At 69.1% G+C, this 55,850-nt stretch carries 54 protein-coding genes; 28 read left to right on the top strand and 26 right to left on the bottom strand.

From position 1 onward, the window contains the following. Positions 1–90 precede the first annotated feature (90 nt). From C5E06_RS00275 to C5E06_RS00265, 3 genes are all read left to right on the top strand, one after another. A complete protein-coding gene (locus C5E06_RS00275) occupies positions 91–549 on the top strand; it encodes an Lrp/AsnC family transcriptional regulator (RefSeq protein ID WP_104244735.1) in 459 nt (152 codons plus the stop codon). 28 nt (positions 550–577) lie between these two features. After that, positions 578–1,243 (top strand): VOC family protein, encoded by a 666-nt coding sequence (locus tag C5E06_RS00270; protein WP_104305612.1) that lies wholly within the window; start codon positions 578–580, stop codon positions 1,241–1,243. A gap of 137 nt (positions 1,244–1,380) precedes the next feature. Beyond that, positions 1,381–2,043 (top strand): hypothetical protein, encoded by a 663-nt coding sequence (locus C5E06_RS00265; RefSeq protein WP_146081261.1) that lies wholly within the window; start codon positions 1,381–1,383, stop codon positions 2,041–2,043. A 28-nt stretch (positions 2,044–2,071) separates the two neighbouring features. Here the strand turns inward: C5E06_RS00265 and C5E06_RS00260 are convergent, their stop codons facing one another. Next, positions 2,072–2,533: a VOC family protein gene (locus tag C5E06_RS00260; protein ID WP_104305610.1), complete on the bottom strand. Its 462-nt coding sequence runs from the start codon at positions 2,531–2,533 to the stop codon at positions 2,072–2,074. A gap of 110 nt (positions 2,534–2,643) precedes the next feature. Here C5E06_RS00260 and C5E06_RS00255 point away from each other — a divergent pair, with 110 nt between their 5' ends. From C5E06_RS00255 to C5E06_RS00225, 7 genes are all read left to right on the top strand, one after another. Beyond that, positions 2,644–3,633, top strand: coding sequence for a YafY family protein (locus C5E06_RS00255; RefSeq protein ID WP_104305609.1), 990 nt, complete (start codon positions 2,644–2,646; stop codon positions 3,631–3,633). Between the two features lie 34 nt (positions 3,634–3,667). After that, complete coding sequence (locus C5E06_RS00250; RefSeq protein ID WP_104305608.1) at positions 3,668–4,267, top strand: NAD(P)H-dependent oxidoreductase; 600 nt, start codon at positions 3,668–3,670, stop codon at positions 4,265–4,267. A gap of 23 nt (positions 4,268–4,290) precedes the next feature. Then, the gene (locus C5E06_RS00245; RefSeq protein WP_104244723.1) at positions 4,291–4,566 is read left to right on the top strand and encodes a DUF1905 domain-containing protein; all 276 of its coding nucleotides are present in this window, start codon (positions 4,291–4,293) and stop codon (positions 4,564–4,566) included. A 126-nt stretch (positions 4,567–4,692) separates the two neighbouring features. Beyond that, positions 4,693–6,129 (top strand): DUF2130 domain-containing protein, encoded by a 1,437-nt coding sequence (locus C5E06_RS00240; protein ID WP_104305607.1) that lies wholly within the window; start codon positions 4,693–4,695, stop codon positions 6,127–6,129. A gap of 70 nt (positions 6,130–6,199) precedes the next feature. Continuing rightward, entirely contained in the window at positions 6,200–7,387 is a 1,188-nt protein-coding gene (locus C5E06_RS00235; protein WP_104305606.1) for an ATP/GTP-binding protein, read from the top strand. Then, positions 7,384–7,728, top strand: coding sequence for a hypothetical protein (locus tag C5E06_RS00230; protein WP_104305605.1), 345 nt, complete (start codon positions 7,384–7,386; stop codon positions 7,726–7,728). Before C5E06_RS00235 ends, C5E06_RS00230 begins: the two co-directional genes overlap by 4 nt. A gap of 61 nt (positions 7,729–7,789) precedes the next feature. Next, complete coding sequence (locus C5E06_RS00225) at positions 7,790–8,854, top strand: hypothetical protein (RefSeq protein WP_104305604.1); 1,065 nt, start codon at positions 7,790–7,792, stop codon at positions 8,852–8,854. A 90-nt stretch (positions 8,855–8,944) separates the two neighbouring features. Here the strand turns inward: C5E06_RS00225 and C5E06_RS00220 are convergent, their stop codons facing one another. From C5E06_RS00220 to C5E06_RS00205, 4 genes are all read right to left on the bottom strand, one after another. Beyond that, entirely contained in the window at positions 8,945–9,640 is a 696-nt protein-coding gene (locus tag C5E06_RS00220; RefSeq protein ID WP_146081260.1) for a hypothetical protein, read from the bottom strand. Between the two features lie 879 nt (positions 9,641–10,519). Continuing rightward, positions 10,520–10,933: a cupin domain-containing protein gene (locus C5E06_RS00215; RefSeq protein WP_258067447.1), complete on the bottom strand. Its 414-nt coding sequence runs from the start codon at positions 10,931–10,933 to the stop codon at positions 10,520–10,522. After that, positions 10,930–12,363 carry an FAD-binding oxidoreductase gene (locus tag C5E06_RS00210; RefSeq protein WP_104305602.1) on the bottom strand — a complete coding sequence of 478 codons (1,434 nt, stop codon included), beginning with the start codon at positions 12,361–12,363 and terminating at the stop codon, positions 10,930–10,932. The genes C5E06_RS00215 and C5E06_RS00210 overlap by 4 nt, the downstream gene beginning before the upstream one ends. A 43-nt stretch (positions 12,364–12,406) precedes the next feature. After that, positions 12,407–13,867 carry an APC family permease gene (locus tag C5E06_RS00205; protein ID WP_258067446.1) on the bottom strand — a complete coding sequence of 487 codons (1,461 nt, stop codon included), beginning with the start codon at positions 13,865–13,867 and terminating at the stop codon, positions 12,407–12,409. Between the two features lie 197 nt (positions 13,868–14,064). On the opposite strand from C5E06_RS00205, the gene C5E06_RS00200 reads away from it, so the two are divergent. From C5E06_RS00200 to C5E06_RS00185, 4 genes are all read left to right on the top strand, one after another. Beyond that, positions 14,065–15,525, top strand: coding sequence for an aldehyde dehydrogenase (locus tag C5E06_RS00200; RefSeq protein ID WP_258067445.1), 1,461 nt, complete (start codon positions 14,065–14,067; stop codon positions 15,523–15,525). Positions 15,526–15,649: 124 nt separating this feature from the next. Further along, a complete protein-coding gene (locus tag C5E06_RS00195; RefSeq protein ID WP_258064046.1) occupies positions 15,650–16,102 on the top strand; it encodes an Lrp/AsnC family transcriptional regulator in 453 nt (150 codons plus the stop codon). A 129-nt stretch (positions 16,103–16,231) separates the two neighbouring features. After that, positions 16,232–16,873, top strand: coding sequence for a DUF937 domain-containing protein (locus tag C5E06_RS00190; protein WP_104305599.1), 642 nt, complete (start codon positions 16,232–16,234; stop codon positions 16,871–16,873). A 206-nt stretch (positions 16,874–17,079) separates the two neighbouring features. Further along, positions 17,080–18,006: a hypothetical protein gene (locus tag C5E06_RS00185; RefSeq protein WP_146081259.1), complete on the top strand. Its 927-nt coding sequence runs from the start codon at positions 17,080–17,082 to the stop codon at positions 18,004–18,006. A 47-nt stretch (positions 18,007–18,053) separates the two neighbouring features. On the opposite strand, the gene C5E06_RS00180 is transcribed toward C5E06_RS00185, so the two are convergent. Continuing rightward, a complete protein-coding gene (locus tag C5E06_RS00180) occupies positions 18,054–18,386 on the bottom strand; it encodes a nuclear transport factor 2 family protein (protein WP_104301405.1) in 333 nt (110 codons plus the stop codon). A 202-nt stretch (positions 18,387–18,588) separates the two neighbouring features. Here C5E06_RS00180 and ectB point away from each other — a divergent pair, with 202 nt between their 5' ends. Then, positions 18,589–19,914, top strand: coding sequence for a diaminobutyrate--2-oxoglutarate transaminase (gene ectB / locus C5E06_RS00175; RefSeq protein WP_104305597.1), 1,326 nt, complete (start codon positions 18,589–18,591; stop codon positions 19,912–19,914). A 183-nt stretch (positions 19,915–20,097) separates the two neighbouring features. Here the strand turns inward: ectB and C5E06_RS18880 are convergent, their stop codons facing one another. Then, positions 20,098–20,889 (bottom strand): hypothetical protein, encoded by a 792-nt coding sequence (locus C5E06_RS18880; RefSeq protein ID WP_146081258.1) that lies wholly within the window; start codon positions 20,887–20,889, stop codon positions 20,098–20,100. Between the two features lie 16 nt (positions 20,890–20,905). After that, positions 20,906–21,640, bottom strand: coding sequence for an SDR family oxidoreductase (locus tag C5E06_RS00165; RefSeq protein WP_104244697.1), 735 nt, complete (start codon positions 21,638–21,640; stop codon positions 20,906–20,908). Between the two features lie 178 nt (positions 21,641–21,818). Between C5E06_RS00165 and C5E06_RS00160 the strand changes: the two genes are divergently transcribed. Next, complete coding sequence (locus C5E06_RS00160; RefSeq protein ID WP_104305595.1) at positions 21,819–22,607, top strand: HNH endonuclease family protein; 789 nt, start codon at positions 21,819–21,821, stop codon at positions 22,605–22,607. Positions 22,608–22,669: 62 nt separating this feature from the next. Here the strand turns inward: C5E06_RS00160 and C5E06_RS00155 are convergent, their stop codons facing one another. Then, positions 22,670–24,211, bottom strand: a complete 1,542-nt coding sequence (locus tag C5E06_RS00155) for a serine hydrolase (RefSeq protein WP_104305594.1) — start codon at positions 24,209–24,211, stop codon at positions 22,670–22,672. A 184-nt stretch (positions 24,212–24,395) separates the two neighbouring features. Here C5E06_RS00155 and pdxY point away from each other — a divergent pair, with 184 nt between their 5' ends. Beyond that, positions 24,396–25,247, top strand: coding sequence for a pyridoxal kinase PdxY (gene pdxY / locus C5E06_RS00150; RefSeq protein ID WP_104244693.1), 852 nt, complete (start codon positions 24,396–24,398; stop codon positions 25,245–25,247). Positions 25,248–25,394: 147 nt separating this feature from the next. Here the strand turns inward: pdxY and C5E06_RS00145 are convergent, their stop codons facing one another. Genes C5E06_RS00145 through C5E06_RS00135 form a run of 3 tightly spaced genes read right to left on the bottom strand, consistent with a single transcriptional unit; the run spans position 25,395 to position 28,512 of the window. After that, positions 25,395–26,603: an amidohydrolase family protein gene (locus C5E06_RS00145; RefSeq protein ID WP_104305593.1), complete on the bottom strand. Its 1,209-nt coding sequence runs from the start codon at positions 26,601–26,603 to the stop codon at positions 25,395–25,397. Then, positions 26,600–27,115, bottom strand: a complete 516-nt coding sequence (locus C5E06_RS00140) for a hypothetical protein (protein WP_104305592.1) — start codon at positions 27,113–27,115, stop codon at positions 26,600–26,602. Before C5E06_RS00140 ends, C5E06_RS00145 begins: the two co-directional genes overlap by 4 nt. Then, positions 27,112–28,512: an MFS transporter gene (locus C5E06_RS00135; RefSeq protein ID WP_104244687.1), complete on the bottom strand. Its 1,401-nt coding sequence runs from the start codon at positions 28,510–28,512 to the stop codon at positions 27,112–27,114. Before C5E06_RS00135 ends, C5E06_RS00140 begins: the two co-directional genes overlap by 4 nt. A gap of 171 nt (positions 28,513–28,683) precedes the next feature. On the opposite strand from C5E06_RS00135, the gene C5E06_RS00130 reads away from it, so the two are divergent. Next, positions 28,684–29,580, top strand: a complete 897-nt coding sequence (locus C5E06_RS00130; RefSeq protein ID WP_104305591.1) for a MurR/RpiR family transcriptional regulator — start codon at positions 28,684–28,686, stop codon at positions 29,578–29,580. Between the two features lie 85 nt (positions 29,581–29,665). Then, positions 29,666–30,400: a VIT1/CCC1 transporter family protein gene (locus C5E06_RS00125; protein WP_104305590.1), complete on the top strand. Its 735-nt coding sequence runs from the start codon at positions 29,666–29,668 to the stop codon at positions 30,398–30,400. 3 nt (positions 30,401–30,403) lie between these two features. Here C5E06_RS00125 and C5E06_RS00120 read toward each other — a convergent pair whose 3' ends face one another. Further along, on the bottom strand, positions 30,404–30,775 hold the full coding sequence (locus tag C5E06_RS00120) for a nuclear transport factor 2 family protein (RefSeq protein WP_104305589.1): 372 nt from the start codon (positions 30,773–30,775) through the stop codon (positions 30,404–30,406). Positions 30,776–30,988: 213 nt separating this feature from the next. On the opposite strand from C5E06_RS00120, the gene C5E06_RS00115 reads away from it, so the two are divergent. Then, entirely contained in the window at positions 30,989–32,461 is a 1,473-nt protein-coding gene (locus C5E06_RS00115) for a sensor histidine kinase (protein ID WP_104305588.1), read from the top strand. Between the two features lie 107 nt (positions 32,462–32,568). After that, positions 32,569–33,195, top strand: a complete 627-nt coding sequence (locus tag C5E06_RS00110) for a response regulator transcription factor (protein WP_104244775.1) — start codon at positions 32,569–32,571, stop codon at positions 33,193–33,195. Positions 33,196–33,706: 511 nt separating this feature from the next. Here the strand turns inward: C5E06_RS00110 and C5E06_RS00105 are convergent. Continuing rightward, on the bottom strand, positions 33,707–36,055 hold the full coding sequence (locus tag C5E06_RS00105; RefSeq protein ID WP_181062838.1) for a S8 family serine peptidase: 2,349 nt from the start codon (positions 36,053–36,055) through the stop codon (positions 33,707–33,709). Between the two features lie 314 nt (positions 36,056–36,369). Here C5E06_RS00105 and nagA point away from each other — a divergent pair, with 314 nt between their 5' ends. After that, positions 36,370–37,515 carry an N-acetylglucosamine-6-phosphate deacetylase gene (nagA, locus tag C5E06_RS00095; protein WP_104305586.1) on the top strand — a complete coding sequence of 382 codons (1,146 nt, stop codon included), beginning with the start codon at positions 36,370–36,372 and terminating at the stop codon, positions 37,513–37,515. Between the two features lie 1,019 nt (positions 37,516–38,534). Here the strand turns inward: nagA and nagB are convergent. The 7 genes from nagB to C5E06_RS00055 form a co-directional block, all read right to left on the bottom strand. Continuing rightward, a complete protein-coding gene (gene nagB / locus C5E06_RS00085) occupies positions 38,535–39,317 on the bottom strand; it encodes a glucosamine-6-phosphate deaminase (protein ID WP_104305585.1) in 783 nt (260 codons plus the stop codon). Between the two features lie 179 nt (positions 39,318–39,496). Further along, on the bottom strand, positions 39,497–41,416 hold the full coding sequence (gene nagE, locus C5E06_RS00080) for an N-acetylglucosamine-specific PTS transporter subunit IIBC (protein WP_104305584.1): 1,920 nt from the start codon (positions 41,414–41,416) through the stop codon (positions 39,497–39,499). Positions 41,417–41,510: 94 nt separating this feature from the next. Then, positions 41,511–42,227 carry a GntR family transcriptional regulator gene (locus tag C5E06_RS00075; RefSeq protein ID WP_104299998.1) on the bottom strand — a complete coding sequence of 239 codons (717 nt, stop codon included), beginning with the start codon at positions 42,225–42,227 and terminating at the stop codon, positions 41,511–41,513. A gap of 226 nt (positions 42,228–42,453) precedes the next feature. Continuing rightward, positions 42,454–43,116: a response regulator transcription factor gene (locus C5E06_RS00070; protein WP_104305583.1), complete on the bottom strand. Its 663-nt coding sequence runs from the start codon at positions 43,114–43,116 to the stop codon at positions 42,454–42,456. Continuing rightward, complete coding sequence (locus tag C5E06_RS00065; protein ID WP_104305582.1) at positions 43,113–44,342, bottom strand: sensor histidine kinase; 1,230 nt, start codon at positions 44,340–44,342, stop codon at positions 43,113–43,115. The genes C5E06_RS00070 and C5E06_RS00065 overlap by 4 nt, the downstream gene beginning before the upstream one ends. Next, positions 44,339–45,028: a DUF998 domain-containing protein gene (locus C5E06_RS00060; protein WP_104305581.1), complete on the bottom strand. Its 690-nt coding sequence runs from the start codon at positions 45,026–45,028 to the stop codon at positions 44,339–44,341. Before C5E06_RS00060 ends, C5E06_RS00065 begins: the two co-directional genes overlap by 4 nt. A 669-nt stretch (positions 45,029–45,697) precedes the next feature. After that, on the bottom strand, positions 45,698–46,000 hold the full coding sequence (locus tag C5E06_RS00055) for a DUF427 domain-containing protein (protein WP_104305580.1): 303 nt from the start codon (positions 45,998–46,000) through the stop codon (positions 45,698–45,700). Between the two features lie 195 nt (positions 46,001–46,195). Here C5E06_RS00055 and glgX point away from each other — a divergent pair, with 195 nt between their 5' ends. After that, positions 46,196–48,241 carry a glycogen debranching protein GlgX gene (gene glgX / locus C5E06_RS00050; RefSeq protein WP_104305579.1) on the top strand — a complete coding sequence of 682 codons (2,046 nt, stop codon included), beginning with the start codon at positions 46,196–46,198 and terminating at the stop codon, positions 48,239–48,241. A 57-nt stretch (positions 48,242–48,298) separates the two neighbouring features. Here glgX and C5E06_RS00045 read toward each other — a convergent pair whose 3' ends face one another. The 3 genes from C5E06_RS00045 to C5E06_RS00040 are packed head-to-tail and all read right to left on the bottom strand — an operon-like array spanning position 48,299 to position 49,831. Then, positions 48,299–48,598, bottom strand: a complete 300-nt coding sequence (locus C5E06_RS00045; protein ID WP_146081256.1) for a hypothetical protein — start codon at positions 48,596–48,598, stop codon at positions 48,299–48,301. A gap of 10 nt (positions 48,599–48,608) precedes the next feature. Beyond that, positions 48,609–48,731 carry a hypothetical protein gene (locus C5E06_RS19530; protein WP_258067444.1) on the bottom strand — a complete coding sequence of 41 codons (123 nt, stop codon included), beginning with the start codon at positions 48,729–48,731 and terminating at the stop codon, positions 48,609–48,611. After that, positions 48,728–49,831 carry a DUF418 domain-containing protein gene (locus C5E06_RS00040; RefSeq protein ID WP_104305577.1) on the bottom strand — a complete coding sequence of 368 codons (1,104 nt, stop codon included), beginning with the start codon at positions 49,829–49,831 and terminating at the stop codon, positions 48,728–48,730. The genes C5E06_RS19530 and C5E06_RS00040 overlap by 4 nt, the downstream gene beginning before the upstream one ends. A gap of 180 nt (positions 49,832–50,011) precedes the next feature. Here C5E06_RS00040 and C5E06_RS00035 point away from each other — a divergent pair, with 180 nt between their 5' ends. After that, a complete protein-coding gene (locus tag C5E06_RS00035; protein ID WP_104243609.1) occupies positions 50,012–50,596 on the top strand; it encodes a hypothetical protein in 585 nt (194 codons plus the stop codon). Here the strand turns inward: C5E06_RS00035 and C5E06_RS00030 are convergent. Both C5E06_RS00030 and C5E06_RS00025 read right to left on the bottom strand, forming a co-directional pair. Beyond that, complete coding sequence (locus C5E06_RS00030; RefSeq protein ID WP_104305576.1) at positions 50,567–53,167, bottom strand: LuxR C-terminal-related transcriptional regulator; 2,601 nt, start codon at positions 53,165–53,167, stop codon at positions 50,567–50,569. The two genes, C5E06_RS00035 and C5E06_RS00030, sit on opposite strands and share 30 nt — an antisense overlap. 179 nt (positions 53,168–53,346) lie before the next feature. After that, positions 53,347–54,039: a hypothetical protein gene (locus C5E06_RS00025; RefSeq protein WP_104305575.1), complete on the bottom strand. Its 693-nt coding sequence runs from the start codon at positions 54,037–54,039 to the stop codon at positions 53,347–53,349. A gap of 350 nt (positions 54,040–54,389) precedes the next feature. On the opposite strand from C5E06_RS00025, the gene C5E06_RS00020 reads away from it, so the two are divergent. From C5E06_RS00020 to C5E06_RS00005, 4 genes are all read left to right on the top strand, one after another. After that, on the top strand, positions 54,390–54,854 hold the full coding sequence (locus C5E06_RS00020) for an Asp23/Gls24 family envelope stress response protein (protein ID WP_104305574.1): 465 nt from the start codon (positions 54,390–54,392) through the stop codon (positions 54,852–54,854). Continuing rightward, positions 54,851–55,051, top strand: coding sequence for a DUF2273 domain-containing protein (locus C5E06_RS00015; RefSeq protein WP_104243617.1), 201 nt, complete (start codon positions 54,851–54,853; stop codon positions 55,049–55,051). The genes C5E06_RS00020 and C5E06_RS00015 overlap by 4 nt, the downstream gene beginning before the upstream one ends. Further along, positions 55,048–55,428, top strand: a complete 381-nt coding sequence (locus C5E06_RS00010; protein ID WP_104305573.1) for a hypothetical protein — start codon at positions 55,048–55,050, stop codon at positions 55,426–55,428. Before C5E06_RS00015 ends, C5E06_RS00010 begins: the two co-directional genes overlap by 4 nt. Beyond that, a partial coding sequence (locus C5E06_RS00005) for a hypothetical protein (RefSeq protein WP_104305572.1) occupies positions 55,425–55,850 on the top strand: 426 nt, incomplete at its 3' end. The genes C5E06_RS00010 and C5E06_RS00005, both read left to right, overlap by 4 nt.

Here is a 55,850-nt window from a genome sequence, read left to right as displayed (position 1 = left end):
TCCATTCAATCCGGGGCTGCGCGGAGAGTGAAGGCTTGCTCAACGGCCCTCCGCTCTCGAGGGAACGGATTCCACGGTAGTTTCGGTCTCATGCCACCCGATCAACGGTCCAGCCTCGACGGCACCGATCATGCGATCCTCGCGCACCTGCAGTCCGACGGTCGCGCCAGCATCGCCGACGTCGCCAGGTCAGTCCTGTTGTCGCCCAGCGCGACGGCGGAGCGGGTACGCCGCCTCACGGACACCGGCGTGATCACCGGCTACGCGGTCACCGTCGACGCGGAGGCGCTCGGGTACACGGTCATGGCGTTCGTGCGACTCGCCTACCCCTCCGGCAACTACAAGCCGTTCCACGACCTCGTCGCGACGACGCCGGAGATCGTGGAAGCCCACCATGTGACCGGGGCGGACTGCTTCATCATCAAGGTGCTCGCCAGGTCGATGCGGGACCTCGAGCGGATCACGGGCCGCCTGGCGACGCTCGGGGGCATCACGACGAACGTCGTCTACTCCAGCCCGCTCCCCGCTCGCCACATCTCACCGGCATAACCCACCCGCTTCGGCGAGAATCGCCGTCATGAGCGATCGAGTCTCCCCCAGACAATTTCGGCAAGCGGACGGCACCGCCGACTGGCGGGTCGTGGGCGACGGTGCCCGCGCGAACTTCACGACCGGCGGCTTCGCGAAAGGTGCCGCGTTCGTTGCTGAGATCGCCCGCGCCGCCGACGAGGCCGACCATCACCCCGACGTGGACCTCCGCTACGGCTCGGTCATGGTGCGCCTCATCAGCCACGACGTGGGCGATATCAGCGAACGAGACACCGCCCTCGCCGCGCGCATCTCCGAGATCGCCCGCGGGCTGGGCATCGAGGCGAGCACGGGCGCCGTGCAGAGCATCCAGATCGCGATCGACGTCGTCGACGTCGATGCCGCGCTCCCCTTCTGGGAAGCAGTCCTCGCGTACGAGCGGCGCGGTGGCGAAGACCTCGCCGACCCGATCGCCGTCGGACCGAACGTCTGGCTGCAGCAGATCGACGCGCCCCGCGCCGAGCGGAACACGATGCACGTCGACGTGTACGTTCCACGCGACCAGGCTGACGCTCGCGTCGCAGCGGCGCTCGCCGCCGGCGGGCGCATCGTCGACGAAACCAACGCCCCGGAGCACTGGACGCTCGCCGACCCGGAGGGCAACGAAGTCGACGTCGCCCCGTGGCGCGACGACAGCCCATGGAAGCCCGAGTAGCGCGCATCCGCCACCGCAGCGCAGTGCGACGGAAAGTTCAGACCCGAGACGCCCCGAGTCAGCGACCGTTTCGCAGCTGACGACGCCCGCATAGCTTGGCCCGAATACGCCAGGTACCAGCGAGGTGAGGAGTCCCGATGTCCGCGCAACCCAAACCCTCAGCAGTGATGTCGATGGGCACGCTCCGGCTCGTGGAGGCGGGCGAGCAGGTCGAGCCACGAAGGCTCGCGCACGCCAGGACCGACGCGCAGCTCCTCCAAGAGCTGCGCGCACTCCGCCGGGAGAACAGCGACCTCGCCGAGAGACTCCACGAGAGTGAGGCGCGGCTCCGGGGCGTTCAGAAGCGACTCCGAGTCCTCCAGAAGGCCCGGGATGAGGGCGTGCCGAGCATCGACTTCGCCGACCAGGAGGAATGGGCTCGCCACCAGATCCACGTCAGCTGGCTGCAGAACTCCTCCGCGTTCGACCGGGCCGCGCATCCGCTCGGCGAGTACCTCGTAGGCCCCGCCTTCGCCGCCTCGGTCAGATCACTCGCGCCGCAGCTCCAGGCGAAAGTGTGGCGTGCGGCCGTCGACGTCGTGACCGGACGCGGTCGGCACCTGCACTCGAGGGGCGCGCATCCGCTGCGCAGCGGCAATGGCGCGCACGCCCACGACGTCGTCCGCGACGACGGCGCGAGGTGCTTCCGCTACTCCGTCGGCTTCAAGGCGGCGGGTGCCAGACGCCTGCACGCCTGGCACCTGCCGGACGGGCGAGTGGAGCTCTGCCGCGTCGTCGCCCACGGCGACATGTCACCGTGAGCCGTGGCCGACACCCCGGTCCGGCGGCTCAGACGGCAGCCGCGACATCGAGCACCCAGGTCACCCCGAAGCGGTCGCGGAGCATCCCGAAGCCCGCCGACCATGCCGAGGCGGCGAGCGGCTCGATGACGGCGGCCCCCACGGACAGGGCATCCCAGTAGGCGGTGATCTCGTCGAGCGTGTCCCCGCTCGCCGCGAGGAAGAAGGGCTGGGTCGTCACGGTGGCGCCCTGCTCCCGCCGCGTCTCTCCCACCGCGCCCGCGAGCCCCTCGGCAGCTTCGCCGAGGGTGTCGTAGGCGAGCACGCGGAAGCCGTTGGGGGCATCCACTCTCCCGAACACGACATTGGATGCGCCCGGCAGCTCTGCGGGCATCCCGAACTGCGCATAGGTGGCGATCCAGACCTCGCCGCCGAAGACGCCCGCGTAGAACTCGAGCGCCTCGCGCGCGGTGCCGGCGAAGTTGAGGTGGGTCGTCGTGGTGATGCTCATGGTGTTCCCGCTTCCTGACTGGATTCGAAGGTGCGCGGCTCGTGCCGCTGCGGCGAGGATGACAGCAGTAGCGGACGGGTTCGGTCCTCTACTCGGGGGACACTGATCGCATGACCTCGGCAACCTCCTCGCGCATCCTCACCCTGCTGTCGCTGTTGCAGACTCGGCGAGAATGGTCGGGCCTGGAGCTCGCCGAGCGTCTCGACGTGACCCCGCGCACCGTTCGCCGCGACATCGACCGGCTGCGCGAGCTCGACTATCGGATCGAGGCATGGAAAGGGCCCGCGGGCGGCTACCGCCTCGCGGCCGGCTCGGAGCTGCCACCGCTGCGGTTCGACGACGAGCAGGCCGTCGCGATCGCGGTGGCACTGCGCGGTGCGCCCGCACTGGGGGTCGACATCGACGATGCCGCCGCGCGTGCCTTGGAGACGGTGCGACAGGTCATGCCGTCGAGGTTGCGGCACCGGGTCGATGGCATCCGCTTCACGGGGTCGGCCGGCGCGCGGTCCGGGGAGCTCGTCGACCCAGACGTGCTCGAGCTCGTGAGCCGAGCGGCCCAGGAGCACCGCGTGCTGCGGTTCGACTATGCGGGCGGCTCGTCGCACGCCGCCGTCGACGCGGCGACCCCGACGCCCCCTCGGCGGGTCGAACCGCACACGGTGCTCGCACGGAACGGGCGCTGGTACCTCGTCGCCTGGAACCTCGACCGGAGTGAGTGGCGCGTCTACCGAGTGGACCGGATCGTGCCGCGGAGCCAGCTGGGCGCCCACTTCGAGGAGCGGCAGCTGCCGAGCGGCGACGCCGCCGCCTTCCTCGCGGCGCGGTTCACAGGCTCGAGCGCGGAAGACCGGTGGCCGTGCACGGGCGACCTGCTCCTCCACGCTCCAGCGCGCGAAGCCGCGAAGTGGTTGCCGGATGCGGTGGTCACCGAAGTCGACGACTCCTCCTGTCGGCTGCTGCTCGGCTCGTGGTCGTGGACCGGCGTCCTCGCGTCGATCACGAGGTTCGACGCCGACTTCACGGTGCTCGGCCCGCAGCAGCTCGTCGAAGCGTCCACGGCTCTCGCTGAGCGCCTTGCAGCGGCGAGCCGGCGTCCCTGAGCGTGGTCGGAGGTGGGACCCCGAGAATGATCGGATGCCTACGCTCATCGTGACCGCGCATCCCGACGAAGATTCCCTGACCCACGCCGCGGCGCTGCATCTGCGCGAACGCCTCGAAGCAGACGGCGTGGAGGTGGAGCTCGCGCACCTCGCGCAGGAGGGCTTCGACCCGCGGTTCACCGCGCGCGACCGCGCAGATTACAAGGGCGGGGCGATCACAGGTCCGGACGTGCTCGCCGAGCAGGCGCGACTCGACCGCGCGAGCGATGTCGTCCTTGTGTTCCCCGTCTTCTGGTGGTCGATGCCGGCGCTGCTGAAGGGGTGGATCGACCGCGTCTTCATCACGGGGTGGGCTTTCGAGCTGGGCGACGACGGCCGCGTGCTGGGCAAGCTCGGGCACCTGACGGCGCATCTGCTGCCGGTCTCCGGCTTCTCGGAGGCGTCCTTCGCGCGGCACGGCTACGAGGAGTCGTTCAGCACGCAGATCGAGCACGGTGTCTTCGACTACTGCGGCATGCCGCGCGGGGCGAAGGCGTTTATCCGCGAGTCGGAGGATGCGGCTTCGGTGAAGCTGGGCCTCGAGGCCGCCGTCGCAACGGTAGCCGCGGCGGTCGGAGCACCGAGCAAGGTCTGACACGAGCGGGCTACGCTCACCCCATGACCGACAAGCTCGTCTTCAGTGGTGAAATCGTGAACCCGGAATGGATGCCCTCGTGGTCCGTCATCGAGGTGCCCGGCTCCAAGGAGTTCTTCGGCACCGGCAAGTCGGTGAAGGCCGACACGACCGTCGACGGGGTGGCCGTGACCTCCGCGCTCATGCCGACCGGGCAGGGCGACCACTTCATCTCGGTGAGCGCGGCGCTCAGGAAGAAACTCAAGAAGGACGTCGGCGACCGCGTCGACGTGGTGATCGGGCACCTCGCGGCGAAGTAGGCCCCGCTACTTCGATCTCGCCTGGTAGGCGGCGCCGATGACGATACCGACGAGCATCCCGAGGCCTGTGCACTTTACGATGACCACACGGAGCATCGCCGATGACGCACTGCAAGGAGAACTGACGTGCACGAGATCACCTGCCCCCACTGCCACAAGGCGTTCAAGGTCGACGAGGCCGGATACGCGGATATCGCGAAGCAGGTCCGCGACGGCGAATTCGAGAAGGACCTCCACGAGCGGCTCGAGCTCGCCGAGCAGGCGAAGCGCGCCGAGATCGAACTGGCCGAGTCGAGGGTCGTGCAGGAGTTCGAGGCGGCCGCTGCGAAGAAGAACGCCGAGCTGCAGGAGCTGAAGGCGAAGCTTGAGGCGGGTGAGGTCTCGCAGAAGCTGGCGATCGCCGAAGCGCTGCAGAAGATCGAGAAGGAGCGCGACACGCTCGCGAACGAACTCGCGACGGCACGACACGAGCGCGAGGCCGCAGAGCAGCTCGCGGAGGCGCGGCGTGCCAGCGAACTGCAGCAGGCCGCATCCGCCAAGGAGACCGAGATCCAGGAGCTGAAGGCGAAGCTCGGCGCGCTCGAGACGCAGAAGAAGCTGGCCGTGAACGAAGCCGTGGGACGCGTCGAGAAGGAACGCGACGAGTTGAAGAACGGCCTGCAGCGGGCGGAGCTCGAACGCCAGCTCGTCGAGAACTCCCTCAAGGACAAGTACGAGACGCAGCTGCGCGACCGCGACGACGCCATCGAGCGCCTCAAGGACATGAAGGCACGCCTGTCCACGAAGATGCTCGGGGAGACCCTCGAGCAGCACTGCGAGACGCTCTTCAACCAGCTCCGCGCCACCGCCTTCCCGAACGCGTACTTCGAGAAGGACAACGACGCTCGCAGCGGCAGCAAGGGCGACTACATCTTCCGCGACTCCGACACCGACGGCACGGAGATCGTGTCGATCATGTTCGAGATGAAGAACGAGGCAGACGGCACCGCCACGAAGAAGCGCAACGAGGACTTCCTCAAGGAGCTCGACAAGGACCGCACCGAGAAGGGCTGCGAGTACGCCGTCCTCGTCTCCCTTCTCGAGCCGGACAGCGAGCTCTACAACACGGGCATCGTCGACGTCTCCCACCGCTACCCGAAGATGTACGTCGTTCGGCCGCAGTTCTTCATCCCCCTCATCAGCCTCCTGCGCACGGCGGCCACTGGCGCCCTGAAGTACAAGGCGGAGCTGGCGTCGGTGAAGGCGCAGAACGTCGACGTCACGAACTTCGAGGAGCGACTCGACGAGTTCCAGCATGCCTTCGGCCGCAACTACGAGCTCGCATCCCGCCGTTTCGGGGAGGCGATCGACGAAATCGACAAGGCCATCGCCCGGCTCCAGAAGGTGAAGGACGCGCTCCTCGGCTCCGAACGCAACCTGCGCCTCGCGAACGACAAGGCGCAGGACGTCACCATCAAGAAGCTCACGCGCGGCAACCCGACGATGACGCAGAAGTTCGCGGAGCTGGGCGGCGGCGACGGCGACGGCGACAGTTCCCAGGACGCCGCAGAGGCGAACGCCTAGGCTCGACGCTCCGCGCACCACTTCCGCGAGACCCGCGGAAACCCGCCCCCGACCCGCAGGAGACGCGCCCATGGCATCAGCGAAGAGCAGGACGCGAGAGCAGCACATCGCTGTCTTCGGCGGCAGCGGAAGCGGGAAGACGGTGCTCGTCTCCTCGTTCTACGGCCCGACGCAGGAGCCGCAGTTCGCGAAGGACAACCTGTACGAGGTCGTCGCCGACGACACGGGGCAGAGCGACAAGCTGTACCAGAGCTACCTCGGCATGAAGAACGCAGCGAAGGTGCCCGCATCCACTCGCTTCTCGCACACCGCCTACTCGTTCATGGTTCGGCCGAAGGCCTGGTCCCAGCAGCAGGCGAAGCAGTCGAAGCCGTTCGACGCGCTGCGCCTCGTCTGGCACGACTACCCGGGCGAGTGGTTCGAGGAGTCCGCGGTGGGCGCCGAGGAGACCCGTCGGCGAGTGGAGACCTTCACGGCGCTGCTCAGCTCGGACGTCGCGCTGCTGCTCGTCGACGGGCAGCTGCTCCTCGAGAACGAGGGCTCTGAGGAGCTGTACCTGAAGTCGCTCCTCACCAACATCCGCTCCGAGCTGCTCCGCCTCAAGCCCGAGCTCCTCAAGGACGGGAAGCCCCTGACGCAGTTCCCGCGCATCTGGGTGCTGGCGCTGTCCAAGTCCGACCTGCTTCCCGGTATGGATGCGCACAGGTTCAAGGCGCTCCTCGTCGAGAAGGTCAGCGACGAGCTCGACCAGCTGCGCCAGGAGCTGCGCGGCTTCGTGGAAGCACCCGAGGCGATGTCGTTCGCCGAGGACTTCATCCTGCTCTCCTCCGCGAAGTTCGAGCCAGGCAAGATCGAAGTGACCCAGCGCGTCGGAGTCGACGCCGTCCTCCCTCTGGCCGCGATCCTCCCCTTCGAGCGCCACGTCAAGTGGGCCAAGACGCTGCACGACGGCGGCAAGGTGGCCGAGAAGATCTTCGGCAAGGCCGGCGATGTGGCCGGCGTCGCGGCGATGGGGGCCCTGTTCGTCATCAAGAAGGTCAAGCTGCCGGGACCGCTCGGCCTGCTCGCCGGGCTCGCCGCATCCTTCGTCTCGAAGGATGCGATCGAACGCGGAGCCTCGCTCGCGGGCGACAAGCTCAAGGCAGTGAACGCGGAGGCGCTCGCCAAGCGCGACTACCTCACGGCGATGCTCACGCGCTTCAAGCTCGACCTCGAAGACGCCGAACGCAAGGGCATTCTCCTTCGGAGCAAGAAGTGAAGCTCATCTGGGCCACAAGGGGCCGCACCTGGGGGCATCGCTTCCTCCTCGACGGCGGCTACGCCGACCCCCTGCCCGAGTACGACAAGGCGTTCTCGAGCCTCGGCGACGACTCCGAGCTCTGGCATCTCGGGGACGACCGGGCGGCGCTGCGCTTCCCCGATCCCGAAGGACGCACTGACCGCGCCGGCCGCCCCATCTCCCACGAGTTCGTGGTCTTCGCCCCTGAACTGGACAACATCTCCTCCGCAGCGACCGGACTGTCGCTGATCTGGACGCAGCCCGTGATCGCGGCCAGGTTCGCCGACATCTGGGACCTGCCCGCCCCGCCCCGCGCATGACCGCGCTCGCCGCGAGCGACCGAAGCTGAACTCGAGAAGCACTCGGGAAGAAGGAGCCACGATGCAGCACCACGCTTTGGAACCCGAAGCGACCGGAACCGTCGGCGCCGGAGCCGAATGGCTGCACGACGCGAATGGCGCGCGCTCGCAGGCGGACCCGCTGCGCTGCGAGTTCGCGGGCTGGCTCGGGGATGAGCTCGTCAGCGTGCTCCCGGACTTCGTCGTCACCGGCGCACTCGCCGACGCGTTGCGCGCCTCGGACCTCACTGGGTTCGAGCTGCGCACGGCGACCGTCACGAAGTCGCCGGAGTTCGTCTCGTACGCTGGCGCGCTCCCGGAGGGCTGGGAGCGGCTCGCGCCCACCGGCCGTCCGGACAGGGACGACGACTTCGCCCAGCGAGATGGGATGCTGCTCGTCAGCGAGCGAGCCCTCTCGCTCCTCAACGGACACCGCATCGTCGAAGCGCAGCTCGCGGCGGCAGGAGAGACCGCCGAGGCGTCGCGGTTCGCGCGGCACCGCGAGGAAGCACGAGCAGCCGCGCTGCGCCGCGAGCAAGCCGCGCAGGATTCCGAGGCCGACGACGATGCCCGGGAAGTCGCTCGCCTCACCGCGCTCGTCGACGCGCTCGGCCCAACGGCATCCACGCCGCCGACGATGCGCGTCAACGGCGACGCGAAGCGCACGGTGGCCGGAGACCTCACGCTTGCGGCGGCCGCGCTTGGCAAGAAGATCGAGGATCCCGCAGCTCTCGCGCTGCTCCGGCTCATCGACGGACCGATCGAGATCAACCGCTCGGGCGCGTACCAGTGCGCCTACCGGAGCACCGATCGTTCCCTCATCGTGGGCATGAGGGGCGGCGCGGTGAGATGCGTCGAGCTCGTCTTCCACCCGCACCGGAACGCCCCGGAAGCCAACTACCCGCGCACGTCGTACCTGATCACGGGGCTCTCCCCGTTCACGCGCGAAGGAGTCCTCGAGCACCTCGGTGCCCCGAAGGAGGCCCTCCCTCCGGACGAAGACGAGCGAAGCCGCGACGAGTACAGAATCGGCCGTCAGCGCGTGATGCTGTACTGGAGAGGCCAGGACTACTCGCCGCGGTCGGTGATGGTCGGCCGGAAGGGCTGAGGGCTGAGGGCTGAGGGGTGAGGGCTGAGGGCTTTCACCAGGTCCAGCTTCGACGTCGTGCCCGCTGGCGCCGGGCGGAGCCGCAGCCCGCTACGCACCACGCGCCTCAGCTCTCTGCAGCGCGGCGCGCACCTGGTCCACGAAGCGTGTCGGCGTCGGCCAGAGCTGCGCCGCGGTGGCCCTGATGGCAAACCAGTCGATTTCCTGCAGTCGGTTGACGCGCCCGATGTCCTTCCGCCACTGTCGCTTGTCGGTCCGATGATGGTCACCCTCATATTCGATGGCGATTCTCTGCGCCCGATAGGCGAGGTCGACCCGTCCCACGAACTCCGGACCATTCCACACTTCGACGCCGACTTCCGGCTCCGGCAGGCCGGCGGCGACGATCACCAGCCGGGTCCAGGTCTCCATCGGCGATTCCACTCCGAGACGAATCCGCGCGGCGGCGACCCTCAGCGACGCTCCCCCCTCGCGATTGCCCCAGGCATTCGCGATGCCCGCCAGCTCTTCGAGTGAAGCAAGCGCTGGGGCTGCCCGCGCGCCGTCGGGCGTGACGTCCGGCCGGACCAGCCGCTCGTAGTTCGTGGAGGTCGCGACGAGTGCATCGCCGAGCACGACCAGCTCGGAGACCTCGAGACGTCTCGCGGCCGTCGCCCAGGTCAGCGCCGGCGAGGCGACCGGCGTGCCATGCAGATCGCGGGCATCCCACAACCGTTCATGGATGCTTCGCGACCGGATTCCGCGCCCCGCCGGCCGGTTCCGGCCCGCCGGGACGAGGACGTGCACCGTGGAGTCCCCGTCGAGGCGACGCGGGACGGGGAGACCCCAGACGCGGGCAGCGGTCACGCCGCCAAGAACACTCCGTTCCCTGAGGCGCGGCACGAACGCCTGCGCGATCTCGAGGGGCGTGGTTGCGATCCCGCGCATCCGAACGCCTCGGTGCGGGCTCGTGAACTCCGCTGAGTTCAGCTGGCCCGCCGTCAGTCCCGCGCGACGCCCGTCCCCGACGCTGAAGGGACCGGCTGCGGCGCCATCCGGCAGATTCTCGGGTCCAGACATGCGGCCAGAGTACGGACGCGCGCCGTCTCCTCCGCGTTATCCACAGCCGGGATACCGCCCGCGTCGCACCGGTGCGCCGGTGGCGCGGGCGCGGGCGCGGGCGCGGGCGCGGGCGCGGTGCCCCGGTCCCCGGTCCCCGGTGTCCCCGTCCCCGGCGGCTCGGCGGCTCGGCGGCTTGGTGGTTCGGTGACTCCGTGGCTCGGTGGCTCGGTGGCTCGGTGCCGGCTCAGGAAAGGCTCGTGCGGGGTTTTCGCGACGCTGATGGGTTTCTCGGATGCACGTGATGGGTTCTGGCGACCGGTGATGGGTAAAAACCCATCACGGTCGCCGAAAGCCATCACGACCCCGGCGTCAGCGGCAGGCACGGCCCGGGACAAAGGGAGGCGCGGGGCCGGTGCCTCGTCCCGCGGCTCGGTGACTCGGTGCCGGCCCAGAAAGGTCCGTGCGGGATTTTCGCGACGCTGATGGGTTTCTCGGATGCACGTGATGGGTTTCGGCGACCGGTGATGGGTAAAAACCCATCACGGTCACCGAAAGCCATCACGGCCCCGGCAGCGGCAGCCGCAGCGGCGGCAAGGGCGGCGGAAGCGGCGACGGCCGCCGCCGCTAGCTGCCGCTCTCCACGAGGTACAGCTTGCGCAGGGGCGCGCCGGTGACGGTCCACCGGGTGCGCATCCCTTCACCGAGTCGCACGATGGAGCCGGGTTCGAGGTCGATCGAGGGCAGTTCCGGCTCGAGGAACTCGACCGTCGCCGTGCCGCTGATGACAAGGAACACCTCGTCGGCCTCGACGTCGAGCATCGACCCGGCAGACATCTCCCACAGCCCGAACTCCGCGCCCGCGAAGGCACCAAGGTCGAGGGCGGCGGTCGTCGGCTCGCCGCTCACCTTCTGCCAGCCCTCGACGGGGTCGTGCGACAGGGATGCACCCCGCGCGTGCACGACCGAACCGGGGAGCATCCCGCTCACGTCCGCGGCACCGGCCTCGGCATCCGCCTCACGAGCACCGTCGCCGCTCACGAGTCGAACCCAAGCCCGACTGCATCCATCGTCTTCAGCCACAGTCCGCGCTTGCCTTCGTTGCGGTCGGCGCGCGCCATCTCGGCGAGCGACACCTTCGCACCGAACGACGCGAACGGCTCCGGCGGGAACGGCAGCGGCTTCTTCTTCACGAAGTCCATGCGCGTGCGCTCGGTCTCCTCGCCGCTCAGCAGGTCGAGGAGCACGTTCGCCGCGTACCTGGTCGCGCCGACGCCGAGGCCGGTGAAACCGGCGGCATGCGCGACGCAGCCGTCGTACTCGGTGTCGAAGAACGAGAAGAAGCGCGTGCACGTGTCGATCACGCCGCCCCACTTGTGGGAGAAGCCGAGCCCCTCCAGCTGCGGGTAGGTGGCGATGAAGTGCGCCGCGAGCTTCTCGAACGTCTCGGGGCGCTGGTCGTACTCCTTCTTGATGCGCCCGCCGTAGTTGTACACGGCGTCGTACCCGCCGTAGAGGATGCGCGTGCGGCCATCCGCATCCGTCACCAGTCGCGAGTAGTGGAAGCGGTTGTTGAGGTCGGTGATGCCCTGGCGCCGCTTCCAGCCGATCGACTCGAGCTGCTCGTCGCTCATCGGGTTCGTCATGAGCACGTAGTCGTAGACGGGGACCGTGTAGAAGCGGTCGCGCTTGATGAGCGCGGGGAACGCGTTCGTGCCGAGGGCCACGCGCTGCGCGTAGACGCTGCCTTCGTCGGTCCCGACCGTGACCCCGCCCCCGTCGGCGTCGAGCGAACGGACCGGGGTGTTCTCGAAGATCGCGACGCCCATGTCGAGCACCACGCGCCGCAGCTCCCACACGAGCTTCGCGGGGTTCACGAGCGACGTGCCCTCGCGTTCGTAGGCTCCCGCCAGGTAGAGGGGCGACGCAGCTTCGGCTTGCACCTGCTGCCGGTCGAAGAACTCGACGCCCGAATCTCCGACGGCCTCGTCCTCGAGTTCCGTGACCTGGTGGGGCTCGGTGGCGACGCGCAGCACCCCGGTCTCCTCGTAGTCGCAGTCCATGCTGTACCGCTTGACGGTGTCGCCGATCTCGCGCAGGTTCTCGAGGCCGAGCGCCTGCAGCTTCGCGAACTCATGCGGCAGGCGGTCCTTGCCGTTCGAAGCGCCGTGCGTGAGGCTCGCCTCGCAGAATCCGCCGTTGCGACCGGATGCCGCCCAGCCGACCCGCTGTCCTTCCAGGAGCACGACCTTTCGCTTCGGGTCGCGCTCCTTCGCCAGCAGGGCGGTCCACAGTCCCGTGTATCCGCCACCCACGATCACGAGATCGGCCGTGTGGTTGCCGCGCAGCGGGGGCAGGGCCTCCGGGCGGCCCGGGTCGTCGAGCCAGTAGGTCGTCGCCTTCGCACCGGCGAGGGATGCTGCGACGCGTTCCTCGCTGATCTCGGCTTCTGCTCGATCGAACGTGGTCATGGTGTCCTCCGTTTGGGGGTGATGGCCATCTGTCTGCTGGTGCCTATTCGTGTCTACCCTGCGTACCTACCGTTTGGGTGGACGCACTGTCGGGTGTTGATGGAAGCTCTCGACGATCCGTCCCCCGCTGCACGAAGACCCAGATGACAACACCGAGCGCCAGCAGACCGAGAGCGATGCCGAGCTCGAGGAAACCGCCGTAGCCGGTGACCGAGAAGCCTGTTGCCCCCACGACCAGGATGATGGCGAGGATCACGGACAGGACGATCGAAAGCGGGACGAAGAACCGGGGAAGCTTGATGGGCCTCTCCGCGTCGGGCCGGTCCTTGCGAAGCAGGAAGAAGCCGGAGACGGCGAGCAGGTGCGTGAGGATGTAGCCGAGGTTGCCCGTGACGATGATCGCGAGCGGGTTCTGCAGCACCACGAGGATGACGACGTTCATGACGAGCATCACGTTGAGCGAGCGGAGCGGCACGCCGCGCTTGTTGAGGACACCCAAGCCGCGGACCGTCACGCCCTCCTTGCCCATGTTGAAGAGAACGCGCGACGCATCCGCCACCGACGTGGTCATGATGAGCAGCAGCGAGGCGATGAGGCACACGACCATGAAGTCGGACGCGCCGCCCACCAGGTCGGCGAAGCTCGCGATGAAGAACGTGGCCGGGTCTTCGGCGATGGCGGCCTCACCGGCGTACCCGCCGAGGGTGAGCGGCACGAGGAAGAACACGCCGAGGCAGAAGAGGACGGATGCCTTGATCGCGCGCGTCGTGTCCTTCACGGAGTCGCGGTACTCGGGTGCGAAGGTGGCGCACACTTCGATGCCGAAGGTCGTCCAGGCCATGATGTACAGCCACACGATGGCCGTGTGGAGGCCCTCGATGCCGTGCAGGTTCCACGTGAGATCCATGGGCGCCCAGTCGGACTGGAACAGCGGGAACACGATGAAGACGAAGAGCGGGATCATGAGGATCGCCGCGGTCACGTAGACGAAGGTCATCGTCACGCGCACGCCGATGACGTTGATCAGGTACATGACGCCGATCACGATGAGCCCCACCATGACGGGGAACGTGATCGAGACCGGGCCGAGCTGCAGCACCCAGTCCTGGTCGGGGAACCACTGGGCCATGACGAGGGAGCCCGTTACGGCGCCGTAGGTGGCGAGGTTCGTGCCCCACGGCAGCCAGTAGCCGACGCCGGCGAGCGGTGCGACCCAGGGCGCGCGCTTCTTCCAGGCCTCCGCGGCGTAGTGCGCGATACCGCCGGACGAGTCGGGGAACATCGTCGCCAACTCCGTGTAGATCCAGTTGACCCCCATCGCGAGCAGCATCGAGATGGCCCACAGCACGGCGGCACCCCAGCCGCCGAGGCCGGCGATGGATGCGCCGAGCGTGGCGATCAGTGCGGCCGGCATGGTCATCGCCATGGCGAAGCCGTCGAACCAGCGCATCCGCTTGGGAAGGTGTTCCGCTTGGACCGCGGCGGGGATCTGTTCTGTCGACATGCGTGACTCCATCGATTCGGGGGCGGCGATGCTCTCGCCGTCGCACTGCGCCCACTCTGGCCCCGACTTCTTCGTCGGCGCAAGATATAGGCGCTCAAGTTGCTGAAAACGTAACTCTTGCGAAACATAACTGCTTGTTCGTGAGAATGCAACGCCGTAGGGTGAAGGGGATCGTTCACCACACAAGGAGGTGCGGAGTGACAACTCTGCCTGCAGCAACCCGTACCCAGCTCTTTCTCGCTGGAGACTTCGTCGATGGCTCCACCGGGGAGCAGACCGACGTCGTGAGCCCCGTCACCGGTCAGGTCATCGCATCCATCGCCGTGCCAGGCCAGGCCGACCTCGACAAGGCCGTCGAGAAGGCCCGGACGGCGCAGAAAGCCTGGCGCAAGCTCGGGGTCTTCGAACGGGCGAAGGTCTGCCACCGCATCGGCGACGCCATCGAACGACGCGTCGACGAGCTCGCGCGACTCCAGACGCTCGAGCAGGGCAAGCCCGTCGCCGAATCGATCGCCGACATCAAGGAAGCCGCGCAGCTCTTCCACCTGCACGCCGAGGATGCGCTGCGCCTCTACGGCGAGACCCTGCCATCGAGCGACATCGACAAGCGCATGTTCACCTACCGGGCACCCGTCGGCACGTGGGGCATCATCACCCCCTGGAACTTCCCCCTCCTCATGTTCACGGAGTTCGTCGCCCCGGGCCTCGCGACCGGGAACGCCTGCATCGTGAAGCCGCCGAGCAACACCCCGCTTGCCGTGCTCGCAGCCATGGACTGCCTCCTCGAGGCCGGCGTCCCCGACGGCCTCGTCAGCGTGCTGCCCGGCGACGGGCCGTTCGGCGCGCAGCTCGTGTCGCATCCCGGCATCGACGCGATCGGCTTCATCGGCTCCTCGGCGACCGGCGCGAAGATCGTGCAGACCGCCGGCCTCAAGCGCTCGCTGATGGAGTGCTCCGGCAACGGCCCCATCGTCGTCCTCGAGGACGCGAACATCGAGCGCGCCGCGAAGGCCGCAGTCGATTCCGCCTTCTACTGCGGCGGCCAGGTCTGCTGCGCGACCGAGCGCCTCATCGTGCACCACCGCGTCCACGACGCGTTCGTCGAATCGGCGCTCGCCTACGCGAGCTCGCACGTCGTCCTCGGCGACCCGTTCGACCCGGCCGTGAACCTCGGGCCGCTCAACAACGAGGGAGTGGCCGCCAAGATGGACCGGCACCTCGACGAGGCACGCCGCCTCGGCTTCGACGTCCTTCTCGGCGGTGGCCGAGCGCCAGGCCACCCCACCGGGCTGTACTACGACTTCACGATCGTCGACGGGGTCAGCGAGGCCAGCCTGCTGTCGCAGGAGGAATCGTTCGGCCCAGTGCTGCCGATCCTCACCGCGAAGGACGATGACGACGCGCTTCGGATCGCGAACGCCGACCGCCTCGGTCTGCAGTCCGCTGTCTTCACGGAGAGCCTCAGCAAGGCCTACCGCTTCATCGAGGAACTCGAGACGGGCCAGGTCATCGTCAACGACTCCAACGGCTGGTGGGACATCAACATGCCGTTCGGCGGCGCAGGCGGCAAGGGCACTGGATGGGGACGCATCGGGGGCATGTACACGCTGCACGACATGACCGATCTCCGCACCGGCGCCATCCACGTCGGCTCCTAGTCCGACCCCACCTCGGTCGGGTCCTGCCTCAGCATGCGCGCTGCGGCAGGACCCGCCCCGTCGTGCGAGCATGAAAGCAGGTCAGAACGTGATGACACCGCAGCACAGGAACCGAGGAGCAGCCGTGAACGAACTCGACGACATCGATCGGCAGCTCATCGCGATCCTGCAGAAGGATGGCCGGCGCTCTTTCAAGGACATCGCCGACGAGACCGGGCACCCCGCGTCGTCGGTCAGATACCGAGTCCAGCGACTTGAGGATTCGGGCATCCTGCAGATCGTCGGCATCGCGAACCCGCTCTCGATCGGCTTCGACCACCTGGCCATGGTGGGCATCCACTGCGAACCCGGAGCTGCGCGCAGCGTCTGCGAGTCGCTGTCCGCGCTTCCTGAGACGAGCTACGTCGTGCTCACGAGCGGTGGCTTCGACGTCATGGTCGAGGTGATCTGCCGTGACATGGAGCACTACAAGGAGCTCCTTCTGGAGCGACTCCAGACGACCGTCGGCGTGCGCCGAACCGAGACCTTCTTCGTGCTGGAAGCGCACAAGCTCGCCTACGGGTGGGGCGTCGGATAGTCGGCCGCGTTCTCCAGGTCTCGCGCTCGCACCGCATCCGGATCTTCCGGCGGATCCACCGCCTCCACCGCTACCCTCGGGCTCACGCGGCCCCACGATCGGTGCCGCGCCATCGATCAAGGGGAACTCATGACCGACATCACTGAACTGCTCGCGCTCATCCCGGTGGACGACATCGCCGGCAAGCTCGGCGTCGACAAGCAGACCGCGCAGCAGGGGATCCAGGCAGCGTTGCCGACCCTCATCGGCGGGATGCAGGCCAACGCGGCCGACCCCGCCGGGGCCGCATCGCTCGAGCAGGCGCTGGCGAAGAAGGACACGACCCTCGTCGACGGCCGTGTCTCGCTCGCCGACATCGACACGAACGACGGCCAGAAGATCGTCGACAACGTGTTCGGCAGCAACACCGACCAGGTCGCCGCCGCCCTCGGCTCGGCACCAGGCGGCCAGACCTCCGGCCTCGTGCAGAAGCTGCTCCCGATCCTCGCACCCATCGTGCTCGCGTGGCTCGCGAAGAAGTTCCTCGGCGGCCAGCAGGGCGCATCCACCACGGCGGGCGCGAGCTCCGGCGGCGGCCTCGAGGACCTCCTCGGCGGGATCCTCGGCGGCGGTTCGGCGTCCGGCAGCAAGGCGGGCGGCGCGGCAGGCGGCGGGCTCGGCGACATCCTGGGCGGAATCCTCGGCGGCGCCGGCGCGGGCGGCGCAAGCGGCTCGGGCGGCGGCGGGCTCGGCGACATTCTCGGCGGGCTGCTGGGCGGCGGCAAGCGCTAGGCGCATCGAGCGCGGATGCGCGGGAGGGCCCGCGAGCCCGGTTCCCCCCTCCCGCGTGCCCGCAGCCTGACTCCAGGCGCGTTCCGATCCGGCCGCTGCTTCGAAACGAGACCACCATCACCACTGCCAGCACCGAGAACCTGTGGGCAGCAATTGCGTTCGCCGCCTTCCTGATCATCACCGCATCCGCGATCGCGCTTCTCCTGATGAAATTGCCGATCTCTCCGGGCTCGAGACTGCCGCTGACGCCACTGGCCGCGCAGCACCGTCTGAAACGACTCGACGACGACAGCCGCGGCTGGGAGACAGCCTTCGCTGGCGAGCTCCTCTGGCTGGCGCACCGCGGGATGCTGCGCATCCACGAGGTCGACGATGCGGGTGGCGCGGCGAGAATCACCGACGCGGGCTACCGGCCCCCGGTTGCGACGGGGTGGGAGGTCGAGTTCCTCGGCGACGATCCGCTGCTGCCTGCCTGGTCGCAGACTCTCGTGGACACCTACTTCCCATCGGGGACACGCCGGCCAGCGGACCGGGCGCGAGTCGACCGCACCGGCAGGGACGATCCTGCCCGCAGACCGGCGCTGAAGACGAGCGTCATCGCCGATCTCGACCGCCACCGCGTCGACACGTCGGCCCGCGGCACCTGGGTGTCGCGGCTCCTCGGGAGCCCATACAGCCGCGCCTTCGCGGGCCTCCTGGTGGTGCCGATCGGCTTGCTGCTGCTGGCCCCTCTGCTCCCCGCCTGGGCGGTGCCCGTCTACCTCGCGGCGCTCGCCGTCGTCGTCGCACTCACCTTCGTGCGGTCACCCCTGCAACGCCGCTGGTCGAAGCTCTGGGACCGATACCGCGAAGAGAGCCAGTACCTCCACGAGCTACCGCTCGGCGAGCGCGGCGCGGGACCCACGAGAGTCGTCTACCTCGAAACGTTCGCCGAGAACCTCGGCTTCGCCGACGTCGTCCTGTACGGCCTATCGGAGGATGTGGCCCGCGGATACGCGCAACAAGCCGACATCATGGTGCGAGAAGGGCTGCTGGAGAGCATCCAGCCAGCCTGGCTGGTCCCTCAGCGCCAGCGGGTCACGCCGAGCCAGCTCACCGATCTCGTCGACGGATTCCTCTTCACCGTGCGCTGAGCGCCACCCCCTGCAGAATCCGCACCGCCAGGCCGCGCATCGGCCGACTAGCGGTGCGACGGGATGCTGAACCGCTTGATCTTGTCACCCTCGACAGTCACGAACGCGCGCGAGGTGCCGTTGAAACGGTTGCTGCGCCAGTCGAAGAACAACTCGGTCGTGTCGCCCTCGGTCGTCGCCTCCTTGATGACCATCTGAGCGCTCTGCCCGATGGCGTCACTCTGCGCCCAGCTGCTGACACCCTCTCGCCCTTCGAGCACGCGGCCCCAGTCATCGACGCAGCCGTCTTCGGCGAACGCGTCGACGAACGCCTGCTCATCACCGTCGTTGATCGCATCGACAAGGGCCTGCACCGGCGCAGGCACTGTGATCTCAGTCATGGAACCCCCATCTCGTTGCGGACGATCGCCGCCCGAACGGCCACAATGTAGCAAGCCAGCCTCCGGATTCCCGGGCATAGCCGTAAGCTCAGAATCTCAGGATGCGCGGCGACCAGCCCCACGCATCCGCCCTCCGGCTCCATAAAGGCAAGCCCGGCCCGTCACAAACGGGCCCCGTCAACAAGCAGAAGGTGAACTGAGCATGAGCGACTTCTCGCCCCTTGAAGTATTTGACCGTCGCGAGTCAGAAGTCCGCGGATACATCCGCTCATTCCCCGTGGTGTTCGACCGCGCATCAGGTTCGACCCTCGTGACGGCAGACGGCGACGAATACCTCGACTTCTTCGCGGGAGCGGGCGTGCTCAACTACGGGCACAACAACCCGCTGTTCACGAAGGCGCTCGTCGAGTACATCGAGCACGGCGGCATCCTCCACGGCCTCGACATGGCGACCTCCGCGAAGCGGGCGTTCATCGAGGCGTTCGAGCAGTACGTGCTCGAGCCGCGCGGCTACGACTACAAGATCCAGTTCACGGGTCCCACCGGCGCCAACGCCGTCGAGGCGGCCCTCAAGGTCGCACGCCAGGCGACGGGGCGCACGAACGTGGTCGCGTTCACGAACGGCTTCCACGGCCTCAGCCTCGGCGCGGTCGCCGTCACCGGCAACAAGAAGTACCGCGATGCTGCCGGCACGACCCTTGGCGACGTCACCCGCCTCCCCTTCGAGGGATACCTGGGCGACAAGCTCGACACGCTCGACCTGTTCGAGAAGATGCTCGACGACACCGGCAGCGGCCTCGACCTGCCCGCCGCCGTCATCGTCGAAGCCATCCAGGGCGAGGGCGGCATCAACGTCGCGAGCCCCGAATGGCTGCGACGCCTCCGCACGATCACGGAAGAGCGCGGCATCCTGCTGATCCTGGACGAGATCCAGGCCGGCATCGGCCGCAGCGGATCCTTCTTCGCGTTCGAGGAGTCTGGCATCGTCCCCGACCTCGTCACGGTGTCGAAGTCGATCTCCGCATCCGGCCTGCCCATGTCGCTGGTCCTCCTCCGCCCCGCAGTGGATGTGTGGAAGCCGGGCGCCCACACGGGAACCTTCCGCGGCAACAACCTCGCATTTGTCACGGCACGCGTCGCGCTCGAGCAGTACTGGGCTGACGACGTGTTCATGACGACGGTCGCGGAGCGTTCCGCCGAACTGCGCGCTGGCCTCGAGAGCATCGCCGCCGACTACCCGCAGTTCGGCCTCACGGTGCGCGGCCGCGGCCTCATGTACGGCATCGTCAGCCTCGACGACCGCGACCTGCCTTCGCGCATCTCCGCCGAGGCGTTCCAGCGTGGACTCGTCATCGAGACCGCGGGCGCTTTCGAAGAGGTCCTCAAGTTCCTCCCGGCGCTCACGCTCACCAGCGATGAACTGCAGACGGGTCTCCGCATCGTGCGCGAGAGCCTCGACGCGGTCCTCTCCGGTGACGACTCCGAAGCCGAGCACGCCGTGGAAGACCACGCCGCCTCGCACGCGTAGCTGCTCGCAGCACTCGACAGACGCGCCCCCGGCCCGACCTTCACGGTCGCCGGGGGCGCGTCTCTGTCTCTGCGCCCCGGGCACAGACAAGTCACCCAGGAACACCCTCCGCGCGCCGGCAACATGCTTCTGGCTCGCTCCTGTGGCTGTGGCTGTGGGGCGATGGCGGGAGTGGGAGTGGGGTCAGCTGCTTCGGGGTCCGCGGCCGCTGAACGTCGAGCCGTACTGGTGCGGCGCTGGAACGGAGGCTTCTGGATCAGACGCTGCGGCAGGCGCTGGCGCAGGAGGGGCAAGGTCAGGCGCGGCAGGTCGTTGAGCAGACTCGACCGGAGCTGGCGGAGCGGGCGCGTACCGAGGCGGGGCTGGAGGAGCCTGCGCCCCTCGGTCCTGTGCCCCTCCGCCATGGGCCGTGAGCCCCGGAACTCCGGACTCCGCGACGCCGGGCGCGCGCACCGCGAACCCCTGTCCTGCAGCTCCCTCTCTTGCAGCTCCCTGTCCTCCAGCTCCCTGTCCTCCAGACCACGGAGCTCCGGGCACCGGCGCTCCAGGCCCGCGCACCCCAGACTCCGGAACCGCAGACTCCGGCACGCCAGACCCCGGCAACCCAGACCCCGGGGTTCCAGACGCGCGCTGCACTGAAGCCGACAGCCAGGCGGCCTGCCGTTCGGCAGGGCGCGGCGCCGCCGCCCAGGGCGATGGCTTCGCGGGTGCGCCGCTCGGGGCATCCGGTACCGCTTGCTGCACAGAGAGCCCAAGGAGGGAGATGCCGCCGCTCGTGTCGGTGTCCTCGTGCAGGCCTGCGATGCCCGCATCGACAGCCCTGCGGCGCTCGGCCTTCCGGAGGTCCGACGCGGCCTTCGCCTTCTTCGCCCGGTGTCGCTGCACGAAGATCGCGACGAGCAGGCCGAGGCCGAGCACGAGCACGACGAGCAGCGCGAACGCGACGATGGTGAAGATCTGGTTGGTGCCGCCCATGGTCTGGTCCGCGTCCTCAGCGCATCGGGCGGATTTTGAGCTCGTCGACCGCCCCGCCAGCTGGAGTGTCGACGGCGAGGCGTACAGCTTGGGCGACGGCCTGGGGGGTCAGGTAGCGCTCCCGCTCGTAGCTGCCGTGCTCGAGCTGGCGCAGCTCCCGCTGCATGTCAGTGTCGACGCGTCCCGGGTGGATGCTCGACACGCGGACGCCGTGTTCGCGTTCCTCCTCGCGGAGCGCGTCCGTCAGCGCGCGCAGCGCGAACTTCGTGCCGCTGTAGACGCTCGTGCCCGCGCCGCTCGCGTAGCCGGAGCCTGAGTTGATCATGACGATCGTGCCCTCGCTCGAGCGGATGAGCGGCAGCAGAAGGCGGGTGAGGTCGGCGACCGCGAACACGTTGAGTTCGAAGGCGCGGCGGAAGCGCTCGCGTGAGCTCTCGGCGATCGCGTCGTGCCCGCCGAGCACGGCCGCCGAGTGCACGAGCACGTCGAGACGGCGGATGCTGCGGGTCGCCTCGGCGAGCTGACGCTCGTCGTAGAGGTCGGCCACGAACGGGGTGGCTCCGGGGATGCGCGCGGCGGCTTCGGCGACCGCGCGCGGCTCCCTGCCGCCGACCAGGACGTGGTGGGTGCGACCGAGCTCCTGCGCGATGGCCTCGCCGATGCCGCGCGTTGCGCCCGTGACGAGTGCAACAGGTCGCTGGGAGTCGCCTTCGGACCCAGCGGGTGAGCCGGTCTGGCCTACTTCAGTCATGGATGTTCCCCCGGGGGTGTGCGGCATGTGACCGCGGGCAGCCGCGGCTCCCACATTCTGCCACCGTCATGCCAGGCGCTCCCTCTGAGTCCGCGCACGAGGAGAGGAGGTGAGCTTCGTGCTCGGTGCCCCGCCCTGTGGCAGTCTTGAGCGGCAGACCCGCTCGAGAAAGCTCCAAGTGCCTCCCACCTCCTCGCCCACCGCGCGCCGCTCCGTTCACCGTTCCGGACGCCGTGCGCTCGCGGCCGCGGCGCTCATCGGCGTCGCGGCCCTGCTCGCGGGATGCACGCCCCTCGCCCCTCCGGCGACGTCGCCCGCAGACGGCAGCACCGCTCCCGGGTCCAGCCAGCTCGTCGACCTCGCCGGCGAGGTCGAGGCCGCCGCCGCCGAGGGTGACGATCCGACATCCTTCGCCGCTGATGCCCTCAACGTGCTCGGCGAGCTCGACGTCGCTCCGCGCGACGAATGGCAGGAGTTCGACCGCGAGGGCTCGTTCGGCGAGGGCTGGCAGGACCCGGACGGCAACGGCTGCGACGCTCGCAACGACGCACTGGCCGCATCCATGACCGAGGTCAACCGCAACCGGGACGGCTGCCGAGTCGACACGGGCGTCTTCGTCGACCCGTACTCGGGGGACGAGATCGACTTCCAGCGGGGACCCGACACCAGCCCGCTCGTGCAGATCGACCACGTCGTGGCGCTCGCGAATGCGTGGCGCACTGGCGCGAAGGATCTGTCGTTCGAGGAGCGGGTGGAGCTGTCGAACGACCCCATGAACCTGCAGGCGACGGCGGGGTGGGTGAACGACGACAAGAAGAGCCAGGATGCGGCGAACTGGCTGCCACCCGAGGAGTCGTACCGCTGCACCTACGTTGCACGGCAGATCGTCGTGAAGGCCACCTACCGCCTCTGGGTGACGCAGGCCGAGCACGATGCGATGCGCGACGTGCTCGAGGACTGCGCGTAAGCGCGACCTCGGAGCACGCCGCGCCGGTCGCGTGCGGCCCGCCGGTGCACTGACGTCTCAGCTCAGATGACGAGCAGCGTCGACCCGAGGATGAGCAGCACCACGGCGAGGCCGACCCAGCTGAGCCAGGCCCATCTCTTGGGCTGGAAGCGGAGCGCTGGAGAGCGCAGCACGCCGACCGCGACCGCCGCGAGCGCTGGTGCCAGAGCGAGCCCGAACGCCCAGCCGCCGACGCTCGCCCATGGTCCAGCGAACCAGAGGCTGACGAGGCCCGCGGCGGCGAGCAGCAGCCAGTTCACGATGGGCAGCGCCGCCTTCGAGCGGAACGCGAAGAGCAGGGCGAGGCCAGAAGCGACCACAGCGAACCCGAACGTCACCCACAACAGGAGCGAGCCCTGCGCGCCGAGGTCGGGCACCTCGGCTCCGCTGAGCAGCGACACGGCGATGGGGTCGACGACCTGCTGCGTGTTCCCCAGCACGACGACCGCCTTCTGCGCTTCGCGGTCGATCATGACGACGGAGGCGAACCCACCGGTTCCGCCGCTGTGCCAGGTGAGCGTCGGGTTCGAGTCGGCCGTGGGGTTCGTGACCTGCGTGCTCTGCCAGACCCAGCCGATGTCGCTGCCTTCGGCGAACTGAGCCGTCGGCTCGAGCGCCGACGCGCCAGGTGCGGAGCCGTCGAGGTTGGCGGCAGCCCACGCGGCGAGGTCGTCGATGTCGGTTGTCGTCGAGGATCCGGTCGGCGCGTACCCCTCGCCCCACCAGTGATCGGTCGAAGCGCCGTTGGCGAGGAAGCCTGGGGTGGTCTCGGCCGGCACCTCGGCCTCGGTCGTGGCGATGCTCGTCGACTGCATGCCGACGGGCCCGAGCACGCGCTCCTCGAGCAGCGACGGGTAGCTCTCGGCGCCAGACGCGTTGACGAGGGCCGTGCCGAGGAGCGCCACTCCGAGGTTCGAGTAGACGGGGCCCTGCGCGGGGTCGACGGGAGCGGAGGCCGCGTCGGTGATCATGGCGTCGCGCGTCTGCGGGCCGTAGGGGTTGCCTCCGGAGAGGGAAGCCGCGAGCGACTCGATGGCGAAGGCGGGGCCGAGGCGTGGGAGGCCTGAGCTGTGCTGGGCGAGGCTCGCGAGCGTCACCTCGCCGGCCGGAGTTCCCTCGAGCTCGGGGATGTGCGTCGAGAGCGGGTCTTCGGCGCCCACCTCCCCGCGCTCGATCGCATCGGCGAACAGCGCGGCGGTGAAGGTCTTCGTGACCGAACCCAGCTCGTAGAGCGTCTCGTTGGTAGGAGCCGCCCCGTTGCGGCCATCACCCGTCTTGCCCACCCCGGCCCACGTCGTGCTCTCCGGTGTGACCTCGGCGACGACGACGGAGCGGAAGCCACCGTGCCCGCCCACCGCATCCACGACCCTGGCCGCAAGCGCCTCATCGCCGGTGACCTGCGTGCCGAGCGACTGACGCTGCGGGCCGACCACCATGCCGAGCACCACCGCGACGATCCCTGCCACGAGTGCTGCGATGACGAGGATGCGCTTCGCCGGACCTCGCGGTGCTTCCGCGATCTGCGGCGCCCCGGCAGGGTGCTCCTGCTGACGTTCGTGTGACATTCGCTTCCCCAGTTCTCGGCCGTGTTCCTGTCCCGTCCTCCAACGCTATGGGCAGCCACCGACACCGGCCTCGGCCGTGGGCGGGAGATGCATCCGCCCCACGTGGGAGATGCGGCGAGCAGCCGAACCCGTCGCATGGCGTCGCCCGAGCGCGCTGCAGCGCTCGGCGTGGCAAGATCGGGGGATGAAGATCCTGTCGATCCAGTCGTCGGTCGCCTACGGGCACGTGGGCAACTCGGCCGCCGTGTTCCCGCTGCAGCGCCTCGGACATGAGGTGTGGCCGGTCTCGACGGTCGTGTTCTCGAACCACACGGGCTACGGCGCGTGGCGCGGTCCGCTCCTTCCTGCGTCCGATGTGCGCGACGTCATCCTCGGCATCGAGGAGCGCGGCGCGCTCGCCCAGGTCGACGCGGTGCTGTCTGGCTACCTGGGTGGCGAGGAGATCGTGGATGTCGTCGTCGACGCGGTCAAGCGCACCAAGGAGCTCAACCCGGCGGCGAGCTACACGTGCGACCCCGTCATGGGCAACGCGAAGTCGGGCTGCTTCGTCGCTCCCGCGATCCCGGAGCTGATCCGTGAGCGGGTCGTGCCGGTCGCCGACATCCTCACCCCCAACCAGTTCGAGCTGGGTTTCCTCACGCGCACGACACCCGCGACGATCGAGGAGACCCTCGACTCGGTGCAGCGCGCCCGCGACCTCGGGCCGCGCACGGTGCTCGTCACGAGCGTCGAGCGACCCGACCGACCTGAGGGCACGATCGAGATGATGGCCGTCGACGATTCGGGGGCGTGGATCGTACAGACCCCGTACCTGCCGTTCAAGGCGAACGGCTCCGGCGATGTCACGTCGGCCCTCTTCACGGCGCACTACCGCACGTCGGGCTCGGCAGCCGAGGCACTCTCCGCGACCGTCTCGAGTGTCTTCGATCTGCTGCAGACCACGCTCGACTCCGGCGAGCGCGAGCTGCAGATCGTCGCGGCTCAGGATGCGTTCGCGAACCCGCGCATGCAGTTCGAGGTGCGCGAGATTCGCTAGACAGCTGACGCGCGTCCGGGTACCCGCGCGCGCCCGGGCTGTCCTTCGCGTCCGAAGTTGTGGCGAAGTGCATCCGGTCGACGCCCGGACAGCACTCCGCCACAACTCTCGAGCCCCGAACCGCCGGGCCGGCCGGCGCCCGCCGTCCTACACGCGCGTCCCGCCCTGCATGACCCAGTCGAGGCGCGACTCGGCGAGCACGCTCACGTCGTCGAGCGGGTCGGTGGATGCGGCGATCAGGTCGGCGTGTGCGCCCGGCGCGATCACGCCGAGCTCACCTTCGCGCTGGAGCAGGCGGGCGGCCGTGGTCGTCGCGCTGCGGATGATGTCGATGACGGGCATGAACTCGGCGCGCACCTCGAACTCGCGGGCCTGGTGGCGCTGCATGCCGCCGAGCAGGTCGCTGCCGTAGCAGAGGTTGACGCCGCCCTTGTGGGCCTTCTCGAGCGCGATCTTGCCACCTTCGAGCACGTCGGAGACCTTCACCCAGTTGTCCTGCGGCAGGCCGTGCTCGCGACCTTCCTCCATGAGCGCCCAGTAGGTGACGAGGTTCATGGTGAGGTAGGCGTCGTGCTCGAGGAAGAGCTCGATCGACTCGTCGTCGAGGAGGTTGCCGTGCTCGATGCCGCGCACGCCTGCCCGGAGGGCCCGGTTGATGGCGCGCGCGGTGTAGGCGTGTGCGGTCACGTAGCGGTTGGCGGCGGTCGCCTCCTCGACGACGGCCTCGATCTCCTCGACGGAGAACTGCGTGGAGTCGACGCGGTCGGTGGGCGAGGCGACTCCGCCACCGGCCATGATCTTGATGTGGTGCGCGCCGCGGCGGATCTCGTCTCGGGCCGCGTGCCGGACGGCGGAGATGCCATCCACGACCCTGCCGATGTGGGAGCACGTGTACTCGCCGTCATGGCTGTCGCGGCCCCGCGAGCGCGGGTCGCCGTGCCCGCCGGTCTGCGAGAGCGCCTTGCCGCCGAAGAAGAGCCGCGGCCCTCGCACGAGGCCATCGACCTGCGCATCGTGCAGGCCGAAGTCGGCGCCGGCGACGTCGCGCACGGTCGTGAAGCCGCGGTCGAGCATCTCGCCCATGAGCTTCGCCGCCTGGAGCGCGACGTAGTTCGGCGATTCCTCACCCATCGAGGACAGGTCTGCTGTGTGGGCGGTGACGTGCACGTGGCAGTCGATGAGGCCGGGCAGGAGGTATCGACCGGCTGCGTCGAGCTCCTCGACGCCGTCCTGCGCTTCGATCTGGCCACCGACCCGCTCGAAGCGCCCGTCGCGGACCGAGAGGTCGCCCGTGCGGTACTCCCCCGCGTCGACGTCGAGCCACGTGGCGTTGCGGATGATCAGGTTCGAGGTCATGCGGATGCTCCCTGCTGCTCGGCGCTCTCCACGCCGGTGTCGATGATCTGCACGGCGCGTTCCTGCGCCGTCGGCGTGTAGGTGCCCTCCGGGGCGCACATGTTGACGGTGGCGAGCGGGGTGCCGTCCGGGCCCGGGCCCAGGATGGGCACGTTGAGGATGGAGCCGCAGCCGAGGGCCTTGATCGTGCTCGCGTCGTCGAAGATGCGGTCGAGGTCTGCCGGGGTGGCACCGAGGAACGGCTCCCCCGAGTCGCGGCAGGCGGCGACCCAGTCTGGGGACACCTGCGTCGCGACCTGCTTCGTGCCGCCGACCGGGTACTCGTCGGCGTGCGACGAGTAGATGCGCTCCATGACGGCCCCGCCCTCGGTGAAGCGAAGGACCGTGAACAGCACGACCCCCACCTCCTGCTCGATCGTGTGGTGGATGCTCGCCCAATCCACCGCTTCCAGTGCCACCTCGCTGTTCCGTCCGAGTTCTCCGTTGCGCACTCGTTCTCCATTCGGGGTCATGCGTTGCTCTCCTTCTTCTCGATTGCCTGCTTGTCCGTGCCCTTGCCGCTTCCCGTGATGTCCTCGAGCGAGCGCCCGGCGGTGCGGACGGCGAAGAGGAGCGTGCAGGCGACGCCGATGACGAGCACGGTCGTGGTCATGCCGAACACTCCGACGAAGCCCCACTGGGCGGCGAAGGTGCCGATGATGATGGGGGCCGTTATCGAGCCGATGCGGCCGAACGACGAGCTCATCCCGACGCCGGTCGCGCGCAGCCAGGTCGGGAAGACCTCCGGCGTGTAGGCGTAGACGCCGGCGTAGGTGCCGTTGAGGAAGAACGAGAGGACGATGCCGGCGACCGTGACCATGATCGGGTCGTTGGCCTGGCTCATCCACAGTGCCGCACCGGCGGAGCCGATGAGGTAGAGCGCGATCGTGAACTTCCTGTCGAGCTTCTCGTTGAGGTACGCGGCACTGAAGTAGCCGGGGATCTGTGCGAGGTAGATGTAGAGCGAGTACGTGAAGCTCGTCGTCACGTCGATGCCGCGGTCGACGAGGAGCGTCGGGATCCAGGTGAAGAAGCCGTAGTAGGAGAACGTGATGACGAACCAGATGAGCCAGGTCGTCGCCGTGATGCGCCACATGGTGCGGCCCCACAGGAACTTGACGGCCTTGATGAAGCCGAACTTGACGGGTGCTTCCTCTTCTGGCGCGTTCGGGTCGACGGCCGGGAGGTCCTTGCCGGTGGATGCACGCACTCGGTCTTCGAAGCTCGCGACCACCGCTTCCGCTTCCGCGTGCCTGCCGACGCTGGCGAGGTAGCGCGGCGACTCGGGGAGCGAGCGTCGCCACCAGAGGAGCATGACGATGGGCAGGAAGGTGAGGACCTGCGCCCAGCGCCAGCCGTCCTCCGACGCGGGGACGACGAAGCGGCCGATGAGTGCGGCGGCGACGAACCCGAAGGAGAAGAACCCTGCGAGCGTGCCCACGAACCAGCCGCGTCGGTGCTTGGGCACGAACTCGGAGAGGAAGGGCGCGATGATGGCGCTCTCGGCTCCGGCTCCCATTCCGGCGAGGATGCGCATGAAGAGGAAGATCTCGAAGTTCCAGGAGAGGGCCGCGACGAGGGATGCGACCGCGTACAGCACCAGCGACCACATCATGACCTTCTTGCGGCCGATCTTGTCGCCGAGGTAGCCGGCGAGGAGGGCCCCGAAGAGGAACCCGAAGGGGGCCGCGGAGCCGACGAGGCCGAGCTGCGCGGCCTCGAGGCTGAAGACGTCGCGGACGCTCGGCATGAGGAAGGCGACGATCGCGCCGTCCATGCCGTCGAAGGTGTAGCCGAGCCCGCCGATGAGGAGGAGCGCGTAGTGGGGTTTGCTGATCGGCAGGCGATCGAGCCGTGCTGTGAGTGACAACGGGTTCTCCTGAGGGATCGGAACGTCGGTGTTCGAGAAAGCATGATCCAGCCGCATCCATCATGCAACAGAGATTGCAGAAATGTAACCCGCGCGAAATCTCTTGCAGGATTGTCCGGGGAACCGACCCGCGGCACGCGACCCCCAGCGGATCCGTGCTGAAATGAACACATGCCAGCCGTCGAACCGCCCACCGACGACGAGACGCGACTCTCCCCCGACGCGTGGCTGCGGGGTGTCCTCGCCGGCAGCAATCTCGGCCCCACCAGCCAGAAGCTGGCGAACTACCTCGTCACGAACATCAACGCCGCCAGCTACGCGCAGGCCTCCGAGATCTCGGCGTCGGCGAGGGTGAGCGCGTCCACGACGACGCGCCTCGCCCAGCAGCTCGGCTTCAAGGGCTGGCCGGACCTGCAGCAGGCCCTGCGAACCCGCTACCTCGCACAGCTCTCGATGGTCGACATCGCCGAGATCCACGGCCTCACGGACACTCCGTTCCAGAACGCGCTGCGCAACGACGCCGCACTGCTCGCGGCCACGATGCGCGACATCGACGACGTCGCGATCGCCCGCGTCGCGTCGGCCGTGCAGTCGGCGAAGCGCGTGCACGTCACGGCGATGGGCAGCTTCGCCGCGGTTGGCCAGGCGCTCGTCCACAACCTGCAGATCGCCGGCTACCACGTGCACGCGCTCCTCGACCGCGACAGCGCGCTCTCGAACAGCGTCGCCCAGATGGGGGCCGGGGACCTGCTCATCGTGTGCAGCTACTGGCGGCACTACCGCACCATCGTTGCGGCCGCGAACGCCGCCCACCGGCAGGGCGCGACGGTCGTGGCACTCACCGACTACCTGCCCCCGCAGCTCGAGGGCGCCGTTGACGACCTCATCAAGATCCCCGCAGAGGGAACATCGTTCTTCCCGTCGCTCACCGTTCCCATGGCGGTGCAGCAGGGCCTCGTCGCAACGCTCGCGCAGCTCGACCCAGAGGCCACCAAGGTGCGCATCGACGCCGCCGAGCGGCTGTGGAACGAGCTCGACATCCTCATCGACCCGCGCGCAGCCGAGTAGGCACGAGGTCTTCAAAGGTCGCACTCACCAGAACGCCACCGTCGAACCGCTCAGACACGGCATCCTGCGTGCTTGGATGACGCCCATGACCGCACCCGCCGCGCCTGCCCCCGGCGCCCACGCGAACGAACCGCACGACGCGTCCATCCACGGCCGCCTGAACTGGCTACGCGCCGGAGTCCTCGGCGCGAATGACGGCATCGTGTCGGTCGCGGCGCTCGTCGTCGGCGTGGCCGGGGCCACCACCGCGACGCCCGCGATCCTCACGGCGGGGGCCGCGGGACTCGTGGGCGGCGCGATCTCGATGGCGCTCGGCGAGTACGTGTCCGTCAGCAGCCAGAGCGACAGCCAGCACGCGCTCATCGCGAAGGAGCGTCGCGAGCTCGAGGAGGAGCCCGAGGAGGAGCTCGCCGAGCTCGCGGGCCTCTACGAGCAGAAGGGGCTGACTCCGGAGACCGCGCAGCAGGTGGCCATCGAGCTCACGGCACGAGACGCGCTCGCCGCCCATCTCGAGACCGAGCTCGGACTGAGTGAGGAAGCCGTCGCGAGCCCGCTCGCCGCGGCCGGCGCATCCGCACTCGCCTTCACGACCGGCGCACTGCTCCCACTGCTGTCGATCCTGCTCCTGCCCGAGAGCATCCGAGTGCCAGGGACCTTCGCCGTCGTACTGCTCGCCCTAGCAGCGACCGGCTACTTCAGCGCTCGCATCGGGCAGAGCCCACCCTTGCGACCGACGATCCGCGTCGTTGCCGGAGGCGCGCTCGCGCTCGGCGCGACGTTCCTGATCGGCTCGCTGCTCGGCACCTCCGGCATGGTCTGAGCCTCAGAACATGGGGTGGTCGTGGATGCTCGTGGCCGGCACCTGCTGGAGCACGTCCCAGTGCTCGACGATACGGCCGCCCTCGAAGCGGTAGATGTCCGCGACGGCCGCGTCCGGGGCGCCGGGGCGGGAGGCACGCACGTGCACCATCGCCAGGTCGCCGTCGACGATGATGCGCTCGACGCTGAACGTCGCATCCGGCGACCCGTCGAACTTCGGCGTGAGCGCCTCGACGGCAGCCGCGGGCCCGTCGGCGATGTTCGGGTTGTGCTGGCGGTAGTCGGAGGCGACCAGGGAGTCGAAGGCGTCAGCCACGCGCTTGCGCGTATAGAACAGCTCGACGAAGTGCTCGAATGCGGCGCGGTTGTCAGTCATCGGTGGGGTCACGACCTTCGGTTCGCGGGGCGCGCCGGTGCCGACGCTGGCGATTCCAGCTTGGCGGCCGACGGCCCGAAGCGCACATCACGGGTGCGGATGCGCGGCATCAGCGCCGCGAGCACCGCCGCCGCTCACCCCTTCGGATGAAACGGGACACCGCAGGCGCCCACGTCGCCCTCCCCGACCGGAATCGCCCCTAGCTTGGTGAGCATGCTCCGAATCCTCGATCGCCTCTCCACCGCCCGACTGCGCTGGCTTCTCGAGCCCGCGGTGGGTGCGCTCTTCGTCGCACTGTGGTGTTTCGCTGAGGTTGGGCGGTGGAACAGCCACCTGCCGTTCTACGCGGCACCGGTCATCTACGGCGTTGCCATCGGCATCTCGCGACGTTTCCCGCGGGTCGCCCTGGGCATGGGGCTGCTGGTCCCGGTCCTGCAGCTGTCGGGGATGCTGCCCATGGCCTCGGCAAACGATTGGCCCGTGCACCTCGCCATGCCCCTCATCGTGTTCCTCGTTACCGTTCGCTCGCGAGGCGCACTCACCTGGGGATCGCTTGCAGCAGGCGTGGCCCATGCGGCCGGTCTTGCGTTCATGCTGGTCTACCTCGGGCAGTGGCTGCTCTGGACCGGGAGCTACGGAGCCGGTGTCGAGCGCTACTCCGCGAGCGGCGAGCTGTTCTTCCAGGACGGCGCCCAGGATATGGCGCGCAACCTGGGCCTCGGAGAGATCGACCTGACCATGCAGGAGAGCATGGTGCAGCTGATGACCGGGCCAGACGGACAGATCGCCGGCGTGACGGTCGCGCCACCCATGCCCGAGCTCCTGCTCTCGTCGGCTGCCCAGCTGGCGCTGGTGTTCGTCGCGTTGACCGTCCTGGCCTGGGCACTCGGCACCTCGACCCAGTTCGCGATCAAGTGGGCGCGCGAACGCGCCATGCGCACCGCGTTGGCGGAGGAGCTGTCTGCGTCCTCCACGGAGGTCATCGTGCTGCACGAACGGTCCCGCATCGCTCGCGAAGTGCATGACGTGCTCGCGCATTCGCTGACCGTGACGATCTCGATGGCGGACGGCTCGAGGCTGCTCCGCGAGTCGCGTGGCGAGCCCGCCGACGACCTGCAGAAGATCGCCGACAACGCTCGGAGCACGCTCCTCGAACTGCAGGGCCTCCTCGAAGACATCGGCGGGGCGGGCTCCGCCCCTCAGCCGAAGCTCGATGAGCTGGGTGCCTTGATCGATCAGGCCTCCGACGCCGGGCTCGAGGTCGAGCTGCGACACCTCGGCGAACGCAAGCGGCTCTCCCAGGTGCAGGAGCTGAGCGTCTTCCGGATCGTGCAGGAGAGCCTCACGAACGCGATGAAGCACGCGGGCTCCGAAGCGTCGGCAACGGTCTCCCTCGACTGGCGCGGCGCCGGGCTCTCCCTCAACATCGTCAGCACCGGGGCCAGCAGTTCGGGTTCCGCAGAGGATCCGCCGCAGCGCAGCGGCCTCGGGCTGACGGGAATGCGCGAGCGTGCGCGCCTCGCGGGCGGCTGGCTGACCGCGGGGGCCGAGCCGAGCGACGGCGAGGCGAAAGAGCGCCAGGTCTTCGTGGTGACGGCCTTCATCCCGACGCAGGACATCGTGCCGCGGGTCGCTGCGACCGAGGACACCCACCTCGCCGCCAGCCGCAAGGAGGACGCGCAGTGAGCGACGACACCGCCACCCAGCCCGTGGACATCCGCGCCGCTCGATCAGGCTCAGCCCCGCGCATCCGCATCGCCCTCGTGGATGACCAGGAGCTGTTCGTCTACGGCATGCGCATGCTCGTGGAATCTCAGCCCGACCTCGAGCTGGTCGGCACGGCGAGCGACGGCGAGGAAGCCGTGGAGCTCGTCGTCGGAGAACGCCCCGACGTGGTGCTCATGGACATCCGCATGCCCGGCCTCAACGGAATCGCCGCGACCAGGCGCATCCTGGAGGCGGCCCCGTACGCCGACGAGACGGGCCCGCGCCCGCGCGTCGTCATGCTGACCACGTTCAGGCAGGACGAGGCGGTGCTGCAGGCCATGCACAACGGCGCGAGCGCGTACGTCACGAAGGATGCGACGCCCGAGATGCTGCTGGACACGATCCGCGCCGTGCACGCTGGCGACGCCCCGGCGATGCCGGTGGGGCGCATCGCTCGCGGGGCGTCTCCGGCCCCGGAACCGACCGCGATCGCCCCACGCCCCGACGTCGCGATCGCCGCACTGTCCCCTCGAGAGCGGGAGATCTTCCTCCTCGCCGCGAAGGGGCTGCGCAACAGCGAGATCGCGGCCGCCGCGTTCGTGAGCGAGGCGACCGTGAAGACGCACGTCCGCAACGTGCTCGCGAAGCTCGAGCTGTCGAGCCGCGCCCAGATCGTCGTGTTCGCCTACGAGCACCGCCTCGTCACCGGGTAGCCCGCGCGCGGCTCGCGCCGCCGGGTCGCCCGGCGCGGCTCCGCGTCACCGCCCCACCCATCCGCCTCCTCCTCCCCTCCCCCCGTCTCTGCAGCCGTCCGGCAGGATTGTGGCGGAGTGCTGCCCGAGAGCTCTCGAACAGCACTCCGCCACAACTCCTCGAGCATCCGTCCGCGTGCGACGGAGCACGGGCACCCACTACTTCTCGTCGCAACGCTTGCGCCTCGCTGCGACAACCGCGCCGAATCCCACGCTCACCGCGCCGAGTCCAGCGGTGACCGCGCCAACCCCTCGGCCCACCCAGCCGCCGGTCCGCCATCCGCCACGCCCCATCCGCGGCTGCCCCCATCCGCCGCTGCCCCGCGGCTGCCGCACCCGCCACTCCCCACCAGAGTTGTGGCAAAGTGCGGCGCGCGCGCTCACGAACAGCACCGCGCCACAACTCTGCTCGGACTCCGGCGGTGGGATGCGGCGGCGCAGCGGTGGGATGCGGGACTCGCGGCGGCGAGCGCTACCGGTTGTCGAGCTTCCTGCGGGCGCTCGCGAGCGTCACGGCGATGCCGATCGCGATTGCGAGGGCGCTGATCGCAGCCACGAGCGCAGGCGACGAATCGACGCCGGTCTGCGCGAGTTCCCCGGTGGCCACTGGAGTCGAGGTCGCGCTCGTCGCCACGGGAGTATGGGTCTCGACTCCGGGAACCGGCACCGCCGTCGGCGTGACCGGGACAGCTGTCGACGTCTGGGTCGGCGTCGAAGTCGGCGTCGGCGTCGGCGTCGGCGTCGGCGTCGGCGTCGGCGTCGGCGTCGGCGTCGGCGCGGGCAGCGCTGCGAGGAACGCGGCCGCGTCGACGAGCCCGGCCCCGGCCGAGTCCGCGACGCTGACGAACTCATGGATGCTGCCGATAGGTTCGGCAGATGCCGTGATCGCGGCCCGCAGCTCCTGCTCCGTGATGCCCGGGCGGAGCTGCATCCCGAGCGCCGCAACTGCTGCCGCCGACGGTGCAGCAGCCGAGGTGCCGGTGAACGAGTAGACGCCCTCAGCGCCCTGGACAGCGCTTCCGAAGAAGTTCGTCCAGCCTCCGTCGAGCGAGGTGAGCGTCGGCGCACCCGAGATGGGCTCGGGCAGTGCGTCTGTGCTCGGGAACGCTTCGAAGTACAGCGTCATGGGCCCGGTGCCGCTGAAGTTCTCGAGCTCCGTCGGTGTGGCAGCGTTGGCGGCCGCGACGCTGAACGCTCGGGGCGTGCCGGCGTGTCCGTAGATCGAGGGCCCGACGATGTCGCCGCCGGTGCCCGCGGAGTACTCGGCGGCCCGGAGGTAGCTGCTCGGGAAGATCGTCTTCACCCGCGGGTTGAGAGCCGGTACACCATCGCTGGTGTCTCGAACGATCGTGTAGTTGTAGTCGCCGCCGGTGGGCTGGAAGCCCGCGAGCTGCACGGGCGAGCCTGCCGCGGGGAGGGGGCTGCCCGCGACGAGCTCGCCGGCGGCGTCGGTGACGGCGACCACGAGGCGGCTGGTGGCGGCCCCAGCGGGTTCAGCCCACTGCAACATGAACAGGGCGTTGACGTCGTAGGCGGCGAGGTCCGGGTAGGTCAGCGTGTTCGTGGGGTCCTCGCCCGCGCCCGGGTCGAAGTCCATGCAGTCGGCGCTGGTGATGTCGAACTGGTCGAGGTTCTCGGCGACAGCAGCCGGGCAGGCCGTCGGCCGGTAGGCGGGTGCCTCCCATGAGGAGACGACGCGACCTTCGCTCTCGCCGAGGCTGCCGACGATCGTGTCGTTGCCAGCGGCGGTGAAGAAGGGGATGCCGAGCGCAACCGCATCGTTGACGGAGTTGGCAGCGACTCCGTCCTGGAACATCGTCTCGTCGTAGTATCCGAGGTCGTCGACGATGATGTCGGCCCCAGCCTCTGAGAGACGTTCGACGGCGTTTGCGAAGCCAGCCTGCCCTCCGCTGCCGGACGCGAACAGCAGCGTCGAGCCGGGTGCGATGGAGTGGACCAGCTGGGCCATGCCGCGCCCCTCGTCGGTGCTCGGGGCCGCGCTCTCGACCACGACCTCAACGGGTTGCGTGTAGCCGCACGGGTTGCCGGCTCCCGGGAGCAGGCCCGCGGCCACATCCTCGTCCGGTGTCGACGGCAGCGTCACGGTCGCATGGTCGTACGAGTCGGAGATGATCCCGATGCGCACCCCCTCACCATCCACGCCATACAGGTCTCGCGCGAGGGGAACATTGAGGGGCTCGGTGAGGTTGGCCGGCACCGCGCGGCAGGTGTCAGCGGATGCGCTGGGGTCCGCATCCGGTTCGGTGGTGGGTTCCACAGCGGGTCCCGTCGTCGGCTCCGCCGTCGGTTCCGTCGTCGGCTCCGCCACCGTCAGAGCGTTGGCCGCATCCCACGCGGAACCGCTGGACACCGGCGAGAGAGTCTCCTGCACCGACTGCACGTTCGCAAGCCCTGCGACGGCTTCGAGATTGCCCGCCGGAACCGTCGCTCCAATCACGAGGTACTTCGCGGCGACCGCGTCGATGGTGCCGAGCGCAGCGAGTGCGTCGATATCGGCGGCCAGCGGGGGTGTCGAGTAGTAGACGGTGACCGCGACGCTGCCGCCGCTCAGCTGCAGGCTCGCCGGGCCAGACTCCGGCAGCGCGAGCTGCGTCGGCGTGGCCGCTGCGAGCTGCTGTTCCGCTGCCGCAGGGTCAGCGGACACGTCGACGGCCGCAAGGGCGGTCAGCCTTCCCGACAGCTTGTCGCTGTCATCGGTCGCCGGGGCAGCCGACGCTGCTCCGACCCCGAATCCGCCGAAGACGAGTCCGGCAGCGATGACAGCAGCTGTGAGGCGCGGGAGAGTACGAGCAGAATTCACCAAGTCACCTCAGGGAGTAGGCACTGAAAGAGGAGCGGGGGCTGGAACAGGAGCTGATGGTGCTGATGGAACTGGAGCCAAGAATGGCAGATGCGGCGGCACTTCCGCTACTGGAAGGCGCGGGCGAAAGCGTGCACGCCTCGCCGAGATCCGCGGGCTTGTCGCGGGCCGGGAAACGCTGGCCTCGGCGGTCGCTGTCGACGCCGCCCAAGAGCCGCGCTCCTCCTCTTCCCGACTTGACACCGACGTCCACACGAGCAAAAGTACAACTGGTACAGACCAGTGAGCGGGACCGAACAGACGGAGCGAGCAGAATGATCGTCAGCGCCGCGAACGTCATCACGCCGCACAGCCACCTCTCGCCCGGGTGGGTGCAGATCGAGGGAACCGTCGTGCAGCGTGTGGGCTCGGGGCGGCCCCCCGCGGACTCCGGCGACATCGTCGAACTCGGGGAAGCGACGATCGCGCCCGGCTTCGTCGATGGCCACGTGCACGGTGGAGGCGGCGCGGGGTTCGACGACGCCGGCGCGGGCGACGGACGCGGCGCACTCGCGGCGAAGACAGCGGTGCGCACGCATCTCGAGCAGGGCACCACCTCGCTCGTCGCGAGCCTCGTCACCGACGAGATCGGCGCGATGTGCGACTCGGTCGCGGCGCTCGCGACCCTCGTGGAGGAGGGCATCCTCGCGGGCATCCACCTCGAGGGGCCATGGCTGAGCCGCGAGCATCCAGGCGCCCACGCGCAGCAGCACCTCATCGAGCCGAACAGTCGCGATCTCGCTGCGCTGCTGGCGGCAGGGCGCGGGCAGGTGCGCATGGTCACGCTCGCACCCGAGCTGCCCGGTGGTCTCGACACCATCAAGGCGCTGACCGACGCCGGGGTCGTCGCCGCCATCGGACACACCGACGCCTCCTACGACATCGCCCGCGAAGCGCTCGACAACGGTGCAACGGTCGGCACGCACCTCTTCAATGCGATGCGCGGACTGCACCACCGCGAACCCGGCCCCGCCACAGCATTGCTCGAGCACCCGGATGCGGTGATCGAGCTCATCGCGGACGGCACCCACGTGCATCCTGCGGCCCTCCGCCTCGCCGCGGTCGCGAAGCCGCACCAGTTCATGCTCGTCACCGACGCGATGTCCGCCGCGTGCATGCACGATGGCGACTACACGCTGGGGTCGCTCGACGTCGAGGTGCGAGGCGGGGTCGCCCGCCTCACGCAGGGTGGCGCGATCGCCGGATCGACGCTCACGATGGCGCGCGCGGTGCAGTACGCGGTGGCCGTCGCCGGACTGCCGCTCGTCGACGTCGTTCGGGCTGCGTCGACCACGCCGGCGACTGCCCTGGGCCTCGAGAAGGTCGGGTCGCTGCTGCCGGGATACTCGGCCGACCTCGTCGTACTGGACCAGTCGCTCGGCGTACAGCGGGTCATGCGTCGCGGCGAGTGGGTTCGCTGAGCGACGCCCGCCCCCACGCAGCGGTGGCCGCCGGCGCTGCAGGCACTGCGGGCACCGCAGGCACCGCGGGCACCGCAGGCACCGCAGGCACCGCAGGCACCGCAGGTACCGCGCGCACCACAGGCACTGCAGGCACCGCAGGCACTGCAGGCACCGCGCGCACCACCCTGCCGCACCTGCCAGCGGTGATCCTGCCGTCCCTGCCACCTTCGCGCTGCGTCGGCGGCGACCCCCGTCATCCTTGGGCGCGTGATGGGTTTTGGTGACTGTGATGGGTTTTTACCCATCACCGGTCGGCAAAACCCATCACGCGCATCCGAGAAACCCATCAGCGTCGCGAAAACCCATCAGCGTCACTCGACCACGCGCGATCTGCCGCGTCAGAGCAGGCAACGGATGCACCGCAGCCGTTTCCCGCCCAGGGAGCGCAAGGCCGCGAATGTCCCCAGGCTCTCGCCCAGCCGAGGAAGCCGAATGCCGCAGCCGTCCCCGGATGTCCCCAGGCTCTCGCCCAGCCAGCCGAATCAGCCGAGTGCCGCAGCTGTCCCCGGATGTCGCCCCACCGAGGAACCCGAATGCCGCAACCGTCCCCGAATGTCGCCCCACCGAGGGAGCCGTGAAGGCCGCAATTGCCACCCGAATGTCGCCCGGTCGCAGCAACCGAAAAGCCGAGGTTCCCACCCGTGCCACCTTCGCGCTGCGTCGGCGGCGACCCCGTCATCCTGAGGCGCGTGATGGGTTTGGGTGACTGTGATGGGTTTTTACCCATCACCGGTCGGCAAAACCCATCACGCGCATCCGAGAAACCCATCAGCGTCACGAAAACCCATCAGCGTCACTCGACCACGCGCGCCAGAGCAAGCGGCGGATGCGCCGCGGCCGCATCCCCGCCGATAGGCCGATAGGCCGATAGGCCGATAGGCCGACGATAAGCCGAGGTTTCCGCGACGCCACGTTCGCGACGCCGACGGCGAGCCTCGTCGCAGCGGACGATATGGCGCGGCGGCCGCCTTCGAGGGCTACGCCTCGGGCTGGACGCCGGCTCGGTGCTCGACCGTGTACCGGTAGTAGTCGGCCATGGTGAGCTCGGCGGCCGCGGCCTCGTCGATGACGATCGTCGCCCGGCGGTGCAGCTGCAGCACGGAGCCCGGCCACATCGAGGAGACGGGCCCCTCGACCATTGCGGCGACCGCGCGCGCCTTCGACGCGCCCTGCGCGACGAGCACGACACTGCTCGCGTCGAGGATGGTGCCGAGCCCCTGCGTGAGGCAGTGCACCGGCACGTCCTCCGGCTTGTCGAAGAAGCGCGCATTGTCGGTGCGCGTCTTGGGGGCGAGCGTCTTCACGCGCGTGCGGGAGGAGAGCGAGGACGTGGGCTCGTTGAATCCGATGTGCCCGTTCGCCCCGATGCCGAGGAGCTGCACGTCGACGCCTCCAGCGGCGGCGATCTTGGCCTCGTAGTCCTCGCAGGCGGCGTCGAGGTCGGCCGCGAGGCCATCCGGCACGTGCACCCGCGCGGGGTCGAGGCCGAGCGGCTCGACCACCTCACGGCCGACCACGGCGTGGTACGACTCGGCGTGCGACCTGGCGATGCCGACGTACTCGTCGAGGGCGAATGCGCTCACTCGGCTGAAGTCGAGGCCTTCAGCGCGTCGGGCAGCGAGCGAGCGGTAGGTCTCCAGGGGGCTGGAACCGGTGGCGACGCCGAGCACCGCTTCCGGATTGCCCGCGACGACGTCCGCGATTCGTCCAGCTGCAAAGGCGCCGACCTCTGCCGGCCCGGCCATGATGACAACTTCCATGCGCTGCTCCTAGAGATCGAAGGCGATCGGGGCGCCTCAGTCCAGTCTGGACGTGCGGCCGGATCGGCGAGGCGTGTTGCGCATCACAATACCGGGAAACCGATGCGTGGTCTAGTCCACCAGGGGCAGCGGGGTGGGCTGCCGATCCGGCAGCCCACCCCGCTGATCCGAGCGCGAACTCAGTCCTGGCGCAGCCTCAGCTCGACGTCGCCACCCCCGAGCACGATGACCGGAGTCACGGCAGGATGCCCAGCCGCGCGGATGGCGTCGAGGTCGAACCGCAGGAGCGGCGTGCCCTCCACGACCTCATCGCCGACAGCGACAAGCGTCTCGAATCCCTCACCCTTCATCTCCACGGTGTCCACACCGACGTGGACCAGCACCTCGGTGCCATCACGGAGCTTCAACGCGACCGCGTGACTCGTCGGGAAGATGTGCGCGACGGTGCCGTCTGCCGGCGCCCACACGGTGTCGCCCGTGGGCTCGACCGCGACCCCAGAACCCATGATCCCCTGGGAGAACGTCGCATCCGGAACCTCGGAGAGCGGAACGACGCGACCGGCAACCGGCTGGCGCACGGTGAGCACGGTCTTCGTGGCGACGCCACCCTGCGAAGGCGCGGCCACCGTGGCATCCGCCACCGCGACGGGCGCGGAAGGCGCCTCGACTCGGCCTGCGATGAGGTCCTCCATCGCATCCTTCACGAACTGCACCTCGAGGCCGTAGATGACCTGCACCGACTTTCCGCCCGGCTTCATGATGCCGGCAGCACCAGCACGGCGGATGGCCGCATCATCCACCTTCGACACGTCGGCGATCTCCATGCGGAGCCGCGTGGCGCAGTTGTCGAGCTCGAGCACGTTGTCCTTGCCACCGAGCCCCTTGAGGATCGCGGATGCCTGGTTGAGGAACTTCGACGACCCTGTCGATGTCTCATCCACTTCGACTTCCTCGTCTTCGCGACCCGGCGTCTTCAGGTCGAAGCGCTTGATGATGAAGTAGAACGAGACGAAGTAGATGACGAACCAGATGGCGCCGGCCAGGAAGATCGCCCACGGATTCTGCGCCAGGGGGTTGACCCAGCCGAGCATGAGGTCGATGAACCCGCCAGAGAAGCCGAAGCCCATGCGCACCGGCAGCAGCGCCATGATGAACATCGAGATGCCGGTGAAGATCGCGTGGACCACGTACAGCGCCGGTGCGAGGAACATGAACGCGAACTCGAGCGGCTCGGTGACGCCGACGAAGAACGACGCGAAGGCACCGGACAGCAGGATGCCCGCGGTGACCTTGCGGCGGTTGGTCTTGGCCGTGAGGTACATCGCGAGCGCCGCACCGGGCAGACCGAACATCATGATCGGGAAGTAGCCGGTCATGTACTGGCCGGTGACGCCTGCCGTGCCCGTGCCGTTCAGGAAGTTGCCGAGGTCGTTGATGCCGGCGACGTCGAACCAGAACACCGCGTTGAGCGCGTGGTGGAGGCCGAGCGGGATGAGCAGGCGGTTGAAGAAGCCGTAGAGGCCGGCGCCGACCGGGCCGAGCCCGACCATCCATTCACCGAACGAGACGAGGCCGCCGAACAGCACCGGCCACACGAAGTAGAGCACGAGTGCGACGACGAGGGATGCACCTGTCGTGACGATCGCGACGGAGCGCTTGCCCGAGAAGAACGACAGGGCGGCCGGCAGCTGGACGTCCTTGAACTTGTCGTAGCAGTACGCGCCGATGAGACCGCAGATGATGCCGACGAAGGCGTTCTCGATGCGCCCGAAGCCGATGTTGACATCCTCAACCGGGATGCCCTGCAGCGTCGCGACCGTCTCAGGGCTGAGGAGCCGCGTGACGACGAGCCACGATACGAGCCCCGCGAGCGCGGCGGTACCGTCTGGCTTCGATGCCATTCCGATTGCCACGCCGAGCGCGAAGAGCAGGGGCAGGTTGTCGAGCAGCGCGCCACCTGCAGCGGTGAAGAAGGCCTGAACGAAGTTCTCGCCTGCCGTGTTGAGGATCCAGTACCCGATACCGGACAGGATCGCCGCTACCGGCAGGACAGCCACCGGCAGCATGAGCGACTTGCCGAGTTTCTGGAGATATTTCATGGCGTGACTCCATGGTCAAAGGAAAAGTTAGGGGGACTCTACTTGGAAAATCCGCCCTGGTATAGACCAGAGTTCGCCGGTGGTTCGGTTTGCGTCAGGAGAAGGGCAGCGTGAGGCGCTCCTGGAGCGGGAACGTGAGCTCGAAACGATCCGCGGGGAACGTCGCACGCGAGTACGACATGGGCAGGCCGCGGGCGATCGCGGCGCGAGTGAGACGCAGGACCGGGTAGCTCGCGGCGATGCCGAGCACCTCGATCTCCTCGGGGCTCGGCAGCGTGGCCGTGACGACCTCGACCCCCTCCGTCGGCAGCAGATCGAGCGTCTCGAGCATCTCGTAGAGGCTCCCCTTGGCCGTCTCCTCGTCGAGCTGCGGCACCAGGGCTGCGGGCAGCCACTCATCCTCGAGCGCGAGCGGACGGTCATCGCCGAGGCGCAGCCTGCGCAGGTGGATGGTCTCAGCTTCCGGCGGGAGCTGCAGGTGCTCTTCCACCTCGTCCGGGCGCTCCGTGCTGCGCACGAACGAGAGCACCCGCGTCTCGGCGCGCATCCCGTGCTCGCGGACGGCGCTCGCGAACGACCGCAGCCGAACCTGCAGGGAGACGGGCGGGGCGAGCTTCTCGGTGCCGATACCGCGTTTCGTGCGGACGAGCCCCTCACGCTCGAGGACATCGATCGCCGCCCGGACGGTCATGCGAGCCACCCCCAGCTGCGCTGAGAGCGTGCGTTCCGACGGCAGCAACTCGCCCGGGGAGAGCGATGCGGCGAGGGCGCGAACGCCCTCGAGAGCTGTTGAACCACTGACGCGTGCCATCCCGCCAGTATCCCATCGCGTCCGGGCCCGGGTACGACGACCGCAGCGCCACGGCTCGGCACGCCCTTGGCTCGGCTCGCGATCTCACCGCCCCGAAGAGGTCACTTTCCGCCCATCCCCAGCCCTCGGAAGGGCGGAAAGTGGCCTTTTCTCGGGATGGCGGGATGAAGCGGCGGGGCTCGGCGGGTCGGCGGATGGATGGGAACCAGCGCCGGATCGACCGACCCTAGGCACCACCGCCGACGAGGCCGGCGCGGTGCGCGAGGATCACGGCCTGGATGCGATCGCGGAGTTCGAGCTTCGCGAGGATGCGTCCGACGTGCGACTTCACGGTCGACTCGCTGAGGAACAGCTCGACCGCGATCTCGGGGTTGCTCAGGCCCTGGCCGATCGCGATGAGCACCTCGAGCTCTCGCGGCGAGAGCACACTCAGCTCGGGTGCCCCGCCGGGAGGAAGCGTGCGAGCTGCATCGGGGTCTGCGAGCTCCCCGACGTCCCGCGCCAGCGCCGGGGGCAGCACGAAGTCGCCCGCGTGGACGTCACGGATGGCCTGCATGAGCTCGGCCGGGCGCACATCCTTCAGCAGGAAGGCGCTCGCGCCGGCGTGCAGCGCCTGCGTGACCGAGGAGTCGCTGTCGAACGTGGTCAGGACGATCACGCGGACCGGGCTGTCACGGACGATCATTCGGGTCGCGGCGATGCCGTCGAGGTCGGGCATCCGCACATCCATCAGCACGACATCCGGCCGCGTTCGGGCGGCGAGCGCCACACCCGCGCGGCCACCGGATGCCTCGCCGACGACGGTGAAGTCGCCGTCCGCTTCCAGGACGAGGCGGAAGCCGGTGCGGACCAGGTCCTGGTCATCGACGAGAGCGACGCGGATCTTCACGACGGGAGCCCCTTCCCCGCAGAGGCAGCGACGGACGGAATCACGGCCCGAACGCGCCAGCCGGGATGATGCGCTCGGGGGCCCGCCTCGAGCATGCCTGCCACGATGTCCAGCCGCTGCCGCATCCCGATGAGGCCGGAGCCCGAGCCGCGGCTCGCTGCGCCGAGCGGCGCTCCGCTCGGCGGCCCGTCGTCGACGACCTCGAGACACGAACCGGACGGCGAGTGGGTCAGCGTCACATCGACACGAGCGTCGCGACCAGCATGGCGGAGCGTGTTCGTGAGCGCTTCCTGCGTGACCCGGTAGGCGACGAGCTGGCGCGTGGCGTCGAGATCAGGAGTGCCCTCCTCCGTGAAGCGCACGTCGAGCCCGGCGTCGCGGGAGCGGTCGATGAACTCCGGCAGCGCGTCCAGCGACGGCTGCGGTGCAGGATCGGCCGGAGTCTCGGCATCGTTGAGCAGCGAGAACACGGTACGCGCCTCGCGCATCGAGCGTCGCCCCGTGTCGGAGATGGCGGCCAGCAGCCCTCGAGCCTGGTCAGGGTCGCGGTCCAGGACCGCCGAGGCGCCGTCGGCGCTGCTCACGATCACCTGGAGGCCGTGCGAGAAGATGTCGTGCACCTCGCGGGCGATGCGGGCTCGCTCCGCGTTCGTCGCAAGCTGGGCGGAGCGGTCCCGTTCGATCGTGAGCTCCTCGGCGAGCTGGATGAGGGAGGCGATGAACCTGCGGCGCATCCCGACCGCGAGACCGATGAGGAGGGCCGCGACCCCGACGCCGAGGATGAGGAGGAGGTCGACCTGCCAGCGTCCGACGAGCGGCGGATCGTCGACGACGAGCCGGAGGGTGGACGCGCTGATCGCGGCGACGAGGCTGAGGCCGACCCACGAGAAGATCCCCACGCGGGGCATGCCGCCCGCCGCGATCGAGTAGGTCACGACGGCGAGCACGAAGAGGTCGGCGGGGAGCTGCAGCGGCACCGCCAGCGCGAAGGTGAGGGCCGCGGCGGAGATCGCGACGGCGGGCGCGGCGCGGCGCAGGGAGATGGCGATGCACCCCACCGCGAGCATGACGAGCTCGGGAGCGAGAGCACCCACGGGGATGCCGACGTACAGGGCCTGCCACCCGAGGATCGACCCGTTGAAGAGCACGTACACGGCCAGGAGCGCGGCGTCTCCGAGCGTGAATCGCGACGCCCTGGTCGGCTGCCCCTCGCTGGGCCGGGTCACGAAAGCACGCTCACGGGCAACACCGTAGCGCGGGCTCGTTCGGCGGGAATGAGAGCCTGTCGCACGAGGACGCCAGCCAGCCAGACGACCCCGACGGTCATGGCGACGAACTCGAGGGTCGCGCCGAGATCCGTCCGGAACCGCAGGAGCGAGAGGGATGCGCCCGCGGCCGCGACGAGGCCGGTCGCGCCGGCAGCTCCCCAGGCGACGAGCCGCGTCAGGCGCGGGAGCGAGCTCGTCGCGAGCTGCACCATGACGACGGCAGCCCCGGTGAAGCCCGTCGCGGCGAAGACGATGTGAACGAGGTCCTGCAGCGTCGAGCCCGGCGTGAACGGGATGGGGCAGCCGTACGTGCAGGTCACCTGGGATGCCCCCACGAACGCCAGCGCCGTGGCGACGAGGGTGCCGGATGCGCTCCAGCTCAACCAGCGCAGCCGTGATCGGATGCCGTGGAGCGACGGGGCCCCGAGGAGCGCGCCGACGCCGATTCCGAGCAGAGCGGTGTTGAAGACGTCGGTCGTTGGCATGCCCGTGGCACCTAATCCGCTGACATACACCTGCTCCGTCACCTGCGATCTTGTGAACCAGATCGTCGCGACGCTCACGAGGAGGATCGCGGCCGCCAGCCACATCGCGGTCGGCGTCGTGGGGGTCCGCTCTGCTTCGGTGAGTCTGTGCGCAAGCATCCCCTCACGCTAGGAATTCGCGGGCGGGAATTGAGCGAAGGCTCGATTTCTCATACCTGGGTACGAGCCGCGGGCCCGCCGGCTGAAGGCCGCAGGCGGAGGCGGACAGGCAGGTGGACGCGACCCGGCGGTCACGCGGGCCGGGCTCGCCTCGCGGTCCCACCGCCCCAAAAAGGTCACTTTCCGCCCATCCGCAGCCCTCCGGAGGGCCCAAAGCGACCTTCTCGCGGAGGCCGAGGCGCGTCCGGAGGCGGATGGGGATCCGGGTGCGGAGCCGGGCGCGGACGCAGAGGCGGAGACGGAGACGGGTGCGGAGGCGGACTCGGACTCGGGCACGCAGGCGAACGCGGCCCGGCGGTCACGCGGGCCGGGGCTCACCTCGCGGTCCCACTGCCCCGAAAAAGGTCACTTTCCGCCCATCCGCAGCCCTCCGGAGGGCCCAAAGTGACCTTCTCGCGGAGGCCGAGGTGCGTCCGGAGACGGATGGGGATCCGGGTGCGGACGCGGAGACGGGTGCGGAGACGGACGCGGACAGGCAGGCGGACGCGACCGGCGGTCCCACCGCCCCGAAAAGGTCACTTTCCGCCCATCCTCAGCCCTCCGAAGGGTCGAAAGTGACCTTTTCGCGGGGCGCGGGGCGGGCGGCGCGGGGCGGCGCGGGGCGCGGCGTCAGCCGAGGCTGACCTGCGACTTGTCGAAGGCGACGTAGCCGGCGAAGTCGTGGCCGACGCGTTCGGTCGAGCCGTCGAACGGCTCCGGGTAGCTCCAGGCCGCGTCACGGTACGTGGCGCCGTCGACGACGACGTCCCAGTACTGCGCGTGTCCCTTCCACGGGCACGTGTACTGCGTGTCGCTCTTCGTGAACGACTCGGAGTGCAACGACGACGGCGGGAAGTAGTGGTTGCCTTCGATGCCGACGAGCTCCGACTCGGGCGCTTCGGCGATGACGGTTCCGTTGACAGTTGCCTTCATGGTGGTCTTCCTTCGACGAATAGCGAGTGGGTAGACGGGAAGCGTCGCCCCGTCAGCTGGGAGAAGGGTGATGTGCGTGGATGCGCGTCGCTCGTACCTGGGAGAACGTCGGCAGCGACGCCGATCGCCTGCCCTACTCTCAGCGGCGGGGATCCGTGCCGGGCCCCAGCTCCCCCGCCATTGGAAGGTCCCCCGTTGTCGAACTCCGCACCCTCCCGCCCGTATCCGCTCGGCTTCAGCACCGTCGACGGCAGATCGAACTTCGCGGTGTACTCCGAGACTGCAGATTCTGTGGATGTGTGCACCTTCGACGAGTCAGGGGCTGAGACCCGGACGCGCCTCGAGCACCGCACGGGCCACGTCTTCCACGGCTTCGTCGACGAGTTGCAGGTCGGCTCCCGCTACGGGCTGCGCGTCGATGGTCCATGGGACCCGGAGCGTGGCCTCCGCCACAACGTGAACAAGCTGCTGCTCGACCCGCACGCCACGGCGGTCGAGGGCCAGTACGCGTGGTCGCAGTCGGTGTTCGGCCACGACATGAACGAGCCGGAGCGGCGCGACGACACCGACTCGGCAGGCTCGGTCCCCCTGAGCGTCGTCGCCGATCCCAGCTTCGACTGGGGCGACGACGTTTCGCCGCGTGTCCCCCTCGACAAGACGGTCGTCTACGAGGTGCACGTCAAGGGCTTCACGCAGCTGCACCCGGAGGTGCCTGAGGAGATCCGCGGAACGTACGCGGGCCTCGCGCACCCGGCGGCCATCAAGCACCTCGTCGACCTCGGCGTGACCTCGGTCGAGCTGCTGCCCGTGCAGCAGTTCGTGCAGGACAGCCACCTCGAGGAGAAGGGGCTGCGCAACTACTGGGGCTACAACTCGATCGGCTTCTTCGCCCCGCACGGCGACTACGCGGCCGCTGGCGACGGCGGCGGCCAGGTCGCCGAGTTCAAGGAGCTCGTGAAGGCCCTCCACGCCGCTGGCCTCGAGGTGATCCTCGACGTGGTCTACAACCACACGGCTGAGGGCAACCACCTGGGGCCGACGCTGTCGTTCAAGGGCATCGACAACGCCGCCTACTACCGCCTGGTGGAGGGCGATGAGAGCCACTACTTCGACACCACCGGAACGGGCAACAGCGTGAACGTGGGCCACCCTGCGGCGCTCGGGCTCATCATGGACTCGCTGCGGTACTGGGTGAGCGAGATGCACGTTGATGGGTTCCGCTTCGACCTGGCCACGACCCTCACACGTCAGGGCGGCGACGCGGAGCTGCACAGCGCCTTCCTCACGCTCATCCAGCAGGATCCGGTGCTCGCGCCGGTCAAGATGATCGCCGAGCCGTGGGACACGGCCGGGTACCAGGTGGGCGGGTTCCCCGCGGACTGGTCGGAGTGGAACGGCAAGTTCCGCGACGACGCCCGCGACTACTGGAACGGCAGCGACGCGACCCTCGGCACGACGGCGCAGCGCATCCTCGGCTCACCTGACGTGTACGAGGCGAGCCGCCGCTCGCCGCTGTCGAGCGTGAACTTCATCACCGCGCACGACGGGTTCACGCTCGCCGACCTCACCGCCTACAACGACAAGCACAACGCGGCGAACGGCGAGGACAACCAGGATGGCGAGAGCGACAACCGCTCGGCGAACGGCGGTGCGGAGGGCCCCACCGAGGACGAGGCGGTGAACGAGCGCCGCGCGCGCAAGCGCCGCAACCTGCTCGCGACGCTGCTCCTCTCGGCCGGTGTGCCCATGATCCTCGGCGGCGACGAGCTCGGCCGCACGCAGGGCGGCAACAACAACGCCTACTGCCAGGACAACGAGATCTCCTGGTTCGATTGGGAGGCGGTCGACGCCGAGCTGCTCGAGTTCACGCGGACGCTGCTCTCGCTGCGCGCCGAGCATCCCGCACTGCGGCCGGTCTGGTTCCGCCAGGCACCGGATACGGGTGCCGATGACACCGTGGACGTACTGCGCTCCGACGCGCGTGGCTTCGACGACGCGGACTGGGAGAACCCGGATGCGCGTTCCATCGCGTTCGTGTTCTCGCACGTCGGCGCCGACTCGTTCGCCCTGCTGCTGAACGCGGCGGAGAACGCCGTCGAGTTCACGGTTCCCGAGGCACCTCACGGCACCTGGGAGCTGGCGCTCTCGAGCGACGACGAGCAGCGCGTCAGCGACCCGGTGACCACGCTCATGGTCAAGGAGGGCTCGTTCACGCTGCTGCGTTCGCCGGCCGAGCGCTGACGGTCGCTGCGTCTCCGGCGCTCCCTGCGTCCGTGCTGACCGGGGAGCGCCGAGCGCTCAGTCTTCGACCCAGGGGCGCGCGAGGACGGCGTCCATCTCTCCACGGACGACCTCGGTGAAGATGACGAGGGCCTCATCCCTGGGTACACCGGAGAGCACGAGTTCCGGATCGTGCGGTCGTGCCGCATGCGACAGCACCACGGTTCCGGATGCGAAGGCGGTGACGAACCAGCCGTACGGGTCGCCGGCGCCGACGTCCGGCTCCTCATCACTCGCATCGTCGAGCTCGGCAAGCAGCGCAGGCAGGTCCTCGACTCGGGCGGGATCCGACGAGCCATCGAGGTGCATCACGTCCATGGCGTGCACACTACGAGGCCTCCCTGGGCCCCTTCTCCGCGAACGCCCCGGCGAGATCGACGGCGGTCCAGCAAGCGACGACGAGCAGCACGTCAGCGACCCGGTGACCCGGTGACCCGGTGACCACGCTCATGGTCGAGGAGCGCTCGTCCACGCTGCTGTGTCCGCCCGCTCAGCACTGCGTTCCGTGTCGGGCGTGGCCCCGCTCCGAACCGAGTCTCGCCGGAGGGGCCCGCGCGTACCCCACGTGCCCCAACGCCAGAGCCATTCGAGCGGTCCCTGCGTGAAGGCACGCAGCCAGAGCGTGCTCGCGATCCACTGCAGCACGAGGATGCCGACGACGATGCTGAGCAGCAGCGTCCACGAGGTGCTGTTGGGCAGGTCGAAGAGCGCACCTGCGGCGAGCATCAGCGGGGCTGCAGCGACGTAGTTCGTGAGCGCCATCTTTCCGAGCGGCGTGAAGACGGCCTGCAGGACACGCGCGGCGCGGGTCGTCATGAGCAGTGAGAGCAGCGCGATGTATGCGCCGGCCATCGCGAATCCGGCGAGCCCGGAGGCGAGGTCGAAGCCGGACATCCGGATGTCCCCCGCCTGCCAGATCGCGAGCGGGATCGAGGCCGCGGTGAAGGCGAGGAGCGCGACGACGGAGCCGCCACGCGAGCGGCCGATCGACTGCACGATGCCGTACCGAGTGAGGGCGGCGCCGAGGAGGAAGACGCCCGGGATGAGGGTGATGCCGCCACCCGTCAGCGCGAGACTCGCGACGATGAGCACGGCGGCGCCGACGGCGCCGGCCCAGCGCGGCAGCCAGGTGCTCGGGAGCAGCACGAGCAGGCCGGCGATGGCGTACGGCCACAGCGCGGAGCCGCTCTGCAGGAACTCGAAGGGGATGCCGATGGCGAGGAGGATCAGGAGGCGCCTGAGCAGCACGAGCCTGGGTCGGCGCGAGCGTCGCGCGGCGGAATCGAAGAAGAGCGCGAAGCCGATTCCGAAGAGCAGCGAGAAGATCGGGAAGAAGCGCTGCTGCACGAACAGCTGCAGCCAGCCGCTCGGGTCGCCGAGGTCGGCGGGCTGGAGCACGCCGGTGTCGTAGCCGAAGTGCACGAGCGGGGCGATGTTGACGAAGAGGATGCCGCAGAGTGCGGCACCACGGATGACGTCGAGGGCGGCGATTCGGCCACGGGCAGATGCAGGTGCAGCGGGTGCGCCTTCTGAGGAGGAGGGGGAAGTCAAGACATGCCTTTCGCGGCGCGGCCCGGATCTCGGGAATGACGCGACGACCCATCATCGGGCGGGGGCGTGACGGCTCGCGTCCTCCGCCGGATGGACCCGCGTCAGCCTCTGGGGTGACCTGGACGGCCCGCCGGGTTGGAGAATGGCAGCAGACACTCGGCTACGGACAGGACGACCTGCATGAACTCGCGGACATCACGTGCACCGACTCGCTGGGCGAGCTCTGCGCTGCTTCGCCTCGGCGCCCTCGCTGCCCTGAATGCGGTGGTCGCTCTGGCCCTGGCACCCGTGACGACGGTGTTGGCCACGGTGAACCCGCCCGCCTACGCGGTCGTCGCGTCGATGACGATGATGCTGCCGATGCTCGCAGCGCTGCTCGTGCCCCGTTTCGGGAGCGCGATCATCGTCGCGTTCTGTACCGGCATCTTCCTCATGATCACCCCGCTCGGGGCCATCGCCATCGTCGCCCTCTCCCTGCCCGCGCTGGTGATGGAGCTCGTCCTGCTCCTCGGACGCCTCGTCCTTCGGAGGTCCCGCCCAGGTGCCGAGGCGACGACGACCGACGTGCCGTGGACGACGTGGCTGCTCGCGTGCGCTGCCGGCGGGACCGCGATCGCCGCGATGTCGCTCCTGGTCCTCGCCCCTGGCGCAGCGACGCCCGGGCTCGTGGCGCTGCTCTTCTGCATCCGCGTGCTCACGTACACGACTCTCGGCGCGCTGATGCGCCGCCTGCGCTCACAGCTGCGTTCGGCCGGCCTGGTCTGATCGCCCTCCGGGGCGCCGCTGGTCGTCGAGCAGATGGATGGTGAGCGCGGCGTTGATCGCCTCTTCGCGTGAACGCACCCCGAGCTTGCTGTACAGCGAACGCACCTGGGTGCGGACGGTGTTGATGCTGACGTCGAGGCGCGCGCTGACTTCTGCGTAGCTGGCGTTGTCCATCAGCTCCCGCAGCACGGCGATCTCCCTCGGCGTGAGCTTCGGCGGCGCGGCGTGCTGGGACTCTTCCGGCGCGGTGAGGCTGTCGGGCAGGCTCGGGAGGAGGATGCCGGTCTCCATCGCGAGCGACGTGAGCTCGGCGTGTCCGATCGAGCGATGGCCGAGGAGCGGGAGCGTCAGCCCGGCGTTCGTGAGGCTCGCCGCGGCGCTCCGGAGCAGGGTGACCGCGGAGTCGCGGTGTCCGGTCCGATGGTGGGCAGTTGCGAGGGTGAGCTCGTGGTCGATGCGGTCGCGCAGGGTCGTGTCGCGCACGGGCGGATAGCGCAGCAGCACGCCGAGGGCATCGGTGTCCGACTGGCGAGCGAGGTCGACCTTCGCGCGAAGGGTGGCTGCCGGCACACGCCCGAGCACGTCGACGCCGCGAGAGTACTGCGCGGCGAGGGCGACGCGATGGGTGGCGAGCGCGACGTGCGCCGTCGAACGGTCGAGGTGCGCGGTCACGTAGCTCGGGAGTCGGCGCTGGCGTTCCGCGAGCTTCCTGATCTCGAGGATACGGTCGAGCCCTTGGGCGGGGTCCAGTCCGATGTGCGCCCAGGTCTCGGCTTCGAGGAGGAGGTGGATGTTCTCGATGGTGCCGTAGTGGGGGTGGAGCCGCGCGAGCACCTCCAGGGCTGCTTCGTAGCGGCCCGCCTCCAGGTGCAGGTAGGCCTCAGCGAGGCGAGCGGGCGAGCCGCTGTAGTCATCGTGCCGATGCTCCTGGCCGGGGACGCTGTCCGATTCCACGATCGCCAGCTGCGCTTCGGCGAGCTCCCCCGCGATCGCGTGGGCGCCCGCGCGCAGGGAGAGCGGGAAGTACTGGGCGCGGAGCGGTGCGCGCAGGCGGCGCGCGGTCGCCGTGCCGGAGATGAGCGTCTGGAGCGCGTCCTGGGTCGCCCCGGTGAAGAGCTGCGTGGCGGCGAGCTGGGAGATCGCGTGCGGGATGACGCGGTGGGCGTGCTCGTACTCGGCTGCGGGGAACTCGGAGAGCATCCTCGAGAGGCGATCTGCGTGGTGCCTGGCTTGCTTGTACGACCCGAACACGGTTCTGGCGGCGACCATCTCGAGGAGCACGTACATGAGCTGCTCGGTGGCAGATGCGGTTCCCCGTCGAAGCCCGATCCCGGTCAGGCTGAGCGCGAAGACCTCCGCGGCTCGCCACTGGTGGTCCTTCATCGCGAGGTAGCAGAGGGCGAGTTCCACTCCGAGGAGCGGCCATCGCGCGATCGTCACGCGCGGAAGCCGTTCGAGCGCTGCGACCACCTGGGGACGGTCGTCACCCAGCTCGAACCAGTGGTCCATGACGATGCTCGAGGCAAGCGCGTAGTCGGATCCATCGACCGCGGCGGTCAGCGCCGCGTGCGGTTGGCCTCGATCCTTGGCCCAGGCGGCGAAGGATCGGCGCTGGCCGAAGAGGGCTTTCGCGTCCTTGGCCCGCAGCGACGCACGACCTGCCCGCGCGGTGGTCGGTGTGAAGCGGAACACCGCCTGGCTCTGGCCGTCCTCCAGCACGAGTCGCTCTCGTGCGCCGAGTCCACGGCGCTCGAACTCGTCCAGCACCTGGGCTCCGGGGCGGGCGGTGAGCTGACCCGCCAGGGTCTCGTCGAGGAGGTCCGCGCCGATGGCGAGCGCGGCGAGGTCGTCGTCACCGCGGAGGATCGTCGCAGCGACGTAGTCGCCGAGCCGCTGGGTCAGCCATCGCTCGAGCACGTCGACCGTGTTCGGGTGGCCCCCTCCGGAGAGCTCGAGCAGGCTGAGCTTCACGAGCGCTGGCACGCGCCCCGAAGCGCGTTCGACGACGGCGGTCAGAGCTGGGGCGCCCATTCCGGCGCTTCGCAGCTCGGCTTCGATCTCCTCGGTCGTGAACAGCAGCTCCTCGGCCGCGATGACCTGCACATCCAACGACATGCGCGTGCGAGCGTCCTCGAAGCTCGTCTCCCGTCGACTGGCGATCACGACCCGGACACCGGGCGCGCGCGTCAGCAGCGAGATCAGATCCGCCTCCACGCTCGGCTGCTCGTCGAGATACTCGAACCCGTTGACGACCAGCGTCAGGGGGTGCGCCACGAGGACGTCCTCGACAAGCGCCTCGGCCGGACGGGCGTCGCCAAGCGAGGAACGCTCGGACCCGTGCCCGGGGAGGGCCGCTGCGACGTCACGCCAGAAGCTCTCGCGGGTCGCGCCCCCTGGATCGATGACGACGCGGACGACGCGGCGACCGTCGCCCTCATCCCACCCGTCGAGCACCCTCGACTTCCCGAAGCCCCATGGGGCGCGGATCACGACAGCCCGCGACGTGCTGGCGGAACCGAGCAGTGCTCGGAGTCGGTCACTGCGCGGTTCCTGCTGGGGGGACGGGTTCACGGTGTTCGGACGCTTCCGGGGATGGACGCTCGTGTCGGCTGGGGTCGCGCCGGTGCTGGGGGCAGCGAGCGCGAGTGCTGCGTGAGCATGATCGCACAGCTGTGGAGCACACTGATCGCGCGCGACGGCGAAGCCGCCGCTCTCGAGGCGCCCTCGGAGGGCCTAGTCCCCGCCGAGCGCTAGCAGGGGTTCACGGCGAGGTTGCCGAGTCCGATGACCATGTTCTGCGAGTTGGTCGAGTCGCCTGGCTGGAAGTAGCGGAACTCGACGGCTGAGACGGGCGCTGCCCAGGTGAGCTGCACGTTGCCCTGGTTGGACGTCGGTGCGATGTTGCCGTACGGCGTATCCATCCGGAAGGGATCCCCCGCCGTGCCGGCGCCGATGACGCGCGCCTGGCGCGCGGCGCTGAACCCTGTCGTCAGGACCTCGACGTTGTCGCGGTAGCCATTTGTCGTGGCGTCGATGTCGAGGAGGGAGAAGCTGAGGCCGGTCACCGGGCGGTTGAAGGCGATGCGGACCGTCGCCGAGTTGTTCGGGATCGGGTTCGAGAACTCGATGCGGTAGTAGTTGCCGGTGACGCCGCCCTGGGGGCCCGCCGCAACCCGACCGCTGGCCGCCGACGGAGTGGACCCAGACGAGTACGTGATCGAGAAGGTCGCGGTGGTGCTGGGGGCGGTGCCGGGAACGGTCACCGTCGTGACGTTCGCGCCAGCCGCGAGTGCTGCCCAGTCGAGGGTTCCGGCCGTGCACTGCGATGCGGAGGCGAGGGGGGTGGCCGTGGCGGCCGCGATGATCGGCACGGACCACACTGCGCCGGTGACCAGCGAACGACGAGTCAAGCCGGACTTGGCTTCGGTTTCGAGCGCGCTCATAGGGGACTCCTTGTCGAGGCGGGGGCCTCGGAAAATTCGAGAAGAGCACCGGGCGGGGGCTGCGGTGCCACACGAGTCGCGATGCCGCTGGACTCGGTGAGACCTCACTGTAGGTACGGACGAAGCCCTGTCCGGATGCCCTTAACATCGGCCTTCGCATCCGCGAGATCTCCCCGATCCCCGGGGAAAAACGTGGGTAAAACGCGACCTCGTGCGCCGAACCTGTACGCAAGCTGAGAGCCGAAAACGTGTTTGTGACACATCAGGGGTCGTCTGCGTCTCACCTGTACAAGCCCACACGGTGCATCTGCACCGGGGGCGGAGACCAGAAAGACAGAAGGAAGAGCATCATGGCGAACACCACACCCAACACGACTTCCGCCCACGGCACGCCTCAGACGTCCAGCAGCGTCGTCCCGACGACCTCGAACGGACGCGGCACGACGACGATCGTCGACAGCGTCGTCGCTCGCGTCGCTGGCATCGCCGCCCGCGAAGCACGTGGCGTCTACGACCTCGGCGGCGGCGCGGCCCGCGCGATCGGCGCCATCCGCAACGCCATCAACGCCACCGACCAGAGCCAGGGCATCAGCGTCGAGGTCGGCGAGAAGCAGGTCGCCGTCGACGTGACCATCGTCGCCGAGTACCCCGTCTCCCTCCAGGACGTCGCCGACGGCGTCCGCGCCGACGTGATCCGCGCCGTCGAGACGATCGTCGGCCTCGAGGTCACCGAAGTCAACGTCACCGTCAACGACGTCCACCTCCCCTCCGAAGACAACAACACCAACAAGACGGAAGAAGCGCGAGTCCAGTGAACACCGCATCCCTCACCCGAACCGGCATCCTCATCGGCGCAGTCCTCGCGCTCACCTGGATCATCCTCGGCTTCTGGGCGTTCTTCTTCGTCGCGATCGCGATGATCATCGGCGGCGTCATCGGACGCATCCTCGAAGGAAAGCTCGACGCCAGCGCACTCGTCGACGTCATCCGAGGACGGAACACGTCCTCATGAGCATCGCCGCGACGGCTCCGGGCGGCGCGGCGCAGCGAGGCACGACACGGCTCACCGCGAAGGCGCTGAACAGGCTCGTGTCAGCTGTCGCCGGTGACGCGCTCGGGGTCGACGCTGGCAGCGTCAGCGTCGACCTCGACGACCACAACGGCAACCTCGCGCTCCGTGTGCGGACCCCCATCCGGGTTCCGTCGCTCGCCCGAATGCGTGAGCAGCCGAATGCGCTCGCGCGCAGCGGCGGTCCACTTCTGGAGCGAGTCGAGAACGCCAAGACAACCATCCGAGACCGCGTGCAGAGCCTCACGGGCTCCCACGTGGACCAGGTCACCGTGCGGGTGACCGGGCTCGACATCAAACCAGAGGAGCGAGTCAGATGAGCAGCCACACGTCGCTCTACTCCCGCGTCTCCCGACGCGAGACGCATTCGCCTCGGTCGGCGCTCGCGATCGTCCTCGCCGTGCTGCTCATCGTCGTCGCGGCCTGGGTCGGCACCGAGGTGGTGCTCGCGCTCCTCGCCCTCCCGGCGCTCCTCGTGGCACCGGCTGACATGTTCACCTCCACGCTCGGGGTGCTCGAGCAGCCCGCCCAGTACGTCGGCCCCGCCGGCGTCGTCGTGGCCATCATCGGGCTGATCCTGCTCATCGCAGGCCTCGCCCCCGGTCGCCGTTCCCGCCACGTCCTGCGCTCGTCGCGGACCGCGACCGTCGCGGACAACGCGGTCATCGCGTCCGCGCTCGCCCGGCACGCGGCCCTCGCCGGCAGCGTCAGCCCCGACAACGTCACCGTCTCGGTCTCGCAC

The organism is Pseudoclavibacter sp. RFBI5, from assembly GCF_002931395.1.
Taxonomy (GTDB): Bacteria; Actinomycetota; Actinomycetes; order Actinomycetales; family Microbacteriaceae; genus Pseudoclavibacter.
Note: the sequence above shows the minus strand (reverse complement) of the source record. Positions and strands in the feature narration are given on the sequence as shown.

What these genes read in the sequence shown, in the direction of transcription:
- C5E06_RS00275 (WP_104244735.1), top strand. Translation starts at nt 91, where the DNA reads ATGCCACCCGATCAACGGTCCAGCCTCGACGGCACCGATCATGCGATC.
- C5E06_RS00270 (WP_104305612.1), top strand. Translation starts at nt 578, where the DNA reads ATGAGCGATCGAGTCTCCCCCAGACAATTTCGGCAAGCGGACGGCACC.
- C5E06_RS00265 (WP_146081261.1), top strand. Translation starts at nt 1,381, where the DNA reads ATGTCCGCGCAACCCAAACCCTCAGCAGTGATGTCGATGGGCACGCTC.
- C5E06_RS00260 (WP_104305610.1), bottom strand. Translation starts at nt 2,533, where the DNA reads ATGAGCATCACCACGACGACCCACCTCAACTTCGCCGGCACCGCGCGC.
- C5E06_RS00255 (WP_104305609.1), top strand. Translation starts at nt 2,644, where the DNA reads ATGACCTCGGCAACCTCCTCGCGCATCCTCACCCTGCTGTCGCTGTTG.
- C5E06_RS00250 (WP_104305608.1), top strand. Translation starts at nt 3,668, where the DNA reads ATGCCTACGCTCATCGTGACCGCGCATCCCGACGAAGATTCCCTGACC.
- C5E06_RS00245 (WP_104244723.1), top strand. Translation starts at nt 4,291, where the DNA reads ATGACCGACAAGCTCGTCTTCAGTGGTGAAATCGTGAACCCGGAATGG.
- C5E06_RS00235 (WP_104305606.1), top strand. Translation starts at nt 6,200, where the DNA reads ATGGCATCAGCGAAGAGCAGGACGCGAGAGCAGCACATCGCTGTCTTC.
- C5E06_RS00225 (WP_104305604.1), top strand. Translation starts at nt 7,790, where the DNA reads ATGCAGCACCACGCTTTGGAACCCGAAGCGACCGGAACCGTCGGCGCC.
- C5E06_RS00210 (WP_104305602.1), bottom strand. Translation starts at nt 12,363, where the DNA reads ATGACCACGTTCGATCGAGCAGAAGCCGAGATCAGCGAGGAACGCGTC.
- C5E06_RS00205 (WP_258067446.1), bottom strand. Translation starts at nt 13,867, where the DNA reads ATGTCGACAGAACAGATCCCCGCCGCGGTCCAAGCGGAACACCTTCCC.
- C5E06_RS00190 (WP_104305599.1), top strand. Translation starts at nt 16,232, where the DNA reads ATGACCGACATCACTGAACTGCTCGCGCTCATCCCGGTGGACGACATC.
- C5E06_RS00185 (WP_146081259.1), top strand. Translation starts at nt 17,080, where the DNA reads ATGAAATTGCCGATCTCTCCGGGCTCGAGACTGCCGCTGACGCCACTG.
- C5E06_RS00180 (WP_104301405.1), bottom strand. Translation starts at nt 18,386, where the DNA reads ATGACTGAGATCACAGTGCCTGCGCCGGTGCAGGCCCTTGTCGATGCG.
- ectB (WP_104305597.1), top strand. Translation starts at nt 18,589, where the DNA reads ATGAGCGACTTCTCGCCCCTTGAAGTATTTGACCGTCGCGAGTCAGAA.
- C5E06_RS18880 (WP_146081258.1), bottom strand. Translation starts at nt 20,889, where the DNA reads ATGGGCGGCACCAACCAGATCTTCACCATCGTCGCGTTCGCGCTGCTC.
- C5E06_RS00165 (WP_104244697.1), bottom strand. Translation starts at nt 21,640, where the DNA reads ATGACTGAAGTAGGCCAGACCGGCTCACCCGCTGGGTCCGAAGGCGAC.
- C5E06_RS00155 (WP_104305594.1), bottom strand. Translation starts at nt 24,211, where the DNA reads ATGTCACACGAACGTCAGCAGGAGCACCCTGCCGGGGCGCCGCAGATC.
- pdxY (WP_104244693.1), top strand. Translation starts at nt 24,396, where the DNA reads ATGAAGATCCTGTCGATCCAGTCGTCGGTCGCCTACGGGCACGTGGGC.
- C5E06_RS00145 (WP_104305593.1), bottom strand. Translation starts at nt 26,603, where the DNA reads ATGACCTCGAACCTGATCATCCGCAACGCCACGTGGCTCGACGTCGAC.
- C5E06_RS00140 (WP_104305592.1), bottom strand. Translation starts at nt 27,115, where the DNA reads ATGACCCCGAATGGAGAACGAGTGCGCAACGGAGAACTCGGACGGAAC.
- C5E06_RS00130 (WP_104305591.1), top strand. Translation starts at nt 28,684, where the DNA reads ATGCCAGCCGTCGAACCGCCCACCGACGACGAGACGCGACTCTCCCCC.
- C5E06_RS00125 (WP_104305590.1), top strand. Translation starts at nt 29,666, where the DNA reads ATGACCGCACCCGCCGCGCCTGCCCCCGGCGCCCACGCGAACGAACCG.
- C5E06_RS00120 (WP_104305589.1), bottom strand. Translation starts at nt 30,775, where the DNA reads ATGACTGACAACCGCGCCGCATTCGAGCACTTCGTCGAGCTGTTCTAT.
- C5E06_RS00115 (WP_104305588.1), top strand. Translation starts at nt 30,989, where the DNA reads ATGCTCCGAATCCTCGATCGCCTCTCCACCGCCCGACTGCGCTGGCTT.
- C5E06_RS00110 (WP_104244775.1), top strand. Translation starts at nt 32,569, where the DNA reads ATGCGCATGCTCGTGGAATCTCAGCCCGACCTCGAGCTGGTCGGCACG.
- nagA (WP_104305586.1), top strand. Translation starts at nt 36,370, where the DNA reads ATGATCGTCAGCGCCGCGAACGTCATCACGCCGCACAGCCACCTCTCG.
- nagB (WP_104305585.1), bottom strand. Translation starts at nt 39,317, where the DNA reads ATGGAAGTTGTCATCATGGCCGGGCCGGCAGAGGTCGGCGCCTTTGCA.
- nagE (WP_104305584.1), bottom strand. Translation starts at nt 41,416, where the DNA reads ATGAAATATCTCCAGAAACTCGGCAAGTCGCTCATGCTGCCGGTGGCT.
- C5E06_RS00075 (WP_104299998.1), bottom strand. Translation starts at nt 42,227, where the DNA reads ATGGCACGCGTCAGTGGTTCAACAGCTCTCGAGGGCGTTCGCGCCCTC.
- C5E06_RS00060 (WP_104305581.1), bottom strand. Translation starts at nt 45,028, where the DNA reads ATGCTTGCGCACAGACTCACCGAAGCAGAGCGGACCCCCACGACGCCG.
- C5E06_RS00055 (WP_104305580.1), bottom strand. Translation starts at nt 46,000, where the DNA reads ATGAAGGCAACTGTCAACGGAACCGTCATCGCCGAAGCGCCCGAGTCG.
- C5E06_RS00045 (WP_146081256.1), bottom strand. Translation starts at nt 48,598, where the DNA reads ATGGACGTGATGCACCTCGATGGCTCGTCGGATCCCGCCCGAGTCGAG.
- C5E06_RS19530 (WP_258067444.1), bottom strand. Translation starts at nt 48,731, where the DNA reads ATGAGCGTGGTCACCGGGTCACCGGGTCACCGGGTCGCTGACGTGCTG.
- C5E06_RS00035 (WP_104243609.1), top strand. Translation starts at nt 50,012, where the DNA reads ATGAACTCGCGGACATCACGTGCACCGACTCGCTGGGCGAGCTCTGCG.
- C5E06_RS00025 (WP_104305575.1), bottom strand. Translation starts at nt 54,039, where the DNA reads ATGAGCGCGCTCGAAACCGAAGCCAAGTCCGGCTTGACTCGTCGTTCG.
- C5E06_RS00020 (WP_104305574.1), top strand. Translation starts at nt 54,390, where the DNA reads ATGGCGAACACCACACCCAACACGACTTCCGCCCACGGCACGCCTCAG.
- C5E06_RS00010 (WP_104305573.1), top strand. Translation starts at nt 55,048, where the DNA reads ATGAGCATCGCCGCGACGGCTCCGGGCGGCGCGGCGCAGCGAGGCACG.